At 43.9% G+C, this 45,426-nt stretch carries 42 protein-coding genes; 31 read left to right on the top strand and 11 right to left on the bottom strand.

The genetic code is table 11. From position 1 onward, the window contains the following. The 8 genes from ACED28_RS17280 to ACED28_RS17245 all read left to right on the top strand — a co-directional run. A partial coding sequence (locus ACED28_RS17280; RefSeq protein WP_371710351.1) for an EAL domain-containing protein occupies positions 1-1,554 on the top strand: 1,554 nt, incomplete at its 5' end. A gap of 226 nt (positions 1,555-1,780) precedes the next feature. Beyond that, positions 1,781-2,152 (top strand): GntR family transcriptional regulator, encoded by a 372-nt coding sequence (locus tag ACED28_RS17275; protein WP_012601023.1) that lies wholly within the window; start codon positions 1,781-1,783, stop codon positions 2,150-2,152. Beyond that, entirely contained in the window at positions 2,149-3,003 is an 855-nt protein-coding gene (locus tag ACED28_RS17270; RefSeq protein ID WP_009844747.1) for an ABC transporter ATP-binding protein, read from the top strand. The genes ACED28_RS17275 and ACED28_RS17270 overlap by 4 nt, the downstream gene beginning before the upstream one ends. Beyond that, positions 3,003-3,860 (top strand): hypothetical protein, encoded by an 858-nt coding sequence (locus tag ACED28_RS17265; RefSeq protein WP_371710350.1) that lies wholly within the window; start codon positions 3,003-3,005, stop codon positions 3,858-3,860. Before ACED28_RS17270 ends, ACED28_RS17265 begins: the two co-directional genes overlap by 1 nt. Before the next feature lie 992 nt (positions 3,861-4,852). Further along, a complete protein-coding gene (locus tag ACED28_RS17260) occupies positions 4,853-5,140 on the top strand; it encodes a putative quinol monooxygenase (protein ID WP_371710349.1) in 288 nt (95 codons plus the stop codon). Then, entirely contained in the window at positions 5,140-5,727 is a 588-nt protein-coding gene (locus ACED28_RS17255; RefSeq protein WP_029223767.1) for a nucleotidyltransferase family protein, read from the top strand. The genes ACED28_RS17260 and ACED28_RS17255 overlap by 1 nt, the downstream gene beginning before the upstream one ends. Positions 5,728-5,803: 76 nt before the next feature. Then, on the top strand, positions 5,804-6,331 hold the full coding sequence (locus ACED28_RS17250; RefSeq protein ID WP_009844743.1) for a DUF4823 domain-containing protein: 528 nt from the start codon (positions 5,804-5,806) through the stop codon (positions 6,329-6,331). A gap of 264 nt (positions 6,332-6,595) precedes the next feature. Beyond that, a complete protein-coding gene (locus ACED28_RS17245; protein ID WP_371710348.1) occupies positions 6,596-7,033 on the top strand; it encodes a bifunctional diaminohydroxyphosphoribosylaminopyrimidine deaminase/5-amino-6-(5-phosphoribosylamino)uracil reductase RibD in 438 nt (145 codons plus the stop codon). A 17-nt stretch (positions 7,034-7,050) separates the two neighbouring features. Here ACED28_RS17245 and ACED28_RS17240 read toward each other — a convergent pair whose 3' ends face one another. Then, the gene (locus ACED28_RS17240; protein ID WP_371703149.1) at positions 7,051-7,503 is read right to left on the bottom strand and encodes an NUDIX pyrophosphatase; all 453 of its coding nucleotides are present in this window, start codon (positions 7,501-7,503) and stop codon (positions 7,051-7,053) included. A 279-nt stretch (positions 7,504-7,782) separates the two neighbouring features. On the opposite strand from ACED28_RS17240, the gene ACED28_RS17235 reads away from it, so the two are divergent. The 3 genes from ACED28_RS17235 (at position 7,783) to ACED28_RS17225 (ending at position 11,220) form a co-directional block, all read left to right on the top strand. After that, positions 7,783-9,495 (top strand): pseudouridine synthase, encoded by a 1,713-nt coding sequence (locus tag ACED28_RS17235; protein WP_371710347.1) that lies wholly within the window; start codon positions 7,783-7,785, stop codon positions 9,493-9,495. A 202-nt stretch (positions 9,496-9,697) separates the two neighbouring features. Continuing rightward, on the top strand, positions 9,698-10,078 hold the full coding sequence (locus ACED28_RS17230) for a hypothetical protein (protein WP_371710346.1): 381 nt from the start codon (positions 9,698-9,700) through the stop codon (positions 10,076-10,078). A 125-nt stretch (positions 10,079-10,203) separates the two neighbouring features. Then, positions 10,204-11,220, top strand: coding sequence for an alpha/beta hydrolase family protein (locus tag ACED28_RS17225; protein ID WP_371710345.1), 1,017 nt, complete (start codon positions 10,204-10,206; stop codon positions 11,218-11,220). A 20-nt stretch (positions 11,221-11,240) separates the two neighbouring features. On the opposite strand, the gene ACED28_RS17220 is transcribed toward ACED28_RS17225, so the two are convergent. The 5 genes from ACED28_RS17220 to ACED28_RS17200 form a co-directional block, all read right to left on the bottom strand. Then, positions 11,241-12,296: a helix-turn-helix domain-containing protein gene (locus tag ACED28_RS17220; protein WP_371710344.1), complete on the bottom strand. Its 1,056-nt coding sequence runs from the start codon at positions 12,294-12,296 to the stop codon at positions 11,241-11,243. Positions 12,297-12,453: 157 nt separating this feature from the next. Beyond that, positions 12,454-13,812 (bottom strand): Na+/H+ antiporter NhaC family protein, encoded by a 1,359-nt coding sequence (locus tag ACED28_RS17215; RefSeq protein ID WP_371710343.1) that lies wholly within the window; start codon positions 13,810-13,812, stop codon positions 12,454-12,456. 191 nt (positions 13,813-14,003) lie between these two features. Next, the gene (locus tag ACED28_RS17210) at positions 14,004-14,768 is read right to left on the bottom strand and encodes a fumarylacetoacetate hydrolase family protein (RefSeq protein WP_371710342.1); all 765 of its coding nucleotides are present in this window, start codon (positions 14,766-14,768) and stop codon (positions 14,004-14,006) included. 67 nt (positions 14,769-14,835) lie between these two features. After that, complete coding sequence (locus ACED28_RS17205) at positions 14,836-15,888, bottom strand: MBL fold metallo-hydrolase (protein WP_371710341.1); 1,053 nt, start codon at positions 15,886-15,888, stop codon at positions 14,836-14,838. Positions 15,889-16,075: 187 nt separating this feature from the next. Beyond that, positions 16,076-17,860, bottom strand: coding sequence for an SgrR family transcriptional regulator (locus ACED28_RS17200; RefSeq protein ID WP_371710340.1), 1,785 nt, complete (start codon positions 17,858-17,860; stop codon positions 16,076-16,078). 603 nt (positions 17,861-18,463) lie between these two features. Between ACED28_RS17200 and rimK the strand changes: the two genes are divergently transcribed. Together rimK and ACED28_RS17190 are read left to right on the top strand one after the other, a co-directional pair. Then, on the top strand, positions 18,464-19,369 hold the full coding sequence (gene rimK, locus ACED28_RS17195) for a 30S ribosomal protein S6--L-glutamate ligase (protein ID WP_012601042.1): 906 nt from the start codon (positions 18,464-18,466) through the stop codon (positions 19,367-19,369). A gap of 32 nt (positions 19,370-19,401) precedes the next feature. Beyond that, complete coding sequence (locus tag ACED28_RS17190; RefSeq protein WP_004733090.1) at positions 19,402-19,830, top strand: RimK/LysX family protein; 429 nt, start codon at positions 19,402-19,404, stop codon at positions 19,828-19,830. A 75-nt stretch (positions 19,831-19,905) separates the two neighbouring features. Here ACED28_RS17190 and ACED28_RS17185 read toward each other — a convergent pair whose 3' ends face one another. Continuing rightward, entirely contained in the window at positions 19,906-20,694 is a 789-nt protein-coding gene (locus ACED28_RS17185) for an MBL fold metallo-hydrolase (protein WP_135382396.1), read from the bottom strand. A 403-nt stretch (positions 20,695-21,097) separates the two neighbouring features. On the opposite strand from ACED28_RS17185, the gene ACED28_RS17180 reads away from it, so the two are divergent. The 7 genes from ACED28_RS17180 (at position 21,098) to ACED28_RS17150 (ending at position 28,269) form a co-directional block, all read left to right on the top strand. After that, a complete protein-coding gene (locus tag ACED28_RS17180; RefSeq protein ID WP_371710339.1) occupies positions 21,098-21,700 on the top strand; it encodes a 2OG-Fe(II) oxygenase in 603 nt (200 codons plus the stop codon). A 277-nt stretch (positions 21,701-21,977) separates the two neighbouring features. Then, complete coding sequence (locus ACED28_RS17175; protein ID WP_371710338.1) at positions 21,978-23,270, top strand: extracellular solute-binding protein; 1,293 nt, start codon at positions 21,978-21,980, stop codon at positions 23,268-23,270. Between the two features lie 240 nt (positions 23,271-23,510). Further along, the gene (locus ACED28_RS17170) at positions 23,511-24,392 is read left to right on the top strand and encodes an ABC transporter permease subunit (RefSeq protein WP_371710337.1); all 882 of its coding nucleotides are present in this window, start codon (positions 23,511-23,513) and stop codon (positions 24,390-24,392) included. A 38-nt stretch (positions 24,393-24,430) separates the two neighbouring features. After that, entirely contained in the window at positions 24,431-25,273 is an 843-nt protein-coding gene (gene ugpE / locus ACED28_RS17165) for a sn-glycerol-3-phosphate ABC transporter permease UgpE (RefSeq protein WP_009846304.1), read from the top strand. Continuing rightward, complete coding sequence (locus ACED28_RS17160; protein ID WP_371710336.1) at positions 25,263-26,573, top strand: sn-glycerol-3-phosphate import ATP-binding protein UgpC; 1,311 nt, start codon at positions 25,263-25,265, stop codon at positions 26,571-26,573. The genes ugpE and ACED28_RS17160 overlap by 11 nt, the downstream gene beginning before the upstream one ends. Positions 26,574-26,629: 56 nt before the next feature. Next, positions 26,630-27,349 (top strand): glycerophosphodiester phosphodiesterase family protein, encoded by a 720-nt coding sequence (locus ACED28_RS17155; protein ID WP_371710335.1) that lies wholly within the window; start codon positions 26,630-26,632, stop codon positions 27,347-27,349. 182 nt (positions 27,350-27,531) lie between these two features. After that, positions 27,532-28,269, top strand: a complete 738-nt coding sequence (locus ACED28_RS17150; RefSeq protein ID WP_009846301.1) for a sulfite exporter TauE/SafE family protein — start codon at positions 27,532-27,534, stop codon at positions 28,267-28,269. 104 nt (positions 28,270-28,373) lie between these two features. Here the strand turns inward: ACED28_RS17150 and ACED28_RS17145 are convergent, their stop codons facing one another. The 3 genes from ACED28_RS17145 to ACED28_RS17135 all read right to left on the bottom strand — a co-directional run bounded on the left by ACED28_RS17145 (position 28,374) and on the right by ACED28_RS17135 (position 30,620). Further along, positions 28,374-29,147: a murein L,D-transpeptidase family protein gene (locus ACED28_RS17145; RefSeq protein WP_009846300.1), complete on the bottom strand. Its 774-nt coding sequence runs from the start codon at positions 29,145-29,147 to the stop codon at positions 28,374-28,376. 2 nt (positions 29,148-29,149) lie between these two features. Next, on the bottom strand, positions 29,150-29,632 hold the full coding sequence (locus ACED28_RS17140; RefSeq protein ID WP_371710334.1) for an N-acetyltransferase family protein: 483 nt from the start codon (positions 29,630-29,632) through the stop codon (positions 29,150-29,152). Positions 29,633-29,843: 211 nt separating this feature from the next. Beyond that, complete coding sequence (locus ACED28_RS17135) at positions 29,844-30,620, bottom strand: glycosyltransferase family 25 protein (RefSeq protein WP_009846298.1); 777 nt, start codon at positions 30,618-30,620, stop codon at positions 29,844-29,846. 601 nt (positions 30,621-31,221) lie between these two features. On the opposite strand from ACED28_RS17135, the gene ACED28_RS17130 reads away from it, so the two are divergent. The 5 genes from ACED28_RS17130 (at position 31,222) to ACED28_RS17110 (ending at position 35,669) form a co-directional block, all read left to right on the top strand. Beyond that, positions 31,222-32,202: a Gfo/Idh/MocA family protein gene (locus tag ACED28_RS17130; protein ID WP_371710333.1), complete on the top strand. Its 981-nt coding sequence runs from the start codon at positions 31,222-31,224 to the stop codon at positions 32,200-32,202. 163 nt (positions 32,203-32,365) lie between these two features. Continuing rightward, positions 32,366-32,527, top strand: coding sequence for a hypothetical protein (locus ACED28_RS17125; RefSeq protein ID WP_009846296.1), 162 nt, complete (start codon positions 32,366-32,368; stop codon positions 32,525-32,527). 347 nt (positions 32,528-32,874) lie between these two features. Next, complete coding sequence (gene grxB / locus ACED28_RS17120) at positions 32,875-33,507, top strand: glutaredoxin 2 (RefSeq protein ID WP_371710332.1); 633 nt, start codon at positions 32,875-32,877, stop codon at positions 33,505-33,507. Positions 33,508-33,819: 312 nt separating this feature from the next. Next, positions 33,820-34,497 (top strand): hypothetical protein, encoded by a 678-nt coding sequence (locus tag ACED28_RS17115; protein WP_017101757.1) that lies wholly within the window; start codon positions 33,820-33,822, stop codon positions 34,495-34,497. Continuing rightward, positions 34,497-35,669, top strand: coding sequence for a trypsin-like serine protease (locus tag ACED28_RS17110; RefSeq protein WP_371710331.1), 1,173 nt, complete (start codon positions 34,497-34,499; stop codon positions 35,667-35,669). Before ACED28_RS17115 ends, ACED28_RS17110 begins: the two co-directional genes overlap by 1 nt. 167 nt (positions 35,670-35,836) lie before the next feature. Here the strand turns inward: ACED28_RS17110 and ACED28_RS17105 are convergent, their stop codons facing one another. After that, positions 35,837-36,670: a pyruvate, water dikinase regulatory protein gene (locus ACED28_RS17105; RefSeq protein ID WP_009846294.1), complete on the bottom strand. Its 834-nt coding sequence runs from the start codon at positions 36,668-36,670 to the stop codon at positions 35,837-35,839. Between the two features lie 178 nt (positions 36,671-36,848). Between ACED28_RS17105 and ppsA the strand changes: the two genes are divergently transcribed. From ppsA to ACED28_RS17075, 6 genes are all read left to right on the top strand, one after another. Further along, a complete protein-coding gene (gene ppsA, locus ACED28_RS17100; RefSeq protein ID WP_371710330.1) occupies positions 36,849-39,221 on the top strand; it encodes a phosphoenolpyruvate synthase in 2,373 nt (790 codons plus the stop codon). A 211-nt stretch (positions 39,222-39,432) separates the two neighbouring features. After that, positions 39,433-40,770, top strand: coding sequence for an MATE family efflux transporter (locus tag ACED28_RS17095; RefSeq protein WP_017096987.1), 1,338 nt, complete (start codon positions 39,433-39,435; stop codon positions 40,768-40,770). Positions 40,771-41,263: 493 nt separating this feature from the next. Next, on the top strand, positions 41,264-41,929 hold the full coding sequence (locus ACED28_RS17090; RefSeq protein WP_012601058.1) for a transcriptional regulator: 666 nt from the start codon (positions 41,264-41,266) through the stop codon (positions 41,927-41,929). Positions 41,930-41,953: 24 nt separating this feature from the next. Next, complete coding sequence (locus ACED28_RS17085) at positions 41,954-42,337, top strand: RidA family protein (RefSeq protein ID WP_009846290.1); 384 nt, start codon at positions 41,954-41,956, stop codon at positions 42,335-42,337. A 37-nt stretch (positions 42,338-42,374) separates the two neighbouring features. After that, positions 42,375-43,781, top strand: coding sequence for a cation:dicarboxylate symporter family transporter (locus ACED28_RS17080; RefSeq protein WP_371710329.1), 1,407 nt, complete (start codon positions 42,375-42,377; stop codon positions 43,779-43,781). Positions 43,782-43,858: 77 nt separating this feature from the next. Then, positions 43,859-45,181, top strand: coding sequence for a CoA-disulfide reductase (locus ACED28_RS17075; RefSeq protein ID WP_371695895.1), 1,323 nt, complete (start codon positions 43,859-43,861; stop codon positions 45,179-45,181). The last annotated feature ends 245 nt before the right edge of the window (positions 45,182-45,426 follow it).

Genomic DNA, 45,426 nt, shown 5'->3' with positions numbered 1-45,426 from the left:
AAATACGCGAAACGGGGTTGTTCTATCTTTAAATTTAATTACGCAACAAAGCCGAACATTATTGCTTCGATAAGAAAAAAGTATAGGAATCTGTGTAAGAAAGCCAAAATTAACAATAATAGTGAACTTATCTCGAACCTTTATAAGGTTGGTTATTTTATCGACCTAGATAAAAGTACAACCAACCGTATAACACAAAAATACAACATCAACCAATTCAAGCTCAGCCATATCGAGATGTTGAAGCTGATGCTCAACACTTACCAAAAAGAGTTGATCAGAGGCTTTATAACCGTTTGTACCGTTTCTTCATTTTTTTTGTTCGTTGTCTACTTCTTCCAAATCCTTTATACAACGAAAATTGCAGATGAATACAGTAAAAACGCAAAGCAAATAGTAGAGGAAGTAATGAACTATGGCTGTGATAGCGAAGTTGCAGTGTACGCATTGAGGCACTCACTTAACCTTGATTCTGTTTTGATGACAACGCCTTATGGTTCATGCTACATATCCAAAACACAATCAAAAATGGTTGAACTAGACCAAATTGAAAATTTTGACGATAGCCTAGATTTTGCTTATTCACGCTTCTCAGACCCCAAAGAGGACATCGAACTCATTGCGCGTATTTCTAAATGGTCTATCGAAGCTAGATATAAGAACTCATTACTCCCTCTTTTGGTTGATTCAGTTTCCATACAAAAAAATGGTCACTACATATTAAACCTAGGCGAAAACAGTCAGCCTATTTATCAAGCCCCACTTCCAACCGGTGCAACCATCACTTTCTACAGTGATGATATTGTGCTTCTGTGGGTCATTTTTTCTCTGGTGATCGCCACGCTACTTTATCGCTCATATATTCTTGGCTTTGGCATTTACCTGCTTCGTTGGCGACACATATCCTTCGAGGAAGAGCCCATAATCAACACTGACGACAATAGCGTTTTATATTACGAGTTATTGTCTAGAGTGCGTAACGTAGGCGTTCTGAGTTTCATCAACACCATGAGACGTACTAATTTGTTGACCTTTCATACTATTTTAATCATTGAAACAGTAAAAAAAGCGAAGTTGGACAACAGCCATGATATCTACGGTGTCAATGTGTGCCCGAGTGCGTTGGTGGGATCTAACTTTACAAAGCTCAAAGAGCATTTAGTCACGATGGAAGCGAATGAGTTTGTCGTAGAAATAACAGAGTATTCAAACATTGGCTATGGCTATGAGGTCATCGACAACATCAAAATGATCAAAGATCTTGGAATCACCATCGCGCTAGACGACTTTGGTACAGGTAACAACAACATTGAAATAATTAGTGCTATCTCTCCGACCTACCTAAAACTGGATCGTTGTTTTGTTAAAGACATTGAGTCAGGGGATTATCATCAAGGAGTATTGCTTAATATATCGGAGATTGGACGCTTATCAAACATCACGATGATTTACGAAGGTGTCGAGACGCGCAGGCAGCAATATATCTTATGTCAGTTAGGCTACAACCTACATCAAGGTTATCTGTACAGTAGACCTAGTCACTCGGAGGAGTAATTATCTACCACCTCATTTAAATATTGATGACCTCCCTTTTCTTGTTTAATTGCCATTGATCATACAACGACTTGAGAGCCCACAAGGAAGTAGGCTTCAAGCGTTCTCATAACCCAATACATTTCTCTCAAACATAAAAATATACTCTTAATTTTTATAAAAACCTTGCCAATCTGAATAAAAAGTTTAGTGTTATACACATATATATCACCATGCAGTTTTAATTATGACCGAATGGAAAGACGACCAACCGATCTTTAGGCAGCTAGCGGCAAAGATCAGTGACCAAATTCTTCAAGGTGTTTGGTTAGAACAACAAGCATTGCCCTCAGTGCGTGCGGTTGCCGCCGATCTCAAGATCAACCACCTTACTGTCATGAAAAGCTACCAGTTACTGGTGGATGAAGGCTTGGTAGAGAAAAAACGCGGCCAAGGTATGTATGTCGCAGAAGGGGCACTTCAAAAATTGAAAGAGTCCGCACATCAATCATTCATCAACACACAGATCCCAGCCATCGCTGAGACGCTAGGCATCATTGATATGAGTGTCGAAGAACTCGTGAAACAGCTAGAACAACATATAAAGGACAAGTCATGAGTACTTTACTTTCAGTGAAAAACGTAACCAAAACCTATTCAAATCAAGTGGGTGTCGAGAACATCAGCTTTGAGTTAAAACCGGGGCAAGTGCTTGGTCTGCTAGGCCACAATGGCGCAGGGAAATCGACTCTGATCAAATCACTGCTTGGCGGACACAGCTATCAAGGTGAGATAGAAGTTAACGGCTATCACCCTATCCACCAGCATGCAGAACTCATGTTGCACCTGTCGTACATTTCAGATGTTAATGTGCTACCCGAGTGGATGACCGTTAAACAACTGCTTCGATACACCCAAGGCGTGCACCCAAGCTTCAACAAGCAAAAAGCAGAACAGACGTTAAGTAGCACCAACATTAAGCTGTCTTCAACGATCAAACAGCTTTCTAAAGGGATGAAGGTACAACTTCACCTTGCAATCATTATCGCGACCGACACTCAAGTGTTGATCTTAGATGAGCCAACGCTAGGTCTAGATCTGCTCTACCGCGATACTTTTTATCGCCACCTCCTAGAGTGGTTCCATGACGGCGAACGCGCGATGATCATTGCCAGCCATGAGGTTTCAGAAATTGAACACCTATTAACGGACGTATTGATTCTGAAACAAGGCCATTGTGTGCTGCAAAAGAGCATGGAAGACATCGAGAACGACTATTTCATTATCGATGTCGCAAACAACCACTCAAGCGAAATCCAGAAACTCAATCCACTGACCTCACAGCCAGGGCTAGGAACCACTAAGTGGTTATTGGAAGGTCAATACAAAGCGCAAGTTGAATCATTGGGTAACATCTACAACGTTGGTCTCGCAGACCTATTCCTTGCAACACAGACGGAGAAGGCATAATGCACCCAACTTTTTATATGCTAGAAAAAGAACTGATCGAGCACAAAATTAACACTCGATTGCCTCTGTTTATCGCGTTATGTGGTTTCTTTCTGTTCGTTAGTTTGTTTTTCAATGGCGCAGCGCAGCATGAGTTTTTCTTCCAAATGGAAGTGAATGGTGACGTAAGCGACATACACAGAGAGTTCGCACAAGACCTCAACTCAGTGATCTACTTTGGTGCTGGCCTTATTTCACTCATACTTTCGACGCTTTACATCCCTAAAACACTGCGTAAAGAGCGCCAAGAAGGCAGTTCGATGTTTTGGAGAAGCATGCCAGTATCCAATGCCATGACTCACTGCGTGAAGCTAGGCTTCGGTCTAGTGGTTATTCCGGCTATCTGCGCGCTATTAGTTCTATTCGCCGACTTCCTATTCTGGATATTGAACGTCTCAAGCGAACAACAATTGGCATTGATAGTAGAGCAGCAATCACTGTTTTATGTGCTTAGCAATTGGTTGGTATTCTTTGGGCGAATGATGTTAGTTGCACTGGTTTTATTGCCACTAGCAACCGTTACTCTGGCAATTTCGCAGTTAGTGAATTCTCCACTGCTTGTCATTTTTATCTCAAGCTATGCGATTAAGTTACTCTCGGTCGCCGTATTTGGATTCTATGGCATCAATGACTTCTTCTCTCTCATCGCATCACTACCAATAAAGGTACTAACGGCGAGCAACCCATTCAGTGCGATTGCAGAAGCGCCGGTTTTGTCTTTGGGTATTTATGTACTGATTGGTGTTGGCGGGTGTCTACTGAGCTTGAAGCTAAATAGAACGGACGATGTGAGTTTGAAGACGCTGTTCCATCGATAGAGTCACTTATTCTGAACTCTCAACGGGTAACCAAATCAGATATCAAAATCTAAATCAAAGCTTCTGAGAAATCGGGAGCTTTTTTATTGGCTGCTGTTTTATTGTTAGGTGTTTTGAATTATAACAACGGTTTTCGTGATAGAGGCAAAGGTACGGATTGGTGGTTGGTTTTGGTTTTGCTTCAGAGTGCTGAGTGCTGAGTGCTGAGTGCTGAGTGCTGAGTGAGGATAATCTAGGAGGTATTAATGAGCTGACATTGAATTGCATTATTGTTAATGCCTGCCAGCTCTTTGGGGGGATGATTTCTTTAGTCGCTGACCAGATGAAGGTCCTTGAGAGTGCTATTGAAATCGATTTGTTACGTTTTACATATGATTAAGCTTTTCAGCTTTCTTATTTTAAAGCTTTACGATTTAAAGCTTATTTCTTTGAAGCTTCTTTCGCTGTGTCTTTCCAGTATTGGATGCGAACGCGATGAAGCTGTGCTCTTCTCATTTTTTTCATAAGGGATATTTCCTTTTCTTTAACTGCTCTTCATGAGCTATTTTTATTGCCAACCATTCGAATCTAACGGTGTTTGATGTCCAGATCAATGATACAAATCACAAAATTTATAGAGTTTTGAGTACCATTTACATCAAAGTATGACCTAGATATCAACTATGGCTCAATTCAATCCTATGAGCCGCTCTTCAAAATTAAGGTTAGTTCTCTCAGATGACAAATTCATTTCAGTATCAATACAGTTCAATGATACTAATTTAATAGACCGGACCAACGCTGATTTAGTTCCAGCATCTTATCTTTTATTACTCGCCTCACCCGCAAAGTTACAGTGTAATTAGGTCTGTATTCAATGTGAACAATTAATCGCCACATTAGCCTATACGTCACAACATCAAAATGGGATGATGTTTGTAACGGGTAGAGCTTTTGATAGAAAAAAGCCGTAGTGGACAAAATTAAATAGACGTAATTAAATGGACGTAATTATGAGTAAAGTCATTCTGCAAGGGCATATTCTAGTGCCAGACAACGACCTCGAAGCAGTAACCCAAGCGCTGGTTGTACACAAAGAACTGACACTGGAAGAACCTGGTTGTATCGTGTTTCGAGTCAGTCAAAGCACGCTTCAACCTAATCGCTTTGAAGTGTATGAAGAATTCACTAGCCGAGAAGCATTCGAAGCGCACCAACAGCGAGTAAAAACGTCTGAATGGAGTGAAACCTCCAAGAACGTGACACGTCATTACCAAGTCACCGATGTTCCGACATCATAATGATACATCCGCTAGCCAACAGTATCGTCACGTTGATCAAGCAAGATCCCTTACGAATGCAGGTTTTAGACTGTGTCGCTCAGCTGGATTTGCCGCAGTGCTATGTTGCTGCGGGCTTTGTGAGAAACCTCGTTTGGGATCACTTGCATGACTTTGACTCCCCGACGCCTCTCAATGATATTGATGTGATCTACTTTGATACCATTGATACCTCCTACGAATCGGATCTTCGATACGAGGCTCAGCTTAAACAACGCTTACCTGAATTGAATTGGCAAGTTCGCAATCAAGCCAACATGCACACCAGAAATGGGGATGAACCTTACCAAGGCTCATTGGATGCGATGCGTTACTGGCCAGAGAAAGAAACCACAGTCGCCGTCAAGCAAAGCCCGACAGGGGAAATCGAGTGCATTTCGGCTTTTGGTTTAGAGAGTTTGTTTGATTTAAAGATCACACCGAATCCCAATCGCAGCAGAGACGTGTTTGATCAACGAGTTCAGTCTAAAAACTGGTTAACTCATTGGCCGAAGTTAACTATTGGTTGTTTGAGTCTCAAAGGGTCCTTTGTCGCTCGTACTAATTAGTCGCAAATTTTATACATTAATATGTTTAATATAAACTATGGTTAATATTAGCTCACATCCATATAAGGTAGCTATTATGTCGATTTTACGTGCGTTACTGATACTTATAAGCTTAGTTATCATTGGGTGTGCTGATACACATAAACTTCAGGTTACGGATGTAAACTCGACAGCTAAATTTGAAACAAGTGATTCAGTTTTAATCGGCCGCTCAAAGAATGGGGAATATGGGAAGCACTATTATTCAGGCTCAGGACTAATGGTGAGTAAAGCTCTTCAATCAGAGTTATTCACAAAACTAAACAACGTCGCAATCGCTAACCAAGCAGCTGATTACAATTTTGTCCTTGAATATGCGAAAAGCAATGAGTTCGACTACTTAATTTTTCCTACCATATTACACTGGGAAGATCGCGCGACTGAATGGTCAGCAAAGCCAGATAAAGTAAGCGTAAAAATTACAGTTGTTGATGTTAAAACAAAAGTAATTATTAAGTCTGGCATAATCGAAGGAAAAAGCGGGCTAGCTACCTTTGGCGGTGACCACCCACAAGATTTATTGTCAGAGCCGGTCAGCGAATTTATGGCTAGCCTATTAAATTAATTATCGTGGTGATTCAATAATTGAGCTCTATTGCGTAGACAACATCAACTCTACCTTATGACACCGTAGTTAGCATGGTTAACCTATGTCGAATCAAACTTTGCCTCTGTACTAAAACCATTGACTAAAGTCCCAATCAGATCGAACATGCCCCCACTTGCTTAGCTTATTAATTTATTAGCTTAGTAAGTTAGTAACTAACCAAGTCATCAACCGCGCGCGGTCACTCACTGCTGCGCTCTCTCGTCATACTGAGTAACGACCATGAACCAACAATACATGCTGCAAGCTCTTGAAGCTTCGCGCCAAGCCCTACCCGATTGCCAACCAAACCCACCAGTGGGCTGTGTTTTGGTGAAAAACGATAAAGTGGTGTCTGTTGGATATACGCAAAAGGTCGGTGGAAACCACGCCGAAGTTGAAGCACTGAATGGCTATGACAGCGAAACGGACGGAGAAATGGAAGGCGTTACCGCTTACGTAACTTTAGAGCCATGTTCATTTGTTGGCAGAACACCCGCTTGCGCCAGTACATTGGTTAAAGCAGGTGTAAAACACGTAGTAGTGGCGATGCTAGACCCTGACCCTCGCAATAATGGTCGTGGTGTGGCGATACTCGAGTCGCACGGCGTGAAAGTCGATGTAGGGTTATGCCAAGAACAGGTAAGCGCCTTTTTAACCCCGTATATTGGTAAGTCCTAGCTCTTAAACAGCCAGTGCTAATTCAATTTCACTCGGTAAAGCGGATTGACTGGCTTATCGACAAAATACGACCAAATATGATCGTAGACGGCATGTTGGTTGGGGAACGGCGCAAGTGCTTTCGCTTCCTCTAAATCGCACCAGCGGTACTCTGTATGTTCGTCATTCAGTTCAATCGCTTGGTTGGGTGGGCATAGCACCGCAAACACAGGGATTAGCTGAATCACATTAACATGCGCCTCGTAAAACTGCTCCAGAAACTGCGCGTTATACAAAGCTTCCACTTTAATTTGGGTCTCTTCTTCAAACTCGCGCACGATAGCCTGCCAGCCTGTTTCACCTGCTTCAATCGAGCCTGCGACGTGGCACCAAAACTCGCCCTTCACACGCTTCATTAGTAGCATTTTCATTTGTCCGTCGATCTCTGAAAGAGCGACACCGGATACAATTGAAGTATTGAGTGGAATCATAACGTTACCTTAGTTTTCATAAGAGGGCGGCAAGGCTACCACCCTTGGTTTGTTAAATTGTCTTCTATGATTAAAAACGAGAAGTTACTCATCAATTAATGAAGTTCAAGCCATAACTCATAGGCTCGTCGCTTGGCTATCTAGTAATAGAACCATTTCTTATTTGAGGCGCTTTTCGATAAAGAGTAGAATCGCCGCCTTGTACTGTGTTTAACGTCTCTAAACATACACAGTAGACTCACAACCATTTATCACCACGATATAAGTATTAATACGACTATGCACTCATCAAAACCAACGCACGACTCAGAAAACAGCCACACACCTGAGCATTGCTTCACTCGTTTTCAACAGCCGATCGAGTCATATTCGTTGCCTGAGCGTTTCACATTCCCGTTCTACTACGAACCGCACCCACTGTGTGAAATCGCCTCTCATCAGCTTCAACAGTATCTAGAAACTCAAACCGACTGGCAGCATGACTTCGGACTGGATTCTGACGATGGTCGCGGCAAAATGTTTGGTGTGTTACTGGTGAAAAGCCCTGAAGGTGAGCTTGGTTACTTCTCTGCTTTCTCTGGAAAAATCGCCGACCAAAACCTACTGCCTCACTTTGTGCCGCCCGTATTCGACATGTTGAGCAGCGATAGCTTTTTCCATCAAGACACAGCCGACATGATGGCTATAAATGCGAAATTTAAAGCGCTGCAAGCAAACGCTGAATACCTTGAATTGTGTGAACAGTTAGCACAACAGAAAGCACAGGCAGAACAGGAGATCGAAGCGCAACGTTTGTTGATTATAGAAGGCCGAAAAACACGTAAAGAACAGCGTGAACAAGGTAAAGAAAACCTTGATGAGCAAGCCTTCGAACAGCTAAATAACGAGTTAAACAAGGCCAGTGTTGCCGACAAGAATCAGCAAAAATATCTTAAGCTCAACTGGGAACAGATCCTAAACGAGTTACAAATGAAAGTTGATGTGTTCACTGATCAATTAGTTGAACTAAAAGAGCAAAGAGCGCACCTTTCTCATCAGCTTCAGCACAAACTGTTTTCACAATACGCTTTCCAGAATGCGGAAGGTAACATTGAGGATCTCAACCAGATCTTTGAAGACACGCCAAATAAGATACCACCAGCAGGTTCTGGCGAGTGTGCCGCACCCAAACTTCTGCAATGCGCGTATTTAAACGGTTACACACCATTGGCACTGGCTGAATTTTGGTGGGGTCGTTCACCGAAATCGGAAATCCGTAAGCACAAGAAATACTACGCGTCTTGCCAAAGTAAGTGTGTACCGATTTTAGGCCATATGATGAAAGGCTTGGAAGTCGATCCCAACCCATTGCTAGAGAACCCAGCAGAAGGCAAAGACCTCGATATCCTGTTCCAAGACGATCACATCGTTGTGGTACACAAACCAGCAGGTTTTCTATCCGTACCGGGTAAAACCATAAAAGATTCGGCCTACACTCGTGTTCAAGAAATGCATCCCGATGTTGAAGGGCCATTTGTTATCCACCGCTTGGATATGGCGACCTCTGGCATTCTAATATTTGCGCTTACACGACGTGCGAACAAAAGCCTACAGAAGCAGTTCATTACTCGTGAAGTTGAGAAGCGTTACGTGGCAATGATAGAAGGCGTTTTAGAGCAAGATGAAGGTTATGTTCGCTTACCACTACGTGGAGATTTATACGATCGTCCTCGTCAGATTGTCTGCTTCGAACACGGCAAGCCTGCTGAAACGAAATGGGAAGTGATTGAGCGAAGCCAAGACACAACAAAGGTTTATCTGCACCCGAAAACGGGCCGCACACACCAATTACGTGTTCACTGTTCACATGAAGAAGGGCTTAACATGCCTATCGTTGGTGACGGCTTATATGGCAACAAAGCCGACCGACTGCACCTACACGCAGAAAGGCTAGCACTACACCACCCAGTCACCAAAGAGTGGATGGAGTTCCAGTTCGACGCTGAATTCTAAGCGTTAAGCCTATTTTCTGCGTTAAAACTACTTTCTGCGTTAAGCCTAAGAGATAAACCAGAGTCACAAACCGTTTGTGACTCTGACTCCCTCTTTCTCCTACCTCTTTCGGATAATTCACCACGCTTATTGCACTACATCAAGGTCCACTTTGTTGTGAGGAGTAGCATGCGCCTCTTCTTCTTTCCTTGAGGCCTTTGATATGTCATCAGCTGCTTTGAATATACAACCCAACACAACGACTTCTTCCGTGATCGCTTCGCAAGCACTAAGCTTGAAACCACTCACAAACAAAAAGCCAGATTTAAACTCGGCAATGCTCAATCTAATTGTAGAAGTGAAAAACGAACTCCCTCTTTACGAGTCGGAGACGTTTATCTGTGGGCCAAAAGGAAACTGCGCCGGTTGTTCTAAGAAACTACTGGAGATGGTCGACAGTGAGTTGATGTATTGGGAACACAGCATTTCAATTGGTCAAGGCCCTAACTTCGAAGAGCTGCGTCGCTTTGGTAAGCTATGCAGCAGTGTTAGACGTGGCTTAGAGCGAAACGGGTTGGTAGAAAAGCGTCCAAGACGTAGATAATCCAAAACTGAGCCGAAAATTCGGTAATGAAACACGATTTAGGGCGTCCTCGATCGTGTTTGAGGTCTCGCCCTCACTGGCTTTAGCTCATATTGGCTCCAATCACCTAAATTGGAGTTAAAACCATGAAATGGACACGTTTACTGTTCACATCCCTACTTTTCCTTTGCAGTTCAGCCATCGCTTCCGATGTCGGGTTCACTCAAGTCACCTTAACTGACGATCCTAATCGCCCGCTAAACACTGCCATTTGGTATCCCACACTAGATGCATCAGACACAACCTTGATTGGCGATAACCCAGCCTTCATCGGCACGCAAGTCATCAAAGATGGAGAGATTCAATCCGGCACTTTTCCAGTAGTACTGTTATCACACGGTTACCGAGGAAACTGGCGAAACCAAAACTGGTTGGCGACCGAACTTGCGAGTCGTGGCTACATCGTAGCGGCCACTGACCATCCGGGAACCACTTCTTTCGACCAATCCCCGAAGCAAGCAGCGAAATGGTGGGAGAGACCACAAGATATGTCACGCATTCTGGACTACTTGTTATCCCAAACCCAGTGGAAGCAATTTGCTAACGCTGAAAATGTTACCGCAATCGGGCACTCTCTAGGAGGCTGGACAGTGATGCAATTGGCAGGAGCGAAAATAGATAGAGCGACCTTTGAAGCCGAGTGTCTTATATACCCTAACCCGCGTACCTGTGGACTGTCTGATGAATTAGGACTATCACAAGCCCAACCAGCTGAACCAAATGAAAAAGACCTTTCAGACCCTCGAATTCAACGTGTAGTTAGCCTTGATCTGGGGCTTGCTCGCAGCTTCTCAGTCGGCAGCTTAAATGACATCACAGTGCCAACCTTAATACTCGCAGCTGGAATCGATATTGGGGGAGATCTACCTCAGGCATTAGAATCTGGCTACATTGCTGAGCACATGCCTCTTAATTTAAGACGTTATAAGGTCTATGAAAGCGCTACCCATTTCAGCTTCATTCAAAGCTGCAAACCTGGGGCAATACCAATACTTGAAGAAGAAGTGCCAGGCGATGGCATTATCTGTAAAGATGGCGTTGGTACATCACGCGACAGGCTGCATCAATTGTTCTTAAACGACATTGTTAGTTTTCTGAACTGATAAACGGAAAGCAAACACACTCAATCTAACACTTGTGGCGAACTTCGATACTCACTCGGAGTTTGCCCAGTTATCCTTGAAAACTCTCGATTGAAATTGGACTTGGTCTGAAAGCCTGAACTAAGGAAGATGTCAGTTATCGCTTCATCACTTTGCTTCAGGAGAGTCTTAGCGTGCTCAATTCGATAGGTGTTAATCACCTTTGAAATGTTCTGGTGGTGAGTTTGATTAACCGCAGACGATATTTTTCGAGCTGGGATACCTAGCTTTCTCGCCACTCGATTGAGGGACAAATCAGGATCTTTGAACACCTGATGATCCTTCATTAATGCATCAAACTTAGCGACGATTTGCGGGACTTCTTCATCGACTTTTAAGCTTCTCGACGATACCGCAGCTTCAGGAGAATAGCTTGGTGTTGTCAGTTCACTCTGCTGTTGGTTTTGTTCCTGAATCGGAGACGTACTGGTGCTGACAACAATCACAGTCCCAACAATCGCAGGAATAAGAACTAAGTAGCTAATAGATAGGATCAAGTCTGTGTGTTGTGCGTTGAGCAGCAAAATATCATACGAGATAATGCTATCCACGAGAGCTGAAAACAGTAAGGCTATACCAGCCGTACGCTCTGCATACAAAACATTCGATACATCACTCAGCCTGACGTGCTCTGGAAAGTTAAACGATGACTTCAACAACAAGCAGCCATAGCCGAGGTACAACGAGATCAACAATAGATCAATCGTTCCATCCCAAATATACGAATAAGAAAAGGAGCCAACCAGAACAACCACTGGGCCTAAGCAATGCAAAAGAGACAAAGGTTTACTTCGATGAACTCCCGCAAAACAGAGCCATGCAGCCACCGGTACACTTGCCCCTAGAACCGGTTGTAAGAAACGGAACAGTGCAATATCAAACGTCCAACGTAGCCCAACGACAGTAATCATCAATGCACACAACACAATAAACCAAAACGGTTTTTGGCTTGTTTGTGGGTAACAATATCGAAGCAAAACAGCCGTGATAAATAACAATAGAGCAGCAACAAATGGCAGGGGAATTGCGAGCATCAAAGTTCCATTTTAATAACAGAGTATATAGCGTCGATAGCTCAATAAGTATCGATGATAACTTGAACTCATGGTAATTCATTCGCCATATATAATAAAGACTCCTAGTCAGGAGCCTTTACTATCAAAATCAGTGATAACTAAGTTTGGTCAGTTGCTATTAAGCGTTAGCCACTTGGCGCGCTGGGTGTTTGATAAACACAGCGACTACAGCCACGATTGCAAGTGCAAAACAGTAGTATGAGTTAGACACGATTTCCAAAGGCGATAGGTTGAACACAGAACCTAATAGCAATACCTGAGCACCGTAAGGCAACACACCTTGAATCACACAAGAGAAGATATCCAACAGGCTTGCAGAGCGACGTGGAGATACATTGTTTTCTTCCGCCAATTGACGAGCCACGCTACCAGACACAATAATCGCTACCGTGTTGTTTGCCGTACATAGGTTCACCATAGATACCAAGCCAGCAATACCTAGCTCACTCGCACGGCCATTCGCTTGCTTAGAGTGGGAAGAACCAAACGCACGAATCAAACCGCTCACTAGATTAGTCAGGAACGCCAATCCACCTTGACGACGCATTAGCTCACTCAAACCACCAATCAGCATCGACAGTAAGAAGATCTCTTGCATGTTGCCGAAGCCTGCATAGATATCTTTAGCGTAATCCGTCATACCGTAGTTCTCAATAGAACCTAAACTCACGCCACCCGCCAGTAAGATACCAATCGTCAGCACGACGAATACATTCATACCCGATACCGCAAGAATCAGAATAGTGATGTACGGCAGAACTTTGAGCCACTCAATTGGACCTGTTTCAGGTACCTGAGTTGCCGTGCTATTGAAAGCAAAGATAACGATCGCGATAAGAGCAGCAGGCAGAGCAATACGGATGTTCTCTTTAAACTTGTCTCTCATCTCACAGCCTTGCGAACGTGTCGCGGCAATCGTGGTATCAGAGATGATTGAAAGGTTGTCACCAAACATAGCGCCACTTAGCACCACGCCTGCGGTTAGAGGAATGCTCATGCCAGCTGAATCTGCAATGCCTAATGCAACAGGAGCTACCGCAGCGATGGTACCCATCGACGTACCCATTGCTGTCGCGATGAAAGCAGAAATAAGGAAGATACCCGGCAGAATCATGCTTGTCGGAATAGCCGATAGGCCAAGATTTACGGTCGCGTCAACGCCGCCTGACGCTTTAGCCACAGCCGCAAAAGCACCCGCCAATAGGTAGATCATACACATTGCGACAATGTCTTTGTGACCCACGCCACCTAAGAACTGTTCGATAGCACGGTTCAATCTATCTTTGCTTAGCAACAACGCTAGCATCACCGCAGGCAAAGCCGCAATCGGAGCTGGAAGCTGATAGAAAGCAAAATCGACGCCTTGCAGTGACAAGTACGTACCTACACCAATAAATAGCGCAAGGAACACGATCAGAGGGATAAGCGCAACTGCAGAAGGTGCAATTACAGCATTAGAATTTTTTGAATTGGACATGGAACATCAACGCAATAGAACAGGAAGATGAGCAGACTAATGTCACACTTAGAGCTTGTCAACGTCTAGACGTCTAAACGCCCAATTTAATGCAAAGTAATAAGCACGCCATTGAACATCACATAATAGAAAAGGCTACTTACTAACCAAGTAAGCAGCCTTTGGATAACAGATCATGTAAGCAGAAAGCTTTATAACTTTTGTTTAAATATCACTTCATATTCGCCTAACTCGTCATAACGTACTGTCGTTAGTTGATCGAATTCGACTTCAACAACACCACAATATGACCCGGTAATAATGGCCTCACCCGCTTCGAAGCTAACACCGCGTTGAGTCATGGTGTTAATCAGCCAATAGATAGGCGTTTGTGGTAGTGAGTTTGGGTGCTTACCAGTGAAGGATTGCACTTTCTCATCTTGAGTAATAGCAATCTCAAAGTTCGCTGCTGCAAAAGCGCTCTCTTTACTAAGCTCAGGACCAAGAAACAAACCTTGATTAGCTAAGCCATCGGCCAACACTTCATAGAACTCTACGCCACTATCATCAGCAAAGCGGGATTGAATAAGCTCTAAAGCCATGCGACACGAACCGATAGCCTCATTAACTTGCTCTTCAGTGTAACCATTGGAATTTGCTGGTAAAGGCTTGGCCAAGACAAAAGCAATTTCAGGTTCAATACGAACTACTCCGTTATCCAAAAAAGCCTCGCATTCAGAACCAAACTGAACGCTATCTTTGAAAATAGGCGCAACGATCAACTTCTCTTCGCTCAATGGCAACAGGCATTTCCAACCACCGACTTTACTGCGGTGAAGGTCAACCATTGATGCTTGAATGTGTAAAGAATCTTCAAGGTTGTTAGGGCGAAATTGCTCATTCATTCGCGCTGCTTTCATACCAGCAACTCTGTAGCTTAGTAACTCCTTTGCCGCTTGTCTAAACTTACTTTGCATGTCTTATCACCCTGAAATTATAGGGCTTTATAATACTGAAATTTATAGCTTGTGGGTAGGTATCCAATTACAGTTTCCACCATGCCTGAACAGGTACGGGCTCTGAGATCACCAAACGTTCACCCATCACAGGGCTTACCATTTGTACATCTCGCTCTTTGCTTATCGTGAGAGCTTGATCCATTGGGTCTTGCCAATCGTGCATAGAGAGATCAAACGTGCTGTTGTGGATTGGCATCATCACCTTACCTTGCAGGTCGATGTGCGCTTGAACGCTTTGTTCTGGGAACATATGAATATCCGCCCAAAGTGAGTTGTACGCGCCCGTTTCTACCATGGTTAAATCAAACGGCCCAAAACGGTCTCCAATCTCTTTAAAGCCATTGAAGTAACCAGAGTCACCGCTAAAGAAGACTTTCTTATCTGAAGCGTTAATAACCCAACTGCCCCACAGTGTTTGGTCACGATCAAGCAAGCCACGTCCAGAGAAGTGCTGTGTCGGCGTCAACGTGAACTCAATGTCTGAGGCCGTTGCCGATTCCCACCAGTTCAATTCGATGATCTTCTCTTTATCCACGCCCCACTCTTCCAATAGTGAGCCCACTCTTAATGGCACTAAGAACGTACCCACTTTGTCGGCGAGCACCTTAACGGCACCTTTGTCTAAATGGTCGTAGTGATCGTGGCTGATCACCACCACATCAATATTGGGTAGCTCTTGCAGCGTAATTGGTGTTGGATGAAAACGCTTTGGTCCCATCCACTGAACTGGTGATGCACGATCACTGAACACAGGGTCAGTCATCACTAGCTTCCCATCCAGTTTCATCATCACACTGGAGTGACCTAAGCGGTAAGCAACGTCGTCTTGTTCTTCGATCAGCTGCTCGGCAGTCATTGGAATCAAAGGCAATGCAGCGCGCGGCACGGGCTCGTTTCTTTCCACAGTCACGTATGCTTTCAAGATTGAAAAAATATCAGACATACCCGATTTGTATTCCAGCTCACTGTTTACAAACTTCTTTGGAAGCTTATCTAGATTGTCGTTTGATTGTGAACCTGTGCTTACGATAGCGACCACGGCAAGTACTCCTAAAATCGGTAATAGATATTTTTTCATTGATATCTCTTTAATCATTGGGTCTATCCCAACGCAAAAACTACACTGACTAGTGTATATATCAAAATAAAAAAGTAAACCAATGAGTGTAAGTTCTCATTTATCTAGACGTGAGCGTGCCAAAGTCGATTTTGGAAAAACCGACTTTGAAAACGAGCTAACTTAGTTATTTAGTTAGTAAGAAAGGTTAATCAGCAGACCATACATTCTTGAAGTCTGGCCATCCCCAGTTTGTGATGGCCACGTTTTTCAAAATGCCTTGGAAACGAACTGTTTGTAGGTGATGGAACATAGGCACTAGCCAATAATCAGAAATCAACGTGGATGCAACGGGCTCCAACTCTGCCAAGTAATTAGGCAGTTCAACGGATGCTTTATGACTATCCAAGCGCTGCTTGAGCCAATCACTGTTCACCTCTCCCAAAGCAGAGTGCAAAACAGGATCATTCATCATCCACGAAAACAGCGAAGACGGGGCATTATCATCGAGATTCAGGTTACACAACACCAGATCCTCCTTTAACTCACCACTCTGAGAGAGCTGCGCCAATTCTCGAAAACTGTAGGTGTTCACCTCAACTTCCACACCATATCGTTTCAATATGTCTGAAACGCAGATGGCACATCGGTACAACGCATAATAGTCATAAACTGCAATACTCATCTTTTTCGGTAATTGTGCTTCTTTCGAAGGCGTTCGATACAATTTTTGCCAACTTGGCAGTATGTTTTGAGCTAAAGAGACACTGAACAAACCCTTATTTTTTTCCAACTGAGATAAAATCGCTTGTGGGTTGGTCAGTTCTGAAAGGTATTTTCGCTGCTCATTATTAAGCGGAGTTGCAGCTGAATTCTGATTAAATAGGATAAACAGGCATCCATCCTCGACTCGGCTACGAAGGCCATCTGTGTCTGCAGAAACAAGCTCCGTATCGCTTTTCCCTAACTGATGGAAACAAGAAGAATCTTCATAAGACGAGACTTGCATTTGGCTGTCATCGAATCGAGCACTGCCTGTCATCGACTCTTCAAACTGCCAGATGGTCACTTCATCAGTCAAAGAACGACAACCATAATAGAGCTCAAATGCCGCGAGCTTGATCCGTTCATTATTGGTCTCAACCACTTTAAATGGACCGGTACCAATAACTGCATGTGACACCGAGTTTAAGGGCGATGGTTCATGGGTGACTTGCGCTGCGGGTTGAATCGAATACTTAACGCCAGCAAGTAAACCAGCAAAACCAGTATCTGCTTTGGTGAGTTGAAAGCTGACCCTCAATGGCAGCTCACTGTAAACCGAAGCAACATGGGCTAGCTCTGTCTGATAAAAAGGTAAGGTTTGCAAGGCTGAAAACAACGAAACGAGTTGCTTGGCGTCGACGGGTTGCCCATCGTGAAAGGTTAGGCCGGGGCGCAAATAGAAAGTCCAAACCAACTTTTCAGCATCATATTCCCAATGGTGCGCCAGTTCAGGCTTCAACTCGCCCTTACCATTACAAGTGACTAAGCAACTGAACACTTGCCTGATCAAAAAGCGTTCGCTACTGCGGTGAATATGATGTGGGAACAGGTCTTCAAACTTACGCTTATAGGTCAATTGAACGTGAAGCAATCCTTCACGCATCGTCGCGCCAGAGGTTTCTTGAAGGAGAGAACCAAATACAGCGCGGTCATTGTCTAAAAGTGAGAGCGCTTTTTCGTACTTACCCTGCTCTATCAGTTTACCGGCAACGTGTTGAGTCAGCTGTTGATTACTAAAGCGCAAAGTCAAATTTGAACGTTGATTCCTACCGACTTTTGGCTCCCAAATTACCCATTCAGCCTGATGCATCTTGCCTAACAAAGTTCGTGCATGGCGTAAACTGGTGAACAGCTTGTCTGCGACCTCGGTTAAGGTCACCGAGTGTGAAAGATTAGGCTCAAACGTATCCAGCCTTGTGTAGTAACGCATCATGTTTAGATCAGACAAATAATGAACCCTTTTAGAAACAACCCTTCCTGATTAAGCCCATTATAAAACACATCAGTCAAAAAGTAGCGATAAAAGACAAAAACAGGAACAACCTAGTAAAAATCCATCTGTTTATTACTTCCTATTAAGTAACCATAATTAATGGGTCAACAAGGAACTTTGAGCTCCCACCAAAGCCTAATACAAGAGAAGTAATCATCATGAGAAAATACTATCTTAATAAGCTAAAAAGCACCTGTAGCAAGCTCGAAAGAGAAGCACTACGAACACTTATAGAGCTATGTAACTGGCGTTATTAGTACACTTTTAAGCACCGAGTTAACGCGAGTTGAGTACAACCTAATAGGCTCCTACCCCCAATATGAGTTAGGTCTCAACTCGCTTTTCCATTCCAAACTCCCTCTCAACCTAGTTGTACCAATCGCTCACACATTCGATAAATTTCCGTTGTCGACTCGACAAATTTAATTCGTTTTCTTAGTTAAACGAAAAGCCTTAAGGTTCGCCCCGAAGCAAGCAAAGAGCCTCAGAAAAACTGAAAGCTCAGCTAACAACTCATTTATTTGCAGTTACCAATCAGGTATTAACTAAGGAAACGCCATGCGTATCGCAATTCTTTCTCGCAACGAAAACCTATACTCTACTTCTCGCTTAAAAGCGGCTGGAGAAGCTCGTGGTCACCAGGTCGATGTTATCGACACGCTGCACTGTGATATAGATATCGCGAGTAACAATCCGAAGATTCGCTACATGGGTGAAGAGCTACCTCAATACGATGCTGTTATTCCACGTATTGGCGCTTCCATTACCTTTTACGGCACTGCGGTTGTTCGCCAATTCGAAATGATGGGCACTTTTTGTATCAATGAGTCAGTAGCAATCAGTCGTTCTCGCGACAAACTGCGCTCACTACAACTGTTATCTCGTAAAGGTATTGGCTTACCAAAAACAGGGTTCGCTAGCCGCCCAGACAAAATTCAAGACTTGATCAAAAACGTAGGTGGTGCGCCACTGGTTATCAAGCTTCTTGAAGGTACTCAAGGTATCGGCGTTGTTCTAGCAGAAACAAACAAAGCAGCTGAAAGCGTTATCGAAGCATTCATGGGCCTAAAAGCGAACATCTTGGTTCAAGAGTTCATTGAAGAAGCTAACGGCGCAGACATTCGTTGCTTTGTTGTAGGTAACAAGGTTATTGCAGCAATGAAACGCCAAGCTGGTGAGGGTGAATTCCGCTCTAACCTGCACCGTGGCGGTACAGCTCAACTGGTTAAACTAACCAAAGAAGAGCGCGCTACAGCGATCAATGCGGCTAAAATCATGGGTTTAAACCTATGTGGCGTCGATATTCTACAATCTAAGAATGGCCCTGTTGTAATGGAAGTGAACTCTTCTCCAGGCCTAGAAGGTATCGAGAAATCAACAGGCAAAGATGTGGCAGACATGATTTTCGAGTTCATTGAAAAAAATGCAAAACCAAACGCTAACCGTACTCGTGGCAAAGGCTGATTAAACGCCGTTTACTCATGATTGGAAAAAACATGAACAATAAAATGATCATAGGGAATACAGAAGCACTTTGCTTACCAGAGTTAGGGATAACTGGACTACATACGCGTGTTGATACAGGGGCTCAAACCTCTTCTCTACACGTAGACAATCTACTATGTGTAAAAACAGACGGTGAAAACTTCGTTGAGTTCGATCTTCACCCAGACGTTTACCACCTAGAAGAAACAGTGCGCTGCAAGGCGAAGCTGAAAACGAGTAAAAGAATCAAATCATCGAACGGCGAAGTTGAACACCGTTGTGTGATTGAAACCATGCTAAAAATTGGTGGTCAGGAATGGCCTATCGATATCACACTAAGCAACCGTCAGGATATGACTTATATGATGCTGCTTGGTCGTCAAGGCATGAGTGACAAAGTGATTGTTGACCCAGCGGGTGAATTTCTAATTTCTCACTAATTGAACTGCTCCACAGCTCAAATAGTGAGTCAACAACGCGTACTAATAAAGGCCAGTCTTTGAGACTGGCCTTTATTATTTATGGCGATTCTTTTTATCTTTAAACCCAAATCGCCAAACAGATTTTAGCAAACCTCTGAGTTTAATCTTAGTCACTCGCCAATGTGTTACTGGCCTTCTTGGCGCACTCATCAACAAATGTTCAAACGCTTGCTCACTCAAATTCACTTGTCCCCCATGCGCCACCAGCAAGGTGTCGAGCTGCATGTTATAAATACGGGATACCGACTCTCGATACTTATTGGGATGAAAAATTGGGAAAGGCGGAATCAGCTTCTTTTTGACCTCGACCATTAAATCCGCCACATAGGCGACACTGTGAGATGGGCAATAGACGGAAAGATCTCTGTCGGTATGGCCTGGCGTTTCCAGAACCAACCAGTCATCAAAACCCGGAATGCTGTCTCCATCCGACAGCTTGTAGTCCGGCTTCAACTTTCTTGAATACCACAGATTTGCTTTAGGCTTACCCAATCGGTTCGCCATCCAACGTGCCAATGCCAGATCGGTCAAATGCATCAATATACCATCGATGCCGTGGTACCAGTCTTTGTCTCGATCTGCTGCCACCAAATTACAATTCGTGAGCTTTCTGAGCTTGTGCGCTGCCCCTGCGTGGTCTGGATGCATGTGCGTAACCACAACCGTATGTAGATCAGCAAAATCACGCATAAGCCCTGTTTCGATGAAAGCCTTCAAATGCGGGATGTCGGCTCGACACGCACCATCAAGCAAGAGTAACCTGTCAGGGTACTCTACGAGATACATGTCTTGGATATAGCCTTTGATGGTATGAAGTTGCAAATCTACTCCTTGCGACAAAATAACTGGTCAGACCTATACAATAGCAAACCCACCATCAATTGTGACCATTTTGTTAAAAGCAACAATCTAAAACCGGATAGAGAACTCGAATCAAGATTTCCATTGGAATCCACTAGATAACTCAAATCCAACGTTACTCACATCCAATGTTACTCAAGTCCAATTTAACTCAGAATAATGAGGGCACATTCCAAAGATGATCATCAATTTCATCCGATATTTTTCAGCATTATCGAATGCTCACATTACCGAAAACCTTGCTCAACAAGCCTTGCGCTTTAAGCACTGAGCATCATTTGTCGTGACGATAAAACATGTGATTTGGTGACCTGAGTTATTCGGACTATATATGCGCCTCTAATTTATTGTCTGAGTGCTATACATGAACCAACTTATCGATGCTCTTTCTACCCAAGGTTACTTTGTTTGGGATGACTTCTTAACTCACGAAGAAGTAGTGGCATTGAGGGATTGCATTCCAGAGAACTGGAAAAAGGCTAGGATCGGCCGTAACGATGATGTAGCACGAGAAGCAACGATTCGTAGTGACAAAATTCAGTGGGTACGCCGTGATATGGGCGAACCCGCATCTCTGTTCCTAGACAAAATGGAGCAAATTCGTTTAGAAGCAAACAGAGCGTTCTTTTTGGGTCTGTTCGAGTACGAAGCGCACTTTGCTAAATATGAGAAAGGCGACTTCTACCAGAAGCACTTAGACTGCTTTAAAGGCAATGAAAACCGCCGCCTAACCACCGTGTTCTACATGAATGACGAATGGTCTGAGGAAGACGCAGGGGAGCTCGTGGTTTACGATCTAAAAGACAACCACATTGCGACCATACCACCAAAGTCAGGCCGCTTATTTGTGTTCTTGTCTGAACAGTTCCCACACGAGGTACTGCCGACAAACACAGAGCGATTCAGTATCGCGGGTTGGTTTCGCCTTAACGGCGTGAAAGACAACCAATTAGACATCGCGCACTAAAACTGTATCCACATCGAACCTTATTCTTGGCCTCTCCATCGAGAGGTTTTTTTTTTGGGTCAGAAAAACGTCTTAAAAGCCAAATACATCAAACATCAAAACCATCAATAACTTTTCTCTTAAATAAAATCGAAATGAATCTTTCACATCAGTGAAACGGTTTAGCCACGTAAGTGAAATATACCCTGTTCAAGATAGCTTCAAACGATACCCCTACCGTCTCGTTAATACTCAAATTCAATACCTCTATATCGATTTCATCCAAAAGGAAAAGAAGATGAATAAGCTAATTTTGGCAGGCGTTCTTTCTGCGACGGCAGCAATGCCGGCGTTCGCAACGACTCAAGTTACTTGGTGGCACGCAATGGGCGGCCAACTTGGAGAAACCGTCAATAAGATTGCGACTGACTTTAATGCGTCACAAGATGATTACAAGATCACGCCAATCTATAAAGGATCATACACAGAGACCTTAACAGCGGGTATCGCAGCATATCGAGCAGGCGAAGCTCCTAACATTCTACAAGTCTTCGATGCCGGTGCTGCAACCATCATGAACGCTAAAGGTGTCGCGAAACCGGTACAGGATATTCTGGTTGAATCGGGCTACAACTTTAATTCAAACGACTACCTAGCTGGCGTTCGTAACTTCTATGCCGACAACCAAGGCAAGATGGTTGGTATGCCTTTCAACAGTTCGACGCCGGTTCTTTACTACAACAAAGACCTTCTCGCAGAAGTGGGAGCCGACGCGCCTAAGACTTATGAAGAACTCGAAGTGGTTGCTAAGAAACTGAAGGCCGAAGGACACATCGCGTTTTCTCAATCTCTGACGCCGTGGATCATGTTTGAAAACTTTAAGTCTCGCCACAATCTACCGGTCGCAGACCAAAACAATGGTTACGACAGCTTATCCACTAAGATCATGTTCAATACCAAAGACATGATGATGCATGTTAGCAAGATGAAAGAGTGGTCAGATCTAGGTTACTACAAGTATTACGGCAGCGACTGGGACGCGAACCAAACACCTTTCGAGCGCCAAGAAGTAGCAATGTGGATGGGCTCTTCAGGTTCATTCGGTGGTTTACGTAACCGTGTACCTTTCGAGTTAGGCACAACTTACCTTCCATACTGGAAATCAGTTAACCCAGATGCTGGTTTAACCTTCATTGGTGGTGCCGCTCTGTTTGCACTCAATGGCCATGACCAACAACAAGACAAAGGTGTGGCAGCATTCTTTGACTACCTGACTAAGCCTGAAACTCAAGTGTACTGGCACAAAACAACAGGCTATGTACCTGTAACAACTGCTGCCTATGAACTAGCGAAAAAGTCCGGCTACTACACAGAGCAGCCAGACGCAGAAGTGGGCGTTAAGCAACTAAGCCTCAAATCGGGCGAGTGGACTAAAGGCTACCGCCTAGGTTATTACCCGCAAATCCGTGAAGTGATGCACCGTGAGTTCGATAACATCTTCGCTGATCGCTCTAGCGTCGAGAGCAGCCTAGACAAGGTCGAAGATGAGAGCAGCAAACTACTAAAGCGCTTCGCTCGAACGATGAACTAGATCGATTAATGAAACGAAACTGTTCACAAGCTTAAGGCTTAGCGAATCAGAGCCGTTCATCACTCCTCACTACTTGTCACTGCGTCGCTAAAAAAACGCTATGGCAAGGCGTGAGGAGACTCTTCCCTAGCGCCATTTCTTGCTCCAACAACGATAACTCAACGGGATGTATGCCTGATACAGCGCTAGTGGTAACAGCCGCTCATAGTGGCCACTGTAATTATTTTTAGGGATTACCCTGTGGAACGACGTCAACAATTCTTTCACTCTCCGCTGCCTTACCTATTTTTGGCACCTCAGATACTCATCATTGCGGTTTTCTTTATCTACCCAGCAGCAAAGGCGGTTTACCTTTCATTTATGCTGGAAGACCCTTGGGGCACCTCATCTATATTCGTCTGGTTTGATAATTACCAAATGCTATTCGAATCGAGCGAGTACCTTAACTCGATTGGCTTTACTTTGATGTTCGCAATTGTGGTCTCTTTCTTATCACTTGCCTTGGCTCTGCTGCTTGCCGTGAAAGCCGACAACATCATTCACGGACAAGGCGCTTACAAGGTCACTCTCACTTGGGTTTATGCGGTTGCCCCTGCGATTGCAGGTGTTATCGGTGCTTTCTTGTTTAACCCGCACATTGGCGTGTTCACAGAAATCTTTGCTGTTGTGGGTTGGGATTTTAGCTTCCAAACCGATCCCGTGGATGCCACGTTTGCTCTGATTTTGGTTTCCGTGTGGAAACAGGTTTCGGTGAATTTCATCTACTTCCTAGCGGGACTCCAATCGATCTCTTACGCCGTAAAAGAAGCGGCGATGCTGGATTGTGTCAGCGACTCAAAACGTTTCTGGACCATTACCTTCCCACTGCTCGCCCCGACTGGCTTCTTTCTACTGGTCATCAACCTCACCTACTCATTCTTTGAAACCTTTGGCGTGATAGACACCATGACCAATGGCGGCCCAGGTGGCGGCACAACTTCATTAGTGTACAAGGTGTATCGAGATGGTTTTGTTGGCGCAGATTTAGGCGGCAGTTCCGCCCAGTCTGTTGTGCTGTTACTACTGGTACTCACTCTCACATTTATCCAGTTTCGCGTTGTAGAAAAGCGCGTCCATTACTAGCCCCTCCCCGCTAGGATTTAACGCGACAGGAGTTATTTATGAAAAGTAATAAGGTCTCAGACCACCTAATTTTAATTGCAGGGATGCTGTTTATGTTGGTCCCTATCTGGCTAATCTTCGCTAGTTCTACGCATAACCCAAACACCATTGTCAGCGAAGGTCTGCAATGGCTACCGGGCGATAACTTTACGGCCATTTATAGCGAAGCTTGGAACAAAAGCATGGGCTTTAGTGGCGAAGTCACCGCCAGTAAAATGATCACCAACTCGATGATCATGGGGCTAGGTTTTGCGATCGGTAAGATCATCATTTCGATGATGGCCGCGTTTGCTTTGGTCTACTTTAGACTCCCTTACGCCACGGCGTGGTTTTGGCTGATCTTCGTGACGCTGCTACTGCCATTAGAGGTTCGTATTATCCCTTCCTATGAAGTTGTCGCTGGGCTTGGTCTTCTTAATAGCTATACAGGGTTGATTCTGCCTTTGATCGCATCAGCCACCGCGACCTTCTTTTTCAGGCAATTCTTCAAAACCATCCCCGATGAATTATTAGAAGCAGCTCAACTAGATAATGCAGGCCCATTTCGATTCTTTGTCGATATCTTGCTGCCTCTTTCTAAAACCATGATCGCCGCTATTTTCATCATCATGTTTGTGGTGGGTTGGAACCAATACTTATGGCCGATCATGATGACTACCGATGAAGGCTACAACACCATCGTGATGGGCATCAAACAAGTACTCAATAATATCAATGAAACCAGTTTACCGCGCTATGACTATGCTTTCGCCATGGTGATTTTAGCCATGTTGCCACCCGTATTAGTGGTGGTTGTATTTCAGCGTTGGTTTGTAAAAGGGCTAGTAGAAAGTGAAAAATAATAACGACACAACTCAAATGAACAATAACCGCATTCAATCACTCGATGAGTACAAGACGTCTCACCAGCCTTCTCACCAAGCTATCCACAAAAATACAGAGGACACCCCGATGCCAAAGCTAAAACAAACGTTAGCGCACAACCAAGCCACTCACGATCGTACGCGCAAAGCTCCCATCATGCTGGGTATCAAAAACTTGGTAAAGACGTATGAAAACGGCCATCAAGCCGTCAAAGGAGTCTCGCTTGATATCGATGAGGGTGAGTTCCTTGTTTTGGTGGGCCCTTCTGGTTGTGGCAAGTCTTCTATCCTACGTTCCATTGCGGGGTTGGAAAGCATTTCTGGTGGCGAGATTCATTTAAGTGGTCGCCGTGTTGATAACGAAAAGCCAGCTCAGCGTGATATCGCGATGGTCTTCCAGAATTATGCGCTCTACCCGCATATGTCGGTTTACAAAAACCTAGCTTATGGCTTAAAGAACCGAGGTGTTAGTCAGCACCTTATTGAAGAGAAAATTGAGAAAGTCGCCAAAACGCTGAAAATCGAAGAATATCTAGACCGCAAGCCAGCCAAGCTTTCGGGTGGTCAACGTCAACGTGTTGCTATGGGACGAGCGATCGTTCGCGATCCACAACTTTTTCTGTTTGACGAACCTTTGTCTAACCTAGATGCCTCACTGCGTGCTCACATGAGATTAGAGATCAAAAAACTGCAACGCGAACTTGGCGTGACCAGTGTTTACGTGACTCATGACCAAGTCGAAGCCATGACACTGGCTGATAGAATCGTGGTGCTCAACAAAGGCCAGATAGAGCAAGTCGGGACGCCACGAGAGGTCTACCACCAGCCAGCCAGTACTTTTGTAGCGAGCTTCATTGGCAGCCCTGCAATGAATTTTTTACCAGCAACACTCGATGACGGATACCTTGAGATTGGTGATCAGCAAATGTACTTACCCGAGTACGCCCACGTAAAAAATACAGCCATCACACTTGGTATTCGTCCAGAGCACTCTGAAATTGGTTCAGAATTGATGATGAACACCTTGCCTCTCGAACTGCGTATCAGTGTGGTTGAGCCATTGGGGCCGAATCAATTGGTTCATGGTCTTGTGAACGACCAACCCTTTATCGCCGTCACGCCAGAAACGACACTATGCCAAGTACTGCCGCTCGGATTGAGTGTTGATAAATCCAACCTGCATATTTTTGACAGTCGTGGGAAGCGTATTCAGCCGAATAACTTTACTTCACAAGAGTCACGCGAAGAAGCGACAAGCATAACGACGGCTCTCGCTTAATCGAGTACACTGATATTTAATGCGTTTTTACGGTGCGTCTTTAAGAAGGATTAATTATGTCGTCTATCATCGTAGGTCATCGGGGTGTAGCAGGTACTCACCCAGAAAATACCAAATCAAGCATTGAACAAGCCGCTAAACTCGGCTTGAAATGGATTGAAGTAGATATTCAACCAACTCAGGATGATCAACTTGTGGTTTGTCACGACCACACCCTTGAGCGCTGCAGTGATGGCAAGGGTCGTGTCGACGAACACACCCTTGCAGAACTGCGTCAGCTCGATTTTGGCAGTTGGAAGTCTGAGAAGTTCGCTGGTGAAAGAATATTGACGCTGGAAGAGTTACTCACTCTCGTTGAGCAGCATGATCTTAGCGTCAACCTCGAAATCAAAGTCGACAGCCGACATCAAGCCCCTTATGTGGTTGATTTGCTGCACGACGAGTTGATTCGCTCAAATCTAGACACTGATAAGGTCTTACTTTCGAGCTTCAGCCATAAGGTGGTTGCTGAAATGGCTCGTCATTTACCGAGATATCGAGTGGGAGTAATCACAGAGCAACTGACTCAAGATGATCTTATGCTCATCAATGAGGTCAAAGCGTTCAGCTGTCACATGAACTATGAACACGTTGATCAGAGCGATCTTGACACACTCAACGAAGCGAACATTCAAGCATGGTGCTACACCGTCAATGATCCGTCTCGCTTCAAATTTCTCTCAAAAGTAGATGCTGTATTTACTGATTTTCCGAATCAATTCAACCCTATAAATTGACCTCGTAAATACCGCAAAAATAGCCTCGATAAACTTTAAAATAAACTCCCGAGATGCCTTAAAATTAACTCTCGGGAAACCATAAAATTAAGTAGCAAACACAAGTGAGTAGGAGTACATTCTGCTACTCACTTGGTTTCACTAGCTCGCCTTATTAGACAGCTTCATTGGTTACTTAATTTATGGATCTCATTTTTAGTCCAACCTTCCCAATTTTGGGTGCAATCTTCATTTTCGCCGCTATTGTTCGTGGCTTCTCAGGTTTTGGTTTCACCTTAGTGGCATTGCCATTGAGTGCGTTATTCGTGCCTGTTATCGAACTGGTTCCTGTTTTCATGCTGATCGACCTGTTAGGCAATATCCAATTGCTGCCGAAGGTTAAACATCATGTGAATTGGCGCTGGGTTTCAAAGGTATTTGTCCCTTGTTTGGCCTTCACTCCGGTCGGCCTACTTCTGCTAAAATCCGTTAGCCAAGACACGATCATCTTGATCATCAGCGCCTTCATTTTTGCATCTGCACTTATGATCTACAAAGGGTTCCAGTACAAAAGAGAGCCTAGATTTGCTCCCTATATTCTAGGTAGCCTTGCTGGGGTAATGAACGGCGCAGCTTCAATGTCAGGGCCTCCGATTGGTACACACGCGTTGGCAAGCCCAGTTGCTCCGCATATAGCCAGAGCTGGCCTGATTGCGTTCTTTGTGTTGGCAGATTCCAGTGCGTTTGTATCGGCATCTATCGCAGGATTAGTCGACCGCGAGGTGGTCTGGCTTACTTTTGCACTGTTACCAAGCAGCATGTTTGGCGGTTATGTGGGTTCTAAACTATTCGAGAGATTTGGTGGAGCGAAATTTAAGCCAGTCACCATTGCGTTGCTGATCGTAATTGCGATATTCAGTGCAGGTCGAGTCATACTGTAACTGACTTTAGCGGTTAATTTCGGAAGTTGGTTTCACGAATTGACTGCGCTAATTGCCTGCGCGAATAGATTCCGAAAGTGACTAAGAAAATGGGGTACCAATGACTACCATTCGATATGGATAGGGGTACCCATTTTTACAAGTTGGAGAAACTCATCCATATCTTGATTGGTTAATGCGATACAGCCATCCGTCCAATCAAAGCTTTGAATAAAGCTCGGTGAACGGCGCTCACCATTTTTAATTCCGTGGATCTTGATGTTCCCTCCAGGGTCGACATCATTTTCTTCAGCCCACTGCATATCCGAAGGTTGCGGGTAGCTGATATGCACCGAGCGGTGAAAATCCGATTCTTCCATCACATAATCGAGCTGGTATTCCCCTTCAGGTGTTCGGTTGTCTCCTTCAAAACGTTTATGCCCTTTCGGTTGTTTCCCTAACGCAATACGAAACTCTTGAATAACCTCGTCACCCTTAAGTAGGTACATTCTACGTTTCGATTTATCAACTTTGACTAAGGTGACCACTTGCGACAGAGAGTCTGCCTCAGAAGAGGGACCGGTTAGAGTGTAAGACTGTTGAGAAGAGCTTTGAGGGGGACGTTTAGATGAACCTTGAGACAGCTGGGCAACTTGTTCGCCAGAGTTACTGCTAAGAACATCATCCACAATAATCACATGTTTGGAATTTGAGATCACTGAAGAGGTTGAGTTAGAGGAAGACGTTGAGACACGCTGAGAGTGAGCCGGTTTCGACTCGAATACAATGGTTTCGATTGCCGTCGCGTCAGAAATTATCTTTTCAACCACAACCTTTTCAGCTTGCACACTCGAAGCTACAAACAGTAAACACAGTAATAAAGGCAAAAATAGACGCACCTTTAGTTCTCCTCAAAGCGCATGGACATGGTTCGTGATTGAGTTTCCATGCCTAACGACTCATAGAAACCCTTAGCTTGCTGATTAAACTCCATCACTTCTAACCTAAGCTCAATAGCACCGCTCGCTTGCGCCCACTGATTAAACGACTTCATCAACGCTTTGCCGACGCCTTGGCTCTGAACCTGATCGTTTACCACAATCGTATTCACTCGCGCTATTTTGTGAGACTGAATGAAGCTTACCCCTTTATTCTGCGTTACCTTCCCCACCAAGAAACCAACAACCTGTTGAGCATCAACCGCAACTAAGAAAGTGCCAACCGGATCAAGCATCAATCCCAACCAATATTCTTCACTATCAACCAAGCCATGAGAAGCGGGAGCAAATACTATAGGGGCACCAAGATGATGTTGACGATTTATTTGCATAGAGAGCTCTAAGATCGAGCTAATATCAGTTACCTTAGCGTTCCGGATTTGCATATCACTACCTTTTTAAATTCAATAACACCTTAGCAAAAATAGCTTAGCTGTGCACCGTCCTACTCTTTTAACAAAACTTTCGAGCTAGAGCTTGATACCACTAATTACATGACACGATAACGAAGAACAGCTCCCAATTGGGAGCTGTTCTTATATCTAAATCTCGGTTCGTTCTAAACGAATGACGTAAAATCAATCAGATAAGAAACGATTAAAAACCGTTAAACATTTTGGGTCTGCTTTTTTTGATTATTACGGTATAGGTCAAATTGAACAAACCATTCATAGCGACATCTCTAAACTTACTTAAGAATTTTAGAGTTTTAATACGGAGTGATTTTTTTGTTCTAGAAGACCGATTCCCAATGACTGAGCCACCTTCTCCCCCGGTTAATCCTGCAGGAGATATTCCGTAAGTTGGTTGCTTATGAAGCCATACATTTCTAATAAATACATCTACTGGGTAGAGGAATCGTTCACTTTTTTCTATAAAAATTTTCGCCACATGCGGTGTGATCATATAGGCAGTGGTGCATAATGGTGTTTTAATATGTCGCACTAGACTTTGTTCGTCATCGAGATTTTCAACGACATAATTATACTCTCTCTTAGTCGAATAATTTTCCAATCTCATAAAACCACACTCTTCAATATGCTTACTGGCAAATTGAACCGTTTTTTCAAATACATCGACATCAACAACAACATCGTCTTCGAAGACAATAACTGGTTGATTTAACTGAATGCATCTTTCCCACGCTAAATAGTGACTACCATAACACCCGATCTCACCAGGAACAGCGATCCTTCCATTTAGTGCATAAAAGGCGGTTTCATCATAGAAATCCATCAAAGGATGAGGTTTAGAGGACATAGCATCAACAGCACTCAACTTTTCAATATCTAGAGACTTAATATTTAAAAGTTGCTTTTGGCTGGATAAAAATCGTTCAGATTTACGTTCTAGCGCAATAATAAGAGATTTCACAGTAAAAAAACACCTACTAATAATTTAACCCATAAGAAATTAATATAAATATCAACAAAAGTAACCCCCCTATTTCTCATAATTAGAACCAATCTAAAACAAATATTGTTCATTATTCCAATTATGTTCAACTTCGTGACTCTGTAACGTAAATTACTCCCAATCGATAACATTTATTGTCTTAAAATGTTATCAATTACTAAACAAAGTGATATTAAAACACCATAGGTTAATTGCGCGATTGCATATAAATACAATTGCACACCAATTCAGCTTGTATAATATTTCTTAAGAATTGACGAGAGGATATAATCAATAGATCTTCATTCTTTGGGTATTGAGTCTTTTATATTAAACACTTCCAATAAACCACCAATTGAGAGAATACAATCGGTCACTGATACTAAACCTGCACCTCCCACCTCCGAACCAGCACAACAAAAGACTCTATTATGATGCTCTAGAAAGCTCAGGTATAGACGAGTTAATATTAATATCAGGCTAAAGATCTTGGAGAATTGTTCCGCAAATCTCAGAAACAATGCTAGCCATTGAGTGCTACTATCTTCATAGAATTAATATACTAACTATTGGATACCTTATGATTAAGTTCGCTGTAATTGGAACCAATTGGATTACAAAGAAATTTGTTCAAGCTGCTCATGAGTCACAATCAATGCAGTTGGCTGCTGTTTGTTCACGAAATCTGGCCAGCGCGGCACAGTTCGCCCAAGAATTTAACGTTGAAACGACGTATGACTCACTCGACGCATTGGCAAATGACAACACAGTTGAAGCCGTGTACATCGCTTCACCAAACTCACTGCACTGCGAGCAATCTATCTTGATGATGGAACACGGCAAGCATGTCATCTGTGAGAAGCCTGTCGCATCGAATATTGAAGAAGCAACACACATGTTTGAGGTCGCTCAGAAGAACGGTGTGGTGCTGTTTGAGGCGTATAAATCTCAGTATCTACCGAACTTTGAGCAAGTTCAACTCGGCTTAAAAAAGATAGGCAAAGTGCATAAAGCGCACATCAACTACTGTCAGTATTCATCGCGTTACCAGAAATACCTAAACGGCGAGAACCCAAACACCTTCAACCCAGCTTTCTCTAACGGTTCATTAGTCGATATTGGCTTCTACTGCGTAGCCGCGACTTCTGCTCTGTTTGGTGAACCTGAGAATGCGCTGGCTTCGGCAAAGCTACTTGACTCAGGTGTGGATGCGCATGGCTGTGCGATCTTCCAGTATCCAGAATTTGATGTAACCCTTGCTCACTCTAAAGTCAGCGACTCTTACGTACCAAGCGAGATCCAAGGCGAACAGGGATCGATCATCATCGATCACATTGCAGAATGCACCGACGTTAAGATTCGCTATCGTGATGGCACGGTAGAAAACCTAACTCAAGCACAGAGCGAAAACTCCATGAGTTACGAGGCCCAAGCCTTTGCAAACTGCATTGCTGGTGACAAAAGCACCCAAGCTCAAGCCCAACTGCGTGCTTTAACCGTTGCCAAGTTAATTACAGATATGCGTCAGCAAGTTGGTGTCATTTATCCCGCCGACAAATAACACCCCAAGCATGTTAACCAACTGATTTTTAAGAAATGCCGATTTATGCATAACTAAATTTAATCTTTACGACAAATAACCGGATTAGTTGATTGGGATACCATCTGTTTAAATCCGCGTTCGATATCTGTCGTATTTATTTATTTTATTGAAGGTGTGTAAAGTGTTTTCAGTTGATGATCGCGTTGTTGCAACAAAAGGTGTTGAGCTAGGTGAAATGGTAGTAATTGGCCTAAGTGCTGGTGGTGGCTACGTTCATGTTACAACAGTAGAAGGCGCAATAATGACGCTTACTTACCCTGCAAAAGACCTTAAAAAAGCATAGTTTAACCGCTCCGCTCTTTTAGTAGTCACTCTGCTAAAGGTAACAAAATTGAGGCTTTGGCTGACTTCATTCTTCTGCATTAGAGTGAGCAGCCAGAGCCTTTTTTGTGCCTGTAATTTGCCCACCAGTTTCCCCTCTAATTTACTCATTACAATAACGTCCAATCCAACGGACAATAGAATTCAGTAAAGAGTATCTACACTAAATACTTATTGTCTGTTAGTGCATGCTGTTTATTAGTGCTAAGCGTTTACTGGAACTTGGCATTTATTGTGCTTAGTATTCGTAAGAGTTTCTGGTATATTAGCATTATCTTATACTTGTAATGACCATGAATGAGGGAAGCTATGAAGCTTTACATTTACGACCACTGCCCTTTCTGTGCAAGAGTTGCCTACATTGCTCAATCTCTCGGCTTGAACATCGAACTTGTTTCTGTGGATTATGATGATGCCCAAACCCTTATCGATCTGATCGGTAAAAAAATGGTGCCCGTCTTACAGATAGACGATGGTTCTATTATGGCCGAAAGCCTAGACATCATTGCTTATTTCATGGATTTGAAATCAAATGATGAGCAACGTGAACCTTCAGAGCAGGCTACTCTTTTCCAAAGCCGTGCTTTCCCTCTTACTCAACAGATCGGACGCCCACGTTGGTGGAACCTCGACTTGGCTGAATATCGTTCGGCTGGAGCAAAAGAAGCTTGGCGTGTTAGTAAAGAGACCGAAGGCTTTAATTTTGAAGAGCTCTTAGAAAAGACCCCACAATACGTTCAACTGATTAACCCATTGCTGAAAGATGCAGAGCTTCTATTGGAGCTAGAGAATGGTGAATCATCGCTACCTTTGATTGATCAAGCTCTTTATTTCTCAATGCTTCGCGGTTTCTACGTAGAGCCAAGTATTGAATGGCCACCGGAACTTGATCACTGGATGGAACGCAAAAGCAAGGAGCTTGGTGTCGGGCTGCTTAAATAGACTAAAAACCGAAGCCTAGTGCTTCGGTTTTTATTTATGTTTCAAATTGATTTCTGACCCGTCCTAGATAAAGCGGACAATGCCCAATCAGAAAATTGGAAAGTAGCATGAATCAGAACTCAAGAAGCCGAGAAACGGTTTGAATGGGATGAATCAAAATTGTCTTAGATATATAGATCGTCAAATTCCCATCACGACATCATGGCGCTATTTTTGATCTTTATTCAATAAAAATAGACACTTACAAACCGCTTACATTTACCTCATAATTACCACATATAGTTCAGTAACTTTATATAAAAGGAACTGACAATGAGGCTTAAACTTTTATCACTTGCTTTGATTTCCGCCGGATCAATTGCATCAGAAACAGAAACACTTTCCAATATTTCTACAGAACAAAGCGAAACGCTTTTAGTCACATCAAAATTTCACGGATACAAAACAGAGAATGATAGTGAATTTAGATATGTTGATACCGTTGATTTAAACGGCATAGATTGGGCTTTTTGGTACGGTGAAAACCGTTCACAATCAAAGCCAAAAACAAACCTTATTAGCGATGTAAAAACATTTGGTGAGTTTGAATTCCAAGCTCAAAAACCAGCTCACGGCAATGAATACTTATGGAACAGTGGCAGCTCTAGAGATTTTCTGGGCGAATCAAATCATGCCATTCTCGTCAAGCATGGAGGTGGCTTTGAGTTTACCGTAAAGCCCGGCAAGGCTGGAGAATTCAAGCTAGATCTGTATACACATAACTGGCTTGCTATGTCAGAGTTCACAGCATGTTTGAAAAATGACTGTGTAACCATTACAAACTACTACCCATCGCACATATCAACTACAAAGAACAGTGTCGAGTTTTCAACTAATACGACAACAGATGAGCTAACAATCACATATAAAGCAAAGAACGATCAATTCAGCTGGAAAGATAACGACCCTTACCATGCGCTAGAAGCAATCAATTTAAGTGAGGTGAAATAATGAAAAAGCTATTAATTGCAACGGCGGTTTTAGCCTCATTTTCTACAAACGCTGGTTTGACCCGATTTGATCGATCAGTTCAACAACACAAAGAATTTGCATTGCAAACAAAGTTTGATTTTGCTTGCAAGATGAATGTAGGTTCAGCAACGCTAATTGATCCGTTTTGGGTCATCACTGCAAGCCATGTAAGCGGCTCGAAATCTGACGGGTATCAAAACACTGTGACCTGTTATTCATACGAAAAAGACGAAAACGGCGTTTATCAGCAGATAACGCACAAGGTTGCGAGCACGAATCCGGTGGGTCAATTTGGAGAATACAATTTCCCGTATAAAAATGATCGCGGTTTTGGTGATTTCGCCCTTGTTCGACTAGATACGCCGATCACAGAAATCGAGCCAGCAAAACTACCTAAAGAGGGGATGTTTGATTACTCGAAAGTTTACCAGGTTAATCAAATTGGTTACGGCAATTACAACCACAGAAACGGCGGAACTAAACAGGTAATGCACAGTGAATATGAAGATCGCTGGCTTGCTGAATATTCATATGATTTCCGTACATTAGAAAAGACGGACTTAAACTGGCTTACTATTCATGGTGATTCAGGTTCAGGCATCACCATTGAAAAAGACGGTGAACTTTACTTAATCGGTGAGATTGGTTTGCAGTATAGCACCAGTGAAATCGGCGGATGGACTGATACATTTGATGATGTGATCGCGCGTTTACCATTCATTCACAAGACGATGAAAGATCATGGCTTTAGCTATGCCGAGCCAATTGATTTTGACGCTATCAAATGGACGCCGGAAACACAAAACGATATTGATAACTTGCATGCATTTTATTCTTACTGGCGCGCTAGCAACGTTGATTTCAATGAAACAAAATGGCTAAATGATGGAAGTATTCAAAGCGCGTTCTATGCGACAGAGAGCGATAGCTACACGATTGAAACAGTAATAGAAAAAGGGCAAAAGCCTTTTGATGTATTTATTGATGGCCGACAAGTTGCTCACAATGTAGACGCAACTGATCAGGCTTTGAAACTTACTCTAAACGCATTTAAAGCAAAAGGCGATTTAGTGAAAGTAGAGTTTAAATTGATTGAACCAGGTGAGAACTTAACTATAGATCATTTTTTGGTTAAGTCGGTTGAACAGTAATATTTGATGATTAGCCCCAGCCTTATGGCCGGGGCTTTTTATTAAAATACACTTAACTTGGGTTTCACGTTTACGGCTTTATCAGAAATAGGTTGTTATTTTCAGGGACGCTGATGAAATTGCCACCTCGAATAAAGCAGCAAGATCGCTAGATCACAAACGAAAGATCAAAGAAGTCGGCGTCGCAAACCTGTACGTTCCAAGATTCGTGTCGAAATCTCTTCAACAGACAGTGACGAGGTGTTGATGTATGGAATGGCTTCACGTCTGAACAAACCTTCTACCGTTTGCAGCTCATACAAACATTGAGAGTCACTTGCGTACTCGCTACCTGCCAATCGATTTTCACGGATCTCGGTCAGCCTTTCCGCATCAATCGTCAAACCAAACAGCTTATGACGATATATCTCAAATTCCGGTAGCAACCTTAAGCGAGCAATATCATCATGGATAAACGGATAGTTTGCGACGCGTAAACCAAACTGCATTGCCATGTACAAGCTCGTTGGCGTTTTACCGCTACGAGAGACTCCCAACAAGATAATGTCTGCCTCTTCCAAGCCTTTTAAAGTAATGCCGTCGTCGTGCGCTAACGTGTATTCGATAGCAGCAATACGGTCGAAGTATTTGTCCGAGTCTTTATTGACGCTACGAGAACGCTGCAGCTTCGGCTTAGGCGCCATTTTCGTATCATCTTGCACTTTCTGCACGATACTCTCTAACACGTCATAACAATGCGCAGGCGCATCTAACAGCTTCAGTTTTATCTCCGGTATCACAATCGAGAAAAAGACCAAAGGTTCATGGCCTGTTGCTCGATATGAAATCTCGATCTCTTTCAATAAATCAGAAAGTTTGTCTTCACTTTCGACAAACGGGAAGGTTTTTTCATTAGCTTCGAATGGGAATTGACCTAGAACAACATGCCCTAAAGTCTCACATGTTATGGCCGTTCCATCAGAAACATAGAATACATCACGACTTTGGATATCAATTTGCATTTTTTATTTAATGTTTAAAATTATTTTGAGTAGGATGGGAACCATAATATATATAACGAAACCCTGCTGACTATTACGTCCCCCACAGCTTTAGAAAATAATTTACATTTTTTTAAACTGATACGTAATCGTTTGCCTTTAAATCCCTACAATGCTTGCTATGTTTCTGGAGAAATAAATGCAAAATAACACCCTATGGTTCAATGGCCTTTCCATGGAAGATGTCGACAAAGTCGGCGGTAAGAATGCTTCACTTGGTGAGATGGTTTCTAACCTAGCCAACGCTGGCGTATCAGTACCTAATGGTTTTGCTACCACCTCTTATGCGTTTAACAACTTTCTTGACTACAAAGGTCTTGATGAGCGCATACACCAACTCCTTGATGAACTTGATGTTGAAGATGTTGACGCACTGCGTAAGACAGGTGCAACGATTCGACAATGGGTTCTAGACGCACCCTTCCCAGAATCACTAGAGCAAGATATCCGTGATAACTACCGCGAACTGATTGAAGGCAACGAAGAATTGTCTGTTGCGGTTCGCTCATCGGCAACAGCTGAAGACCTTCCAGATGCTTCTTTTGCAGGCCAACAAGAAACCTTCCTTAACGTGAAAGGTATCGATGCGGTTATCGAAGCGACTAAACACGTGTTCGCTTCTCTGTTTAACGATCGCGCTATCTCTTACCGAGTACACCAAGGCTTTGATCACCGCGGCATTTCATTGTCTGCGGGCATCCAGCGTATGGTTCGCTCAGACAAAGCCTCTTCAGGTGTGATGTTCACGCTTGATACTGAATCAGGCTTCGACCAAGTGGTATTCATCACCTCTTCTTGGGGCTTAGGTGAAATGGTCGTGCAAGGCGCGGTGAACCCAGATGAGTTCTACGTTCACAAGCCAATGCTAGAAGCGGGTCACTACCCAGTGGTTAAAAAGACGTTTGGTTCTAAGTTGATCAAGATGATCTACTCAACCAACCAAGAGATCGGCAAGCAAGTTGATATCATCGACACAGATACTCAAGAGCGTAACGAGTTCTCACTGAACGATGAAGAGATCAAAGAATTAGCAAAGCAAGCGATGATCATCGAGAAGCACTACCAACGTCCGATGGACATTGAGTGGGCAAAAGATGGCATCGACGGCAAGCTTTACATCGTTCAAGCTCGTCCTGAGACAGTATGTTCTCAAAGTGACCAAAATGTCATTGAGCGTTACGAGCTAAACACCAAAGCAGATGTCTTGGTGGAAGGACGTGCTATCGGTCAACGTATTGGCTCTGGCCCTGTTCGCTTGGTTGACTCTCTAGACCAAATGTCACTGGTTCAAGAAGGCGACGTGCTGGTAACTGACATGACAGACCCGGACTGGGAACCTGTGATGAAGAAAGCCTCTGCGATTGTGACTAACCGTGGTGGCCGTACTTGTCACGCAGCAATCATTGCTCGCGAGCTAGGTATCCCTGCAATTGTTGGTTGTGGTACCGCGACAAACAGTCTGAATGACGGCGACACCGTAACAGTGTCATGTTCAGAAGGCGAAACAGGTTACGTTTACAACGGCGAACTCGACTTTGAGATCAAACGTTCTGAGGTTGATGAGCTACCAATGCTGCCAACTAAAGTAATGATGAACGTGGGTAACCCAGATCGTGCCTTCGACTTCGCTCAAATCCCGAATGAAGGTGTTGGCCTTGCTCGTCTTGAATTCATCATCAACAAGATGATCGGTATTCACCCTAAAGCTCTGTTGAACTTCGATGAGCAAACAGATGAGATCAAAGCAGAAATCAACCAGCGCATCCGTGGCTACAAAGATCCTATCGATTTCTACGTAAGCAAGCTAACAGAAGGCATTGCGACTATCGCTTCTGCATTCTGGCCTAAGCGTGTGATCGTACGTATGTCTGACTTCAAGTCGAACGAATACAGCAACCTTGTTGGCGGTAAAACGTTTGAACCACATGAAGAGAACCCAATGCTGGGCTTCCGTGGCGCATCTCGTTACATCTCTTCAGTATTTGAAGACTGTTTCGAGCTTGAAACTCAAGCGCTAAAACGTGTTCGTAACGAAATGGGACTGAAGAACGTTGAAATCATGATCCCATTCGTTCGTACCCCGAGCGAAGCGGCATCGGTTATCGATATTCTGGCTAAGTTTAACCTACGTCGTGGTGACCAAGGTCTGAAGGTCATCATGATGTGTGAGCTTCCATCCAATGCGATTTTGGCTGAGGAGTTCTTGAAGTACTTCGATGGCTTCTCGATCGGTTCAAACGACATGACCCAACTGACACTTGGCCTAGACCGAGATTCAGGTGACGTTGCGCACTTATTTGACGAGCGTAATCCTGCAGTTAAAGCGATGCTGAAAATGGCTATCGATGCCGCGGCGAAAGCGGGTAAGTACGTCGGTATTTGTGGCCAAGGCCCATCTGACCATGACGACCTAGCCGAGTGGTTAATGGAACAAGGCATCAGCTCTGTTTCACTAAACCCAGATACGGTTATCGATACTTGGTTGAAACTGGGTAACGTTGCGAATAAGTAACGCTTAGCGCCAACAAGTAGATACAACGAAAGTAGATATAACAAAGCCAGTCATCGCGACTGGCTTTTTTGTTCACCGAAAGCCAACAAAGATAACCTGCCTAGCATAACAAACATTGGTATCGCGCTGACCTTACGTTATCCTTTACACAATTCTTCATTGAGAGGTTTGTCACCAATACAAGCCTAACTTCAAGACCGATAAGAGTGTTATGAATTCTACTACCGCAACTCCCTCGCCTTCTCTTGGCCGACAACTCTATACAATGACATGGCCAATGCTGTTTGGGGTGCTTTCTCTAATGAGCTTCCAGCTTGTCGACAGTGCTTTTATTGGCCAACTGGGCGTACTGCCGCTCGCTGTTCAAGGTTTCACGCTTCCAATACAGATGATCATCATCGGTATTCAGGTCGGGTTAGGTATCGCGACAACCGCGGTAATCGCGAGAGCCATTGGCGCGAATGAAACGCGCTACGCTAAGCAGCTTGGTGGATTAGTGATTGCGATGGGCAGCGTGAGTGTCGCGTTTTTCTCCGTCATCATCTATCTGCTGCGAGGGCCAATTTTACAATTGTTGGATGCGCCACCGACGGTATTACCGATCATTGATTCTTATTGGATCTATTGGCTAGCCAGCTCTTGGACAGGTGCACTGCTCTACTTTTTCTACAGTGTGTGTCGTGCCAATGGTAATACCATGCTGCCCGGTTCAATGATGATCGCGACTAGTATCATCAACTTAATATTGGACCCGATTTTCATCTTTACGCTCGACATGGGCATCAATGGAGCCGCCATTGCGACCATCTTGGCGTTCGGTGCGGGTATATTTATCGTTGCACCAAAGGTCACCAAGAAGCATTGGATGACCTTCGACTGGCACGACCTCGACATCAGCAAGAGTGTTCGCTCCATTGGTAACATCATGGGGCCTGCGATGATCAGTCAGCTGCTGCCTCCTGTTTCATCCATGTTCGCCACTAAGCTGCTTGCTGGCTATGGCACAGCTGCCGTTGCAGCTTGGGCATTGGGTTCACGTTTTGAATTCTTCTCGATTGTCGCTGTGCTAGCACTAACGATGTCGATGCCTCCGATGATTGGTCGCATGTTGGGAGAGAACAATCTCGAAAACATACGTAAGCTCGTTAAGATTGCGGTCATGTTTGTATTGGGTTTTCAGTTGGTGATCGCACTAGTGACTTGGTTATTCTCTGGCGGACTAGCAAACCTAATGACCAGTGAAAGCGAAGTCTCGACGATTTTAAACTATCACCTACTGATCGTACCTATTAGCTTAGGGCCATTAGGAATCTGTATGCTGATGGTTTCTGTCTCTAACGCATTAGGCAAGTCCTATACCGCCTTGACGATTTCAGCGCTGCGCCTGTTCGCCTTCTTCTTACCTAGCTTGTGGGTTGGCTCTCAGCTTGCGGGTATTGAAGGCCTATTCTGGGGCGCAATGACAGGTAATGTGCTTGCCGGCACCTGTGCATGGTTTATGTATCAGCGCGCGCTAAAACAAGTCGAGCTTAAACTGCCAAGCGAATAATCAAACAGAACACTCCAAAATAAATAAAGCAGCAACTTCAGCTGCTTTTTTAGGATCTAAATCCGAGCTTGCATCCTATTAAAAAGCTGTTTTTTGTGAATTTAACTCTCTAATACAACCTCATTTTCAATTAACCACCTATCTTTACTCACCACCACATTCGCAAGGTAAATACTTGATTGCCATGCATTTACAATACCAATCAATCCAACTTTTTGCCTTTCCTTATAACTTGTCCTAGATCATCAAAGGGTTCAAAAATGCAACCTTTGGTTTTAAATATGTAAACCTTGATGCGGTTTAAGAAATTAAACCTCATTTGGCTACCTTTGGTGATCTTGTTCAAATTCCGCTCGTGATACAGGTCTAAAACTTACGATTTGTTGATGTTTTGAACGCTCACTTCAGGTTTACAGAAGTTTACCGCATCTTGTGGGAATACCACCAAAGGAGTAGATTTCAGTTATTGAGTTCAAAAATGTAAACCGAAATCATGAATGTAAAACAAGTTCGATTCACCGATGAAGACAGAGAATGCTTAAGCAATTACTTCCGCTTAGCAGACACTATCGCCGATTTGATTGGTCCTTACTGCGAAGTGGTCATCCATTCATTTGAAAGCTTAGAAAACTCAGTCGTGAAGATCGTCAATGGTCATCATACGGGTCGTGAAATTGGTTCACCGATCACCGATTTAGGTTTACGCATGTGGAGCACGTTCGAGAAAACTGGCGAAGTTTCTCCGAAGAGCTATTTCACCAACGCAGCAGATGGGTCCCTACTGAAATCAACCACCTGTGTGCTGGCTGGTCCACAGCAAAAACCTATCGGCATGCTGTGTATCAACATGAACTTATCTTTCCCATTCCCAGAAATCGTCAAAACGTTGATGCCGCAGTGCAATGTGCCGCAAACCATTGTAAGCGAGACATTCAGCAACAATGCAAACGACGTCATTCAACAAGCATTGAGTTCAGCCATTAACGAGGTTGACCAAGACGAGTCGGTTTCCTGCAAAGGTCGTAATAAAGCCATCATCCGTTGCTTATTTGATAACGGCGTATTTGAGCTAAAAGAGACGACTACACAAGTATCAGAGCAGCTTGGGATCAGCCGACAGGCGGTTTACAAGTTTATCCGTGAATTTAAATCAGAATAAAACCAATAATTTAGGAGTTACATCGTGAAACAGATCATTGCCACTGAACAAGCACCTGCAGCTATCGGCCCTTACTCACAAGGTACGTCTTACGGCGACATGGTTTATACATCAGGTCAATTACCTCTCGTTCCAGAAACCATGCAGTTTGTTGAGGGCGGCATCAAAGAGCAGGCTCGTCAGTCTCTGGAAAACTTAAAAGCTGTATTAGAAGCGAGTAATGCGGGACTGGACACAGTGCTTAAGACAACCTGCTTCCTATCAGACATGGAGAACTTCGTTGCCTTTAACGAAGTGTATACAGAGGTGTTTGGTACAGAGAACGCACCTGCTCGCTCTTGTGTTGAAGCAGCACGACTACCAAAAGACGCACTGGTTGAAATTGAAGCCATCGCATACAAAAAATAACCGACTTAGGTATTAATGGGTATCATAGGAGATTCTCATGAGCGTTTCATTTATTGGATTAAGCATACTGTTCTTTGGGTTCTACGCACTGCTGTCGAACTTCAAAAAGCAAAAGAAAAGTTTTAACTTCCGCGTACTGAGTGCGCTTGCTGCTGGCTTACTGTTCGGTGGCGCAATTCAACTTGTTTTCGGTGTCGGCAACGTTGCGACATCTGGCTTTGCTGAACTGATTTCGGTGTTCGGTAAAGGCTACATCAAACTTCTACAAATGATCGTTATCCCACTTGTGTTTGTGGCGATGATCTCTTCGATCATGAACGTTGAAGGCGGCGGTGCGCTATCTCGAATCGCACCAAAAATCATCGGTATTCTACTTTTCACTTGTGCTATCTCAGCGGCCGTTGGTATCGCAAGTATTTACCTATTTGGTATCGATGCGAACGCGCTAGTAAGCACAATCGGCACAAACAGTGCGATTGAAGCTCGCGGTGATTCACTGGTAGCAACACAAGATGCAATGGCGAGCAGCGGTCTGTCTGGTATGGCTCTGTCTATCATTCCAACCAACATCTTTGACATGCTAACGGGTTCTCAACGTACTTCTACGCTTTCAACTGTACTGTTCGGCATGTTCCTTGGTTACTGCATCCTTCAAGTGAAATACCGTAAGCCTGAGAAAGTGCAAAACTTCGTTGATTTCATCAACTCTGCAAAAGAAGTGGTGCTTTCAATGGTGCGTGAAATTCTGAAGCTAACGCCTTACGGTGTATTCGCTCTGATGACCACGTTCATGATGACCAACGACCTGTTCGCACTAGCAGAAATGGGCCGCTTCCTTCTAGCAAGCTACGTAGCAATTGGCGTTATGTTCGGCATCCACTTCGTCATGGTGTCAATGTTCGGTCTTTCTCCTGCCAAGTTCATGAAGAAAATCTGGCCAGTACTCGTGTTCGGTTTCGGGTCTCGTTCAAGCATGGCAGCTATTCCACTAAACGTTGAAACACAAACTCAGCGCCTAGGTGTAGACGAAGAAACAGCAAACATGTCAGCGACATTCGGTACCAGTATCGGTCAAAACGGTTGTGCCGGTATCTACCCAGCAATGCTAGCAATCATGGCGGCACAGGTCATGGGCATGCCTGTAGACTTGAGCTTTATCCTACAACTGATCGCTGTTATCGCAATTGCTTCATTCGGTATCGCGGGTGTTGGTGGCGGTGCAACGTTCGCAGCAGTAGCGGTACTGACCATCATGGGTCTAGACATCACAGTAGTCGCGATTCTAGTATCTATCGAAGCGCTAATTGACATGGCTCGTACCGCGCTGAACATCTCTGGCTCTATGTTGTCAGGCGTTCTTACAGCGAAGAAGAATGGCTCACTGGATACTGAACAATACGACGCTGACGTTACAGCGACAGTATCAAAAGAAGCAGCAGTATAATTCTCAAACTTAATTAAGAGCACTCCACGTGAGTGCTCTTCTGTTTTTCCTGAGTTCAGGTTATTTAGGTAGTAAATATGAAAGTTGTTGTTATAGGCGGTAGCGCCGCGGGTATGAGTTTCGCAGCAAAATACAAACGTAATCAACCATCAGACGAAGTCATCGTTTTAGATAAGCGTAGCTACATCTCTTTCGGAGCCTGTGGCCTACCTTACTTTGCAGGCGGCATGTTTGATGACACCGAACGGATGATCTCCCGTACACCAGAACAAGCCATCAAATCAGGTTTAGATGTTCGTGTAGACACAGAAATGGTGTCGTTCGACCGCACTGAAAAGCAAATTACGGTGCGTCACCAAAATGAAGAAAGCGTCATCGATTACGATATGTTGGTCATTGCAACAGGTGCACGACCAATCGTTCCACCATTCGGTGAATTCAATCCAGAACACGTATACACACTAACAAGTATGGAAGATGGCTTAGCAGTCAAAGAAGCGCTTAAAGACGATAACAAACAACGCGTGTGTGTCATCGGTGCAGGCTTTATCGGGCTGGAAGTCTTTGATGCGGCACATGGCTTAGATAAGCACGTGACGATTATCGAACGTGAACAACACATCATGAGCCGTCAGTTCAGCCCAGAGATCATTGAAGTTGTCGAAGGTGCAATTCGAGAATCCGGCGCTGACCTTAAAACAGGTTGCAGCGTGTCTGCGATTCGCGATGCCGAGCAAGGTGGTTACATCGTAGAAACCGATAATGGCAATGTAGAAGCTGATATCGTGATCCTGTCACTCGGCTTCAAACCAAACACTGAAGCATTCGAATTACCAAAGGCTCAAAATGGCGCGTTGTTGGTGAATGAATATGGTGCCACTGAAGACGCTTACATCCATGCTGTAGGTGACTGTGCCGTCGTACATCATATGGCACTAGGCAAACCCGTTTATGTTCCTCTAGCAACCACAGCCAATAAGCAAGCGCGTATGATGGCTGACAAGCTAGCAGGTAAAGATACCTATATGTCAGGCTTCTTAGGTTCGTCTTGCTTGAAAGTACTCGATTACGAATTGGCGTGTACCGGCGTATCTGAACTTCTAGCGAAAGAACATAACTTGGATGTGAAAGTATCGACGATTTCAGATAAGAACCAAACCGATTACTACCCAGGCCAAGAAGACATCAAGGTGAAGTTGGTTTATCACCCAGAAACTAAGGTCCTTTTAGGTGGTGAAATCGTAGGTAAGAAAGGAGCCGTTGGCCGCATTAACGCACTGGCCGTAGCGATCACAGCCAAGATGACTACTCAACAACTAGGCTACATGGACTTCTGTTATGCCCCACCATTCGCACGTACATGGGATGCTCTAAACGTGGCAGGTAACGTAGCAAAATAACGAGTGTAAGTTCTGAAGAACGTACAGTTAAAACATCAAAGCAGAGCCTGAGCGCTCTGCTTTTTTAATTCCTTAACTCTACGAACTTTATAACTAGATTAGATAACGACTTATCTAGTGTTTTTGAGCTCTCTTTTTGCAAATTCAAGATGTAAAAAAGCCCGCTGATTTCTCAGCGGGCTTTTCAATGGTGGTGGAGGGATAGGGATTTGAACCCTAGAACCGCTATTAACGGTTGCCGGTTT

The sequence above is a fragment of the Vibrio sp. 1F253 genome, from assembly GCF_041439295.1.
GTDB classification, from domain to species: Bacteria; Pseudomonadota; Gammaproteobacteria; order Enterobacterales; family Vibrionaceae; genus Vibrio; species Vibrio tasmaniensis_A.
Note: the sequence above shows the minus strand (reverse complement) of the source record. Positions and strands in the feature narration are given on the sequence as shown.

Excerpts from the sequence above, each read along its gene's own strand:
- ACED28_RS17275 (WP_012601023.1), top strand. The coding sequence starts at position 1,781 with ATGACCGAATGGAAAGACGACCAACCGATCTTTAGGCAGCTAGCGGCA.
- ACED28_RS17270 (WP_009844747.1), top strand. The coding sequence starts at position 2,149 with ATGAGTACTTTACTTTCAGTGAAAAACGTAACCAAAACCTATTCAAAT.
- ACED28_RS17265 (WP_371710350.1), top strand. The coding sequence starts at position 3,003 with ATGCACCCAACTTTTTATATGCTAGAAAAAGAACTGATCGAGCACAAA.
- ACED28_RS17260 (WP_371710349.1), top strand. The coding sequence starts at position 4,853 with ATGAGTAAAGTCATTCTGCAAGGGCATATTCTAGTGCCAGACAACGAC.
- ACED28_RS17255 (WP_029223767.1), top strand. The coding sequence starts at position 5,140 with ATGATACATCCGCTAGCCAACAGTATCGTCACGTTGATCAAGCAAGAT.
- ACED28_RS17250 (WP_009844743.1), top strand. The coding sequence starts at position 5,804 with ATGTCGATTTTACGTGCGTTACTGATACTTATAAGCTTAGTTATCATT.
- ACED28_RS17245 (WP_371710348.1), top strand. The coding sequence starts at position 6,596 with ATGAACCAACAATACATGCTGCAAGCTCTTGAAGCTTCGCGCCAAGCC.
- ACED28_RS17240 (WP_371703149.1), bottom strand. The coding sequence starts at position 7,503 with ATGATTCCACTCAATACTTCAATTGTATCCGGTGTCGCTCTTTCAGAG.
- ACED28_RS17235 (WP_371710347.1), top strand. The coding sequence starts at position 7,783 with ATGCACTCATCAAAACCAACGCACGACTCAGAAAACAGCCACACACCT.
- ACED28_RS17230 (WP_371710346.1), top strand. The coding sequence starts at position 9,698 with ATGTCATCAGCTGCTTTGAATATACAACCCAACACAACGACTTCTTCC.
- ACED28_RS17225 (WP_371710345.1), top strand. The coding sequence starts at position 10,204 with ATGAAATGGACACGTTTACTGTTCACATCCCTACTTTTCCTTTGCAGT.
- ACED28_RS17215 (WP_371710343.1), bottom strand. The coding sequence starts at position 13,812 with ATGTCCAATTCAAAAAATTCTAATGCTGTAATTGCACCTTCTGCAGTT.
- ACED28_RS17210 (WP_371710342.1), bottom strand. The coding sequence starts at position 14,768 with ATGCAAAGTAAGTTTAGACAAGCGGCAAAGGAGTTACTAAGCTACAGA.
- ACED28_RS17205 (WP_371710341.1), bottom strand. The coding sequence starts at position 15,888 with ATGAAAAAATATCTATTACCGATTTTAGGAGTACTTGCCGTGGTCGCT.
- rimK (WP_012601042.1), top strand. The coding sequence starts at position 18,464 with ATGCGTATCGCAATTCTTTCTCGCAACGAAAACCTATACTCTACTTCT.
- ACED28_RS17190 (WP_004733090.1), top strand. The coding sequence starts at position 19,402 with ATGAACAATAAAATGATCATAGGGAATACAGAAGCACTTTGCTTACCA.
- ACED28_RS17180 (WP_371710339.1), top strand. The coding sequence starts at position 21,098 with ATGAACCAACTTATCGATGCTCTTTCTACCCAAGGTTACTTTGTTTGG.
- ACED28_RS17175 (WP_371710338.1), top strand. The coding sequence starts at position 21,978 with ATGAATAAGCTAATTTTGGCAGGCGTTCTTTCTGCGACGGCAGCAATG.
- ugpE (WP_009846304.1), top strand. The coding sequence starts at position 24,431 with ATGAAAAGTAATAAGGTCTCAGACCACCTAATTTTAATTGCAGGGATG.
- ACED28_RS17155 (WP_371710335.1), top strand. The coding sequence starts at position 26,630 with ATGTCGTCTATCATCGTAGGTCATCGGGGTGTAGCAGGTACTCACCCA.
- ACED28_RS17150 (WP_009846301.1), top strand. The coding sequence starts at position 27,532 with ATGGATCTCATTTTTAGTCCAACCTTCCCAATTTTGGGTGCAATCTTC.
- ACED28_RS17140 (WP_371710334.1), bottom strand. The coding sequence starts at position 29,632 with ATGCAAATCCGGAACGCTAAGGTAACTGATATTAGCTCGATCTTAGAG.
- ACED28_RS17130 (WP_371710333.1), top strand. The coding sequence starts at position 31,222 with ATGATTAAGTTCGCTGTAATTGGAACCAATTGGATTACAAAGAAATTT.
- grxB (WP_371710332.1), top strand. The coding sequence starts at position 32,875 with ATGAAGCTTTACATTTACGACCACTGCCCTTTCTGTGCAAGAGTTGCC.
- ACED28_RS17115 (WP_017101757.1), top strand. The coding sequence starts at position 33,820 with ATGAGGCTTAAACTTTTATCACTTGCTTTGATTTCCGCCGGATCAATT.
- ACED28_RS17110 (WP_371710331.1), top strand. The coding sequence starts at position 34,497 with ATGAAAAAGCTATTAATTGCAACGGCGGTTTTAGCCTCATTTTCTACA.
- ACED28_RS17105 (WP_009846294.1), bottom strand. The coding sequence starts at position 36,670 with ATGCAAATTGATATCCAAAGTCGTGATGTATTCTATGTTTCTGATGGA.
- ppsA (WP_371710330.1), top strand. The coding sequence starts at position 36,849 with ATGCAAAATAACACCCTATGGTTCAATGGCCTTTCCATGGAAGATGTC.
- ACED28_RS17095 (WP_017096987.1), top strand. The coding sequence starts at position 39,433 with ATGAATTCTACTACCGCAACTCCCTCGCCTTCTCTTGGCCGACAACTC.
- ACED28_RS17090 (WP_012601058.1), top strand. The coding sequence starts at position 41,264 with ATGAATGTAAAACAAGTTCGATTCACCGATGAAGACAGAGAATGCTTA.
- ACED28_RS17080 (WP_371710329.1), top strand. The coding sequence starts at position 42,375 with ATGAGCGTTTCATTTATTGGATTAAGCATACTGTTCTTTGGGTTCTAC.
- ACED28_RS17075 (WP_371695895.1), top strand. The coding sequence starts at position 43,859 with ATGAAAGTTGTTGTTATAGGCGGTAGCGCCGCGGGTATGAGTTTCGCA.